General features: G+C 69.7%; 47 protein-coding genes and 2 pseudogenes. 25 read left to right on the forward strand and 24 right to left on the reverse strand.

What is annotated here, in order from left to right; all coding sequences use genetic code 11:
• Positions 1–623: 623 nt before the first annotated feature.
• From fmdA to AB0C02_RS26915, 4 genes are all read right to left on the reverse strand, one after another.
• A complete protein-coding gene (gene fmdA, locus AB0C02_RS26900; protein WP_357551733.1) occupies positions 624–1,880 on the reverse strand; it encodes a formamidase in 1,257 nt (418 codons plus the stop codon).
• A 36-nt stretch (positions 1,881–1,916) separates the two neighbouring features.
• Positions 1,917–2,195, reverse strand: coding sequence for a zinc ribbon domain-containing protein (locus tag AB0C02_RS26905; RefSeq protein ID WP_357551734.1), 279 nt, complete (start codon positions 2,193–2,195; stop codon positions 1,917–1,919).
• Between the two features lie 245 nt (positions 2,196–2,440).
• Positions 2,441–3,268, reverse strand: coding sequence for a rod shape-determining protein (locus AB0C02_RS26910; protein ID WP_357551735.1), 828 nt, complete (start codon positions 3,266–3,268; stop codon positions 2,441–2,443).
• Positions 3,269–3,335: 67 nt separating this feature from the next.
• The gene (locus tag AB0C02_RS26915) at positions 3,336–3,542 is read right to left on the reverse strand and encodes a hypothetical protein (protein ID WP_357551736.1); all 207 of its coding nucleotides are present in this window, start codon (positions 3,540–3,542) and stop codon (positions 3,336–3,338) included.
• A 100-nt stretch (positions 3,543–3,642) separates the two neighbouring features.
• Here AB0C02_RS26915 and AB0C02_RS26920 point away from each other — a divergent pair, with 100 nt between their 5' ends.
• Positions 3,643–4,545 carry an aminoglycoside phosphotransferase family protein gene (locus AB0C02_RS26920; protein ID WP_357551737.1) on the forward strand — a complete coding sequence of 301 codons (903 nt, stop codon included), beginning with the start codon at positions 3,643–3,645 and terminating at the stop codon, positions 4,543–4,545.
• Positions 4,546–4,566: 21 nt separating this feature from the next.
• Here AB0C02_RS26920 and AB0C02_RS26925 read toward each other — a convergent pair whose 3' ends face one another.
• Positions 4,567–5,142 (reverse strand): helix-turn-helix domain-containing protein, encoded by a 576-nt coding sequence (locus AB0C02_RS26925; protein ID WP_357551738.1) that lies wholly within the window; start codon positions 5,140–5,142, stop codon positions 4,567–4,569.
• Between the two features lie 182 nt (positions 5,143–5,324).
• Between AB0C02_RS26925 and AB0C02_RS26930 the strand changes: the two genes are divergently transcribed.
• Together AB0C02_RS26930 and AB0C02_RS26935 are read left to right on the forward strand one after the other, a co-directional pair.
• Positions 5,325–5,777 carry a hypothetical protein gene (locus AB0C02_RS26930; RefSeq protein ID WP_357551739.1) on the forward strand — a complete coding sequence of 151 codons (453 nt, stop codon included), beginning with the start codon at positions 5,325–5,327 and terminating at the stop codon, positions 5,775–5,777.
• A 92-nt stretch (positions 5,778–5,869) separates the two neighbouring features.
• Entirely contained in the window at positions 5,870–7,198 is a 1,329-nt protein-coding gene (locus AB0C02_RS26935; RefSeq protein ID WP_357551740.1) for an aminopeptidase P family protein, read from the forward strand.
• 479 nt (positions 7,199–7,677) lie between these two features.
• On the opposite strand, the gene AB0C02_RS26940 is transcribed toward AB0C02_RS26935, so the two are convergent.
• Positions 7,678–8,508, reverse strand: a complete 831-nt coding sequence (locus tag AB0C02_RS26940; protein WP_357551741.1) for a hypothetical protein — start codon at positions 8,506–8,508, stop codon at positions 7,678–7,680.
• Between the two features lie 326 nt (positions 8,509–8,834).
• Here AB0C02_RS26940 and AB0C02_RS26945 point away from each other — a divergent pair, with 326 nt between their 5' ends.
• Positions 8,835–10,043: a low temperature requirement protein A gene (locus AB0C02_RS26945; protein WP_357551742.1), complete on the forward strand. Its 1,209-nt coding sequence runs from the start codon at positions 8,835–8,837 to the stop codon at positions 10,041–10,043.
• 9 nt (positions 10,044–10,052) lie between these two features.
• Here the strand turns inward: AB0C02_RS26945 and AB0C02_RS26950 are convergent, their stop codons facing one another.
• On the reverse strand, positions 10,053–10,910 hold the full coding sequence (locus tag AB0C02_RS26950) for a chlorophyllase (protein WP_357551743.1): 858 nt from the start codon (positions 10,908–10,910) through the stop codon (positions 10,053–10,055).
• Positions 10,911–11,070: 160 nt separating this feature from the next.
• Entirely contained in the window at positions 11,071–11,694 is a 624-nt protein-coding gene (locus tag AB0C02_RS26955; RefSeq protein WP_357551744.1) for an XRE family transcriptional regulator, read from the reverse strand.
• A gap of 119 nt (positions 11,695–11,813) precedes the next feature.
• Between AB0C02_RS26955 and AB0C02_RS26960 the strand changes: the two genes are divergently transcribed.
• From AB0C02_RS26960 to AB0C02_RS26975, 4 genes are all read left to right on the forward strand, one after another.
• A complete protein-coding gene (locus AB0C02_RS26960; protein ID WP_357551745.1) occupies positions 11,814–13,073 on the forward strand; it encodes a cysteine desulfurase-like protein in 1,260 nt (419 codons plus the stop codon).
• Positions 13,074–13,270: 197 nt separating this feature from the next.
• Positions 13,271–14,002, forward strand: a complete 732-nt coding sequence (locus tag AB0C02_RS26965; protein WP_357551746.1) for a DUF3887 domain-containing protein — start codon at positions 13,271–13,273, stop codon at positions 14,000–14,002.
• Between the two features lies 1 nt (position 14,003).
• Positions 14,004–15,164, forward strand: coding sequence for an ATP-binding cassette domain-containing protein (locus AB0C02_RS26970; RefSeq protein WP_357551747.1), 1,161 nt, complete (start codon positions 14,004–14,006; stop codon positions 15,162–15,164).
• Positions 15,161–15,916 (forward strand): hypothetical protein, encoded by a 756-nt coding sequence (locus AB0C02_RS26975; RefSeq protein WP_357551748.1) that lies wholly within the window; start codon positions 15,161–15,163, stop codon positions 15,914–15,916. The genes AB0C02_RS26970 and AB0C02_RS26975 overlap by 4 nt, the downstream gene beginning before the upstream one ends.
• Positions 15,917–15,936: 20 nt before the next feature.
• On the opposite strand, the gene AB0C02_RS26980 is transcribed toward AB0C02_RS26975, so the two are convergent.
• Positions 15,937–16,725 carry a cellulose-binding domain-containing protein gene (locus AB0C02_RS26980; protein WP_357551749.1) on the reverse strand — a complete coding sequence of 263 codons (789 nt, stop codon included), beginning with the start codon at positions 16,723–16,725 and terminating at the stop codon, positions 15,937–15,939.
• A gap of 385 nt (positions 16,726–17,110) precedes the next feature.
• On the opposite strand from AB0C02_RS26980, the gene AB0C02_RS26985 reads away from it, so the two are divergent.
• The 4 genes from AB0C02_RS26985 to AB0C02_RS27000 all read left to right on the forward strand — a co-directional run bounded on the left by AB0C02_RS26985 (position 17,111) and on the right by AB0C02_RS27000 (position 23,367).
• On the forward strand, positions 17,111–18,508 hold the full coding sequence (locus tag AB0C02_RS26985) for a LuxR C-terminal-related transcriptional regulator (protein WP_357551750.1): 1,398 nt from the start codon (positions 17,111–17,113) through the stop codon (positions 18,506–18,508).
• A gap of 243 nt (positions 18,509–18,751) precedes the next feature.
• Positions 18,752–20,362: a hypothetical protein gene (locus AB0C02_RS26990; RefSeq protein WP_357551751.1), complete on the forward strand. Its 1,611-nt coding sequence runs from the start codon at positions 18,752–18,754 to the stop codon at positions 20,360–20,362.
• Between the two features lie 509 nt (positions 20,363–20,871).
• A complete protein-coding gene (locus AB0C02_RS26995) occupies positions 20,872–22,857 on the forward strand; it encodes a potassium transporter Kup (RefSeq protein WP_357551752.1) in 1,986 nt (661 codons plus the stop codon).
• A gap of 108 nt (positions 22,858–22,965) precedes the next feature.
• On the forward strand, positions 22,966–23,367 hold the full coding sequence (locus AB0C02_RS27000; RefSeq protein WP_357551753.1) for a VOC family protein: 402 nt from the start codon (positions 22,966–22,968) through the stop codon (positions 23,365–23,367).
• Here the strand turns inward: AB0C02_RS27000 and AB0C02_RS27005 are convergent.
• Both AB0C02_RS27005 and AB0C02_RS27010 read right to left on the reverse strand, forming a co-directional pair.
• Entirely contained in the window at positions 23,348–23,659 is a 312-nt protein-coding gene (locus AB0C02_RS27005) for a hypothetical protein (RefSeq protein WP_357551754.1), read from the reverse strand. The two genes, AB0C02_RS27000 and AB0C02_RS27005, sit on opposite strands and share 20 nt — an antisense overlap.
• A gap of 135 nt (positions 23,660–23,794) precedes the next feature.
• Positions 23,795–24,124 (reverse strand): hypothetical protein, encoded by a 330-nt coding sequence (locus AB0C02_RS27010; protein WP_357551755.1) that lies wholly within the window; start codon positions 24,122–24,124, stop codon positions 23,795–23,797.
• 185 nt (positions 24,125–24,309) lie between these two features.
• Between AB0C02_RS27010 and AB0C02_RS27015 the strand changes: the two genes are divergently transcribed.
• A complete protein-coding gene (locus tag AB0C02_RS27015; RefSeq protein ID WP_357551756.1) occupies positions 24,310–24,504 on the forward strand; it encodes a hypothetical protein in 195 nt (64 codons plus the stop codon).
• Positions 24,505–24,508: 4 nt separating this feature from the next.
• Here AB0C02_RS27015 and AB0C02_RS27020 read toward each other — a convergent pair whose 3' ends face one another.
• From AB0C02_RS27020 to AB0C02_RS27030, 3 genes are all read right to left on the reverse strand, one after another.
• Entirely contained in the window at positions 24,509–26,548 is a 2,040-nt protein-coding gene (locus tag AB0C02_RS27020) for an AAA family ATPase (protein WP_357551757.1), read from the reverse strand.
• A 139-nt stretch (positions 26,549–26,687) separates the two neighbouring features.
• The gene (locus AB0C02_RS27025; RefSeq protein WP_357551758.1) at positions 26,688–28,427 is read right to left on the reverse strand and encodes a DUF6119 family protein; all 1,740 of its coding nucleotides are present in this window, start codon (positions 28,425–28,427) and stop codon (positions 26,688–26,690) included.
• A gap of 110 nt (positions 28,428–28,537) precedes the next feature.
• Complete coding sequence (locus tag AB0C02_RS27030) at positions 28,538–29,068, reverse strand: DUF4352 domain-containing protein (RefSeq protein WP_357551759.1); 531 nt, start codon at positions 29,066–29,068, stop codon at positions 28,538–28,540.
• A 99-nt stretch (positions 29,069–29,167) separates the two neighbouring features.
• Between AB0C02_RS27030 and AB0C02_RS27035 the strand changes: the two genes are divergently transcribed.
• Positions 29,168–31,084, forward strand: a complete 1,917-nt coding sequence (locus tag AB0C02_RS27035; RefSeq protein ID WP_357551760.1) for an N-6 DNA methylase — start codon at positions 29,168–29,170, stop codon at positions 31,082–31,084.
• An 18-nt stretch (positions 31,085–31,102) separates the two neighbouring features.
• On the opposite strand, the gene AB0C02_RS27040 is transcribed toward AB0C02_RS27035, so the two are convergent.
• Positions 31,103–31,729 carry a helix-turn-helix domain-containing protein gene (locus tag AB0C02_RS27040; RefSeq protein WP_357551761.1) on the reverse strand — a complete coding sequence of 209 codons (627 nt, stop codon included), beginning with the start codon at positions 31,727–31,729 and terminating at the stop codon, positions 31,103–31,105.
• 10 nt (positions 31,730–31,739) lie between these two features.
• Positions 31,740–32,405 carry a hemerythrin domain-containing protein gene (locus tag AB0C02_RS27045; protein ID WP_357551762.1) on the reverse strand — a complete coding sequence of 222 codons (666 nt, stop codon included), beginning with the start codon at positions 32,403–32,405 and terminating at the stop codon, positions 31,740–31,742.
• A gap of 91 nt (positions 32,406–32,496) precedes the next feature.
• Here AB0C02_RS27045 and AB0C02_RS27050 point away from each other — a divergent pair, with 91 nt between their 5' ends.
• The 4 genes from AB0C02_RS27050 to AB0C02_RS27065 all read left to right on the forward strand — a co-directional run bounded on the left by AB0C02_RS27050 (position 32,497) and on the right by AB0C02_RS27065 (position 46,375).
• Positions 32,497–32,685 carry a hypothetical protein gene (locus tag AB0C02_RS27050; protein WP_357551763.1) on the forward strand — a complete coding sequence of 63 codons (189 nt, stop codon included), beginning with the start codon at positions 32,497–32,499 and terminating at the stop codon, positions 32,683–32,685.
• 388 nt (positions 32,686–33,073) lie between these two features.
• Positions 33,074–39,286, forward strand: coding sequence for a protein kinase (locus tag AB0C02_RS27055; RefSeq protein ID WP_357551764.1), 6,213 nt, complete (start codon positions 33,074–33,076; stop codon positions 39,284–39,286).
• A 61-nt stretch (positions 39,287–39,347) separates the two neighbouring features.
• Positions 39,348–42,284, forward strand: coding sequence for a DEAD/DEAH box helicase (locus AB0C02_RS27060; protein ID WP_357551765.1), 2,937 nt, complete (start codon positions 39,348–39,350; stop codon positions 42,282–42,284).
• Positions 42,284–46,375, forward strand: a complete 4,092-nt coding sequence (locus AB0C02_RS27065; RefSeq protein ID WP_357551766.1) for a DNA methyltransferase — start codon at positions 42,284–42,286, stop codon at positions 46,373–46,375. Before AB0C02_RS27060 ends, AB0C02_RS27065 begins: the two co-directional genes overlap by 1 nt.
• A gap of 70 nt (positions 46,376–46,445) precedes the next feature.
• Here the strand turns inward: AB0C02_RS27065 and AB0C02_RS27070 are convergent, their stop codons facing one another.
• Both AB0C02_RS27070 and AB0C02_RS27075 read right to left on the reverse strand, forming a co-directional pair.
• Positions 46,446–46,952, reverse strand: coding sequence for a hypothetical protein (locus AB0C02_RS27070; RefSeq protein WP_357551767.1), 507 nt, complete (start codon positions 46,950–46,952; stop codon positions 46,446–46,448).
• A 65-nt stretch (positions 46,953–47,017) separates the two neighbouring features.
• Complete coding sequence (locus AB0C02_RS27075; RefSeq protein ID WP_357551768.1) at positions 47,018–47,344, reverse strand: AlpA family phage regulatory protein; 327 nt, start codon at positions 47,342–47,344, stop codon at positions 47,018–47,020.
• Between AB0C02_RS27075 and AB0C02_RS27080 the strand changes: the two genes are divergently transcribed.
• The 5 genes from AB0C02_RS27080 (at position 47,343) to AB0C02_RS27100 (ending at position 50,357) form a co-directional block, all read left to right on the forward strand.
• The gene (locus AB0C02_RS27080) at positions 47,343–47,645 is read left to right on the forward strand and encodes a hypothetical protein (protein WP_357551769.1); all 303 of its coding nucleotides are present in this window, start codon (positions 47,343–47,345) and stop codon (positions 47,643–47,645) included. The two genes, AB0C02_RS27075 and AB0C02_RS27080, sit on opposite strands and share 2 nt — an antisense overlap.
• Entirely contained in the window at positions 47,638–48,057 is a 420-nt protein-coding gene (locus tag AB0C02_RS27085) for a helix-turn-helix transcriptional regulator (protein ID WP_357551770.1), read from the forward strand. Before AB0C02_RS27080 ends, AB0C02_RS27085 begins: the two co-directional genes overlap by 8 nt.
• A 142-nt stretch (positions 48,058–48,199) precedes the next feature.
• Positions 48,200–49,417 carry a helix-turn-helix transcriptional regulator gene (locus AB0C02_RS27090; RefSeq protein ID WP_357551771.1) on the forward strand — a complete coding sequence of 406 codons (1,218 nt, stop codon included), beginning with the start codon at positions 48,200–48,202 and terminating at the stop codon, positions 49,415–49,417.
• 333 nt (positions 49,418–49,750) lie between these two features.
• A complete protein-coding gene (locus tag AB0C02_RS27095) occupies positions 49,751–50,035 on the forward strand; it encodes a hypothetical protein (RefSeq protein ID WP_357551772.1) in 285 nt (94 codons plus the stop codon).
• Positions 50,022–50,357 (forward strand): hypothetical protein, encoded by a 336-nt coding sequence (locus AB0C02_RS27100; RefSeq protein WP_357551773.1) that lies wholly within the window; start codon positions 50,022–50,024, stop codon positions 50,355–50,357. Before AB0C02_RS27095 ends, AB0C02_RS27100 begins: the two co-directional genes overlap by 14 nt.
• A 134-nt stretch (positions 50,358–50,491) precedes the next feature.
• Here AB0C02_RS27100 and AB0C02_RS27105 read toward each other — a convergent pair whose 3' ends face one another.
• Complete coding sequence (locus AB0C02_RS27105; RefSeq protein WP_357551774.1) at positions 50,492–51,610, reverse strand: hypothetical protein; 1,119 nt, start codon at positions 51,608–51,610, stop codon at positions 50,492–50,494.
• Positions 51,610–52,782 (reverse strand): hypothetical protein, encoded by a 1,173-nt coding sequence (locus tag AB0C02_RS27110; protein ID WP_357551775.1) that lies wholly within the window; start codon positions 52,780–52,782, stop codon positions 51,610–51,612. Before AB0C02_RS27110 ends, AB0C02_RS27105 begins: the two co-directional genes overlap by 1 nt.
• A 194-nt stretch (positions 52,783–52,976) precedes the next feature.
• Between AB0C02_RS27110 and AB0C02_RS27115 the strand changes: the two genes are divergently transcribed.
• Positions 52,977–53,543, forward strand: coding sequence for an MFS transporter (locus AB0C02_RS27115; protein ID WP_357551779.1), 567 nt, complete (start codon positions 52,977–52,979; stop codon positions 53,541–53,543).
• A gap of 20 nt (positions 53,544–53,563) precedes the next feature.
• Here the strand turns inward: AB0C02_RS27115 and AB0C02_RS27120 are convergent, their stop codons facing one another.
• Positions 53,564–54,091, reverse strand: coding sequence for a carboxymuconolactone decarboxylase family protein (locus AB0C02_RS27120; protein WP_357551776.1), 528 nt, complete (start codon positions 54,089–54,091; stop codon positions 53,564–53,566).
• 163 nt (positions 54,092–54,254) lie between these two features.
• Between AB0C02_RS27120 and AB0C02_RS27125 the strand changes: the two genes are divergently transcribed.
• Positions 54,255–54,437, forward strand: a complete 183-nt coding sequence (locus AB0C02_RS27125) for a DUF397 domain-containing protein (protein WP_357551777.1) — start codon at positions 54,255–54,257, stop codon at positions 54,435–54,437.
• Positions 54,438–54,518: 81 nt separating this feature from the next.
• Here AB0C02_RS27125 and AB0C02_RS27130 read toward each other — a convergent pair whose 3' ends face one another.
• The 3 genes and pseudogenes from AB0C02_RS27130 to AB0C02_RS27140 form a co-directional block, all read right to left on the reverse strand.
• A complete protein-coding gene (locus AB0C02_RS27130; protein WP_357551780.1) occupies positions 54,519–55,850 on the reverse strand; it encodes a tetratricopeptide repeat protein in 1,332 nt (443 codons plus the stop codon).
• A gap of 153 nt (positions 55,851–56,003) precedes the next feature.
• A pseudogene (locus AB0C02_RS27135) lies at positions 56,004–56,639 on the reverse strand (NB-ARC domain-containing protein); the annotation flags it as partial.
• A gap of 272 nt (positions 56,640–56,911) precedes the next feature.
• Positions 56,912–57,531 (reverse strand): annotated as a pseudogene (locus tag AB0C02_RS27140) (DUF6879 family protein).
• Positions 57,532–57,671: the final 140 nt, after the last annotated feature.

Raw genomic sequence — 57,671 nt, forward strand, 5'->3', positions numbered from 1 at the left:
CCCCGGCTGCCAAACCGGGCACGACCGGGACATCAACGCTGCTAGAAACATCCTCGCCGCCGGGCTGGCGGAGAGGTAAAACGCCTGCGGAGCTGGTGTAAGACCCCAAGGGAAGAAGTCCCCCCGGAATGGCAGCCGGCGATGAAACAGGAAACCCCACGGGCGACCGTGGGAATCCCGGTCCCTTCAGGGCCGGGAGGATGTCAACGACCCGATCCGACATCACCGCGGCGTGAAGTTCCGCCGATAGCGGGAGGCCGCTGCGGAGGTCAGGCGCTCTCGCGGTCTTCCAGTCCGAACGCGGCGCGTAGTTCGGCGCGGTCGCGCCGCAGATCGGGGTTGTCCTCGGCGAGGTGGTTCATCAGGTCGGAGGGCGTCGGCGATGGCGTTCAGCTTTTGTTGCACGGCCGCGTCGGCGCGGGTCTGGGTGGCGAAGAACCAGGCCTGGCAGGCGTAGCCAGCCACGGTGGTGGCGAACCGGTCGAAGAATCCCAGGGGACGGGAGACGTCGGTCGGCATCTTCGCCGTTCGGTTGCGGCGACGCTGGTCGACATCGGTCATGGGGCACAAGCTCCCCCGCGACCAGTTTCGCCAACGTCCGCATCTGGCGCAGCCGCAGCGGGTCAGCTCATGCTGGCCTTCGGGGCGCCGCGGCCCGGATCGATCCTGATGGGGCCAGAGGTGGAGGGGCGTACGTCGAAGTCGAAGATCTCGGTCGGCAGGTAGACGGTCGCGCAGGAGTTGGGGATGTCCACCACGCCGGAGAACCGGCCTTCGATCGGCGCCGCGCCGAGCAGCAGGTACGCCTGCTCGGGCTGGTATCCGAAGCGGGTCAGGTAGTTGATGGCGTGCAGGCAGGCGCGCTGGTAGGCGAGCTGCGAGTCGAGGTACCGCTGTTCGCCGTCGAGGGTGACGGAGATGCCGGAGAAGGCCAGCCACTGGCTGAACAGCGGCGGGGTGTTTCCCGGCTGGAAGATTGCGTTCTCGGTGACGCCGTACGTCTGCATGCCGTTCTTGACGAGGTCGACGTGCAGGTCGATGAACCCGCCCATCTCGATGCCGCCGCAGAAGGTGATTTCCCCGTCGCCCTGGGAGAAGTGCAGGTCGCCGACGGACAGGTTGGCGCCGGGCACGTACACCGGGTAGAAGACCCGGCTGCCGACGGTGAAGTTCTTGATGTCCTGGTTGCCACCGTTCTCCCTGGGGGGAGCGGTGCGGGCGGCCTCAGCGGCCACCCGGTCGAACTCGGCGTCGGTGAGGGTGCCGAGGATCGCGTTCTCGGGCTCGGGTGGCAGGGCCAGCGGCGGCACCCGGTCCGGCGCGGTGGCGATCAGCGCCGCTTCGCGCTGGTTCCAGGTGGCCAGCAGCGCCGTGGACGGAGCGGTGCCCATCAGCCCCGGGTGGGACATCCCGGTGAACGACACCCCGGGGATGTGCCGGGAAGTGGCCCGATGGCCTTTGAAATCCCAGACGGCTTTGTACGCGTCGGGAAACTGGTCGGTGAGGAAGCTGCCGCCGTTGGCCTTGGCGAAGATGCCGGTGTAACCCCAGCCCTGGCCGGCGAGGGGACCGGAGTCCTCCTGCGGGATGGGACCCATGTCGAGGATGTCGACCATGAGCAGGTCGCCCGGCTCGGCGCCGTGGACGGTGAACGGGCCGCTGAGGGCGTGGACCCGCTTCAGCGGAGCGTCGCGGATGTCGTCGGCCGAGTCGTCGTTGCGGATCGCGCCGTCGAACCACTCTCGGCAGTGGACGCGGAACGACTGGCCCGGTCGTACGGTCGCCACCGGCGGGATGTCGGGGTGCCACCGGTTGTGCCCGACCTTCTCCTGGTCGGTGAATCTCTTGCTTGAGTCGAGGGCGAACAGCAGCTCAGGCATGGTGTCCTGCCTTTCTCTTCCTCCGCGGGCGCCGGGTCACCATCGGGGCAGGCGGGCGTGGGCGGGATTCGTCGACCGGCGAGCCGGGCGACCGCCCGGCGGTCGCCCCACCACCTCCGGCGTCTCCGCGGTGCGCTCCGCCCGGTCCATCGCCGCGCGCAGCCCCACCGGCGTGCGGGTGAGCCGTGGTGGGGTGAACATGCGCCCGGCCAGGGTCCCGCAACGCGGACAGCGCGTCGACGGGCCTGCCGTCCCGATCGGCAGCGCGACGTCGAAGCTGCCGTCTTGCCGGCAGCGGTACTCGTACGTGGCCATTGGCGTCCCCCGTCCCAGCCTCCCGTGCGGGCGGTGGCCGGTCTGCGGCGGTACGCCCTGTCTCCTCAATTGTGGGCGATTATCGATCAAACCGGCGCAAAACGACGAATGAGTCGGTCGGCTGGGCGTCCGGCTCCTGCTTCACGGACTTCCGCTGGTCACGCGGCTGAGGCGGCAGCAGTTCCGTGTAGGGCAACACCCAACGTCGTTACGAAGAGTGACAGGGGTGCATCCGGGGGCGGCCATCACCCACAGTTGTTGACGGCAGGCGAGGCGGGCACGTCGGTGAGCAGCAACCGCAGGCCGGTGAGGGTGGCGAGCGGCGGATCGGGCGGCATGGTGACCGAACGGCCGGTCAGCGCTGCCAGTCGGGCGGCCGTTCCGGGGTGCATCGCGCCGCCGCCGGTGAGCAGCAGCCGTCGGTGCCCCGTCCAGCCCTGACCCGCGTTGAGCCTCCGGACGCAGTCGGCGATCGCGGGCACCTGGTCGATCGGGTTGACCAGGTCGACGCGTTCGGCGGAGACGATCGCCCCGTCGGCGATCCGGACGACCTCGGTGCGGCCATGGCCGATGTCGACGGCCACGATGTCGCCGGCGTGCAGGTCGGCCCGGCAGGCCAGCGCCGCCGCCAACGGCTCCTCGACCGCGGTCACCCGCCCCCCGGCGGCGCGGCGGACGGCGGCGACCAGCAGGTTCTTCTGGCGCAGGGTGGCGGTGGCGGGCACGCCGACGAGCACAGGGGACGGGTCACCGTCCGGCCGGCCGGCGGCGGCGAGCAGGACACGGAGGAGGCGTACGCAGCCGAAGAAGTCCTCGACGACACCCTGGCGTACCGGCCAGACGAGCCTGGCGCCGCCGGTCCGCGCGAGGTCGAGCGCCGCCCGTCCCACCGGTTGCCGGCCGCTCCTGCCGTAGGTGATCACTGCGGGCTCGGTGAGGATCTTGCCGGATGTCGGGGCCCAGACGCGGACCGTCGACGTGCCCAGGTCGAGCGCGACGGGCCACCGGGCACCTGGACGGGCGGCCAGCGTCGGTGGGCACGAGTGATCACGCAAGGTCGGCTGATCACGCAAGGTCGGCATGGTGCTCCAGGCCAGAAAGCAGCGCCGCGGGCGTGCGCTGGTGAGGGGTGGGCGGACGTCAGACGATGGCCGCGACCCGTGGGGGAGCGCGGTCGGCCGACCAGGCCGCCACACATCCGGGTACGGCCCGTCGCGCCAGGCGGAACACGATGCACAGCCCCACGGCCCGTGCGGTGGCCACGACCACGACGAGGAAGGCCAGCACGAACAGCGCCGACGCCGACAGTTGCCGATCGGTGCGACGGACAGCGTGCCGGGCCTGCATCCGGCCACCATAGCCCGGCCCGTGGACGCGGGCCATGGCCGGTGCGGGTGACGGCTAATCGGCTGGCCGCGTACCGCCCAGCCGCATTACCGTGCCAGCCGTGCCCATCCATGATGACGAGATCCGAGCCACCGCCGGGCAGGTGCGCCGCCTGCTGGCGGCCCAGTGCCCGCAGTGGGTGGACCTTCCCGTGGCACCCCTACCCGACGAGTTGGAGGGCACCGACCACGTGCTCTTTCGGATCGGCGACGGACTCGTCGCCCGTATGCCCAAGATTGACGGGGCGGCCGGCCAGGCCGATTCTGATGCGCGGTGGCTGCCGTCGCTGGCGTCTCAGCTTCCGGTGCGGATTCCGGTTCCGCTTCACGTGGGCGAGCCGGGCGCGGGGTACCCGTGGCGGTGGACCGTGGTGCCGTGGATCGTGGGGAGCACGCCTCCCCGGCTCGGCTGCGACGACGTACCCCTGGCCCGTGACGTGGCCGCCTTCGTTCGCGCCCTGCACCGGGTGAGTCCGGCCGGAGGCCCGGTCAAGTCACCGGGCTACCGAGGGGCCGCGCTGTGCCACGCCGATGAGGGCGTCCGCCGTGTGTTGCCCCGACTCGCCGAGCATGACGACGGCTTTGACGTGGCCGCGGCCGAGGCGGCCTGGGACGCCTGCCTGGCTGCTCCCGACTGGGATCTGGATCCGGTATGGATCCACGGTGATCTGCAGCCGGGCAACCTGATCACCGACGGCGGTCGTCTGGCCGCGGTTATCGACTTCGGCGCACTCGGTGTCGGCGATCCGGCGCCGGACGTGTCTCCGGCGCTGTGGACGTTCACCGGCGCGGCCCGGGACGCCTACCGGGAGGCGGTCGGGTACGACGACGCCACCTGGCGACGCGCCTGCGGCTGGGCCCTCGCGCCGTCGCTGACCGGCATCGACTACTACCGGCATACCTTCCCGCGAATGGCCGAGCACGGCCGTCGAATGGTCCGCGCAGTCATCGCCGAACTGGTGTGAGTGCCACAGCCAGCCGAGTGGCTACGCGCGCGACCAGATTCTGCGTAACGGTCGCATGCCTTCCTCGACGTAGTCGGCGATCGGGCGCTCGCCCCCGTCGAGATACCACTGCTCGAGTGCGGCGAAGTAGCCGAAGACGAGGGCGTTCGCGGTCACGCGCGCCTGCGTCTGGCTCAGGTCTCCGGTCGCCGCGAGCAGCGGGGCGATCCGTTGGGCCGCTCGGTCGAGCGCGGCGCAGGCGGCCATCCGCACCGATGGTTCGGTGAAGAAGTAGCGGACCCTGCGCCACGGGCTCCTCGCGGCCCGCGAGTCTCGGGCCACGTCTGCGGAGTGGAGCGCCGGCTCCGGTGCGGATTCGTACGCGCGGACAGCCCGAAGCAGGCTGCCGACCGGATCGGCGGGATCCAGGAGGTCTTCGAGCATCTGTCGGCTCATGTGGTCGAACTCGTCGGCGACGAGGAGCCCTTCTTTGGTGCCGAAGTAGCGGTACACCGATGACGGCGACACCTCGGCCGCGGCTGCGATCTCCTCGATCGTGACGGCGCTGAACCCTCGTTCGTCGAACAGGTCGAGAGCGCGTTCCTGGATGGCGTGCATGGCTTTGAGTCGCCAACGCTCACGGAGGCCGGTCACGCCACGAGAGTATCAGCCGGGAGGTCACGCGCTTTAGACAGTGACTCCCAGATGACATTGACTATCCGTGAAGGGCGATTTAGGGTCACTTGCGCTGACAGTGACTGTCTCTAAGGCGACGTGTGCCAACTGGAGGAACGCAGGCCATGACAACGCTGGCAAGGAAGCCGGGCAACCGGGGAGCCCTCGCGATGCTGTACGTCGGTGCCGGGCTCACCGTGATCGCTGCCCTTTCTCCGTTCATCGACCAGGCCACGACGACTGTTCTGGCAGACCACATCCGAAAGGGCTACCCGACCTACGGGACGGGTGAGATCAACACCGCCGTCACCGCGTACGCGGTGCTCCTGGCCGTGGTCGGGGTGCTGGGGCTGCTCGGCTGGCTCGGCACCGTCTGGGCGGTCCGCGCCGGCAAGGGCTGGGCCCGCTGGTCGGCGACCGGCCTGTTCGCGATCGCGCTCTGCATCGCGATCGCGGCGGCGACCACCAAGGACACCAACGGCGAAGTCGGTCTTGCGCCGCAGCTGGGCTGGCTTCAGCTCCTTCCCTGCGTCCCCGGCCTCGCCGCGGTCGTGCTGTTGCTGAGGAAGGCGGGATGACCTGTAAGGTGTGCCATTGCACTGGCCCCTGACGCGGTCAGGGGCGCTACCTGGCCGAGGCCGGCCGTTCGGAAGACCAAAAGGAGCCACCGTTGCGTGAGGGCAAGCCGCCGAAGCTGTCCGAGATCCCAGCATTCGTGGAGTACATGAACGCGGGATGGGGCGTGCCGGACCGCACTCCGTCGGTTGTCCCCGGCGCTGTCGAGGCGGCCGCCGCTCACCGGGCCAGGCTGGCCGAGGCGCTCCCCGGCCGGACCATCGTGCTGGCGGCGGGGGAGGCGCCCGTGCGCAGCAACGACATGACGTATGACTTCCGCCCGGACAGCGACTTCCTCTGGGTGACCGGCTGTACGGTCCAGAACGCGGTGGTGGTGCTGCGTGACGGCGACGCGACGCTCTACCTGCCGCCGCCCGCCGCGCCCGGCGACCCCGGCTTCTGGGCCGACGCCCGCTACGGCGAGCTGTGGGTCGGGGCCGAGCCCGGGGTGGCCGAGTGGGCGCGGGCGCTGGGCGTCGCGGTCCGGCCGCTGTCGGAGCTCACCGAGGACGTGACCCGGGACGAAGAGGTTGGCCGTACCCTCGCCGAACTGCGCATGTACAAGGACGAGTGGGAGATCGGGCAGCTCCGCGAGGCGGTGGACCGTACGGTCGAGGGCTTCGCCGCGGTCGTCCGCGAGATCCCCACCGCGGTCGCGGGGCCCGGTGAGCGGTGGCTGCAGGGCACCTTCGACCGGTACGCCCGGGCGTACGGCAACGGCCCCGGCTACGCCACGATCGTCGGCAGCGGCCAGCACGCGCCCACGCTGCACTGGTGGCGCTGCGACGGCCCGGTGCTGCCGGACGAACTGCTCCTGCTCGACATGGGCGTCGAGGTCAGGAGCTGTTACACCGCCGACGTCACCCGCACGTTCCCCGCCTCCGGGCGGTTCTCTCCCGTTCAGCGGCAGGTGCACGACCTGGTGGAGAAGGCCCACCGGGCCGGGCTGGCGGCGGTGGGCCCCGGCCGTCGATGGACCGACTTCCACCACGCGTCGATGGAGGTGATCGCGCAGGGCCTGGCGGACTGGGGACTGTTGCCGGTCTCGGTGGACGAGGCGCTCGCCGACACCGGCCAGCATCACCGGCGCTACCTGGTGTGCGGGGTCGGCCATCACCTGGGGCTGGACGTGCACGACTGCGGCCGGGCGACACCGGAGGCGTATCAGGGCGCGATCATGGCGCCCGGCATGGTGCTCACGGTCGAACCCGGGCTGTACTTCCACGCGCACGATCTGACCGTGCCTCCGGAGTTGCGGGGCATCGGCGTGCGTATCGAGGACGACCTCATGGTCACGCCGGATGGCATGGAGGTGCTCTCCGACGCGCTGCCGCTGGACGTCGACGGCCTGGAGAAGTGGATGGCGACTCACACCATGCAGTGACGGGAGCCGAGTGTCATGAGCGTGTCTTGTGCGACAAATAGCTGTTGATCGCGTCAGACCGGCCAGCCGGCCGCTGCGCGCCTTGGCCGCGACGTGCCGAGGCACTGCGCATCGGGGGACGCTGAGCGGTCTACGACTGCTCGACGCAAACGCGACGTCACGGGAGGCGGCGTGGCCAAACGGTACCGACGGCGCGTACGAGGGACGCAGACGTGGACCGCGATGCAGCCGCTTGGCCCCGTCCAGCGGAAACCTCGCAGCCGATGGCGTCCCGGGTACTGGCTCCGGCACCCGGCCCTTGGCGTTGCCGTCAACCTGTTGCGTGTACTGGTGCTCGTTTACTGCGTCCTCGGGAACCTACACCACCAGACCGACCTGGCGGAGCGCGGCGAGCGGACGGGTGCGAAACGAGGCAGAGGCGTGGTGTCGACGCCAGCCCGTGCCTCGGCTCGGCGCACGGCGATAACGCGGCCGGCGGTTCACTCGGCTCGCGGCACGTGTGGCTGGGCGTGCCGGGCGAGGGCCATCGCGGCGGTGACCGCGAGCACGAAGCCCAGCACCGCCACCGGCGCGAACCCGGGCCGGACCCGGTCGCCGAGCAGCAACCAGCCGACCAGCGCCGGCGCCACGGTCTGTCCCACGATGGTCGACGCGGAGGCGACCGTCACCGACCCGCGTTGCAGGGCCGCCGCATACAGCAGCAGCCCGTTCAAGCCGGCGATCACCAGCGCGTAAGTGATCGGACTGGTCACCAGGGCGCCTACCGAGCCGATCCGGCCGAGCAGCCGGGCACCGAGGGCTGCGGAACCGAAGGACAGCCCGGCCAGCAGCCCCGGCAACGCGGGTGTACGCATCCGAGGGCTGCCCAGATAGCTGCCGACGGCCAACGCGACCACCGCCCCGAGCAGCCACCAACCGGCCACCCCCGGCATCTCCGACGGCGGCCCGATGACGGCCGAGATCACCAGCAGCACCAGCCCGATGATCACCCCGCCGATCGCGAGCGCGTCCTGCGCCGACAGTTTGACCCGCAGTACCAGCATGGCCAGGAACGCGACGATGCTGAGGTTCGCCGCTCCCACCGCCTGGACCGCGAACAGCGGTACGCTCCGCAGCGCGGTGAAGGTGAGCCCGGAGGATGCTCCGTCCAACGCCAGTCCTGCCGCGTACGGCCCGTTTCGTAGCAACCGATACAGCAGCCGAGGATCAAGGTGCGCGGTGGCCGCGATCCGGCGCGCCCCGATCGACTGCAGGGTCGCGGCGGTGGCACTGCAGAACGCGGCGCCGAGCGCCAGCACGAAGCCAAACATGAACGGCCCCCCGGGTCGTCGCTGCTGGTAACAGTCGCCGGGAGGGACTACCCGCCTACGCGCCGGAATCGCGGGGGAGGTGCCGAGCGTATCGCCGATGGCTGTGCAGGTGCCGTGGACCGAGTTGGGCATGCGGCGTCGCCGGGCCTCGCCTGGTGGCCCCGTAGCTTTTTCTACCACGCGGTGACGGGCTCGATCCGCTCTTTGCCGGACCCTGCCCGGCTGTCCCTGCCCGGTGTTACTACTGGCCGCAGGCGGGACCTTCGGCCTGGTCTGGCGGCCGCGCCGTACGTCCCCGACTCCAGAGGGGGGCGGGTGGCTGGATCATGGATGGACCAGGGCCCCTCGCCGGGGAGGGCAAGGCGAAGCAGCAGCAGGCCACCTTCCTGGAGTTGTTCTTCGATGTGGTGTTCGTCTTCGGGCTGACCCGGATCTCGCTCCGGGGAACCGAGGGCCTCATCGGTCCCGAAGTCCATCACCCGGCGGTGGTCATCGCCGGGCTGCTGAAGTTTGTGTTCCTGCTGCTCGCTCTGTGGTCCGTCTGGCACCTCACGGCCTGGATCACCAGCCGGTACGACCCGTACGGCAGCATCATCCAGTTGGTGGTCATCGTCGCGCTGCTTTCCAGCATGGTGATGGGCGTGGCGATCGGGAAGGCGTACGGCAACGGGGGGCTCGCCCTGGCCATCGCCTACGTGACCGCTCAGATGTCCGGGCCCCTGATCCTCACGATCAGGTTGCGGGACCGGGAGCAGCGGCGACTCAAACTGCGGATGCTGGTCACGTTCGCCGTTACCGGCCTGGCATGGATCAGCGGCGGGCTGATGGAACAGCACTGGCGGGGGGCGCTGTGGGCATTGGCGTTGGGCACGGAGTACGTGGCGGCGCGGACCGGCTGGCCGGTGCCCGGCCTCGGGCGTTCCCGGGTGGCGAAGTTGGCCATCGCGGGGGCGCATTTGGGGGAGCGCTATCAGCAGTTCTTCCTCATCGCCCTCGGGGAGTCGGTCCTGGTTTCCGGTCGGGCGTACGCCGAGGGAAGCTTCGGCGCCGGCCATTCCGTCGCGTTCGCGCTGGCGCTGATCATGTCGGTGCTGATCTGGTGGATCTACTTTCATCGCGCCGGTCAGATCCTGCCCGACGCGGTCGGCAGAAGCACCCGACCGGGGAGGATGGCCCGGTCCACCGCCGACTCCCACCTGATCATGCTGATCGGTATCGTGACCACCGCCATCGGCTGTCATGTGGGCATCCAACAGCCGCACGGCCGCGCCCCGTTGGCCTGGGTCGCGGTGATCCTCGGTGGGCCGGCCATGTTCACGATCGGCCGCTCGCGCTTCGAGCACGAGGTGTTCGGCCGGGTATCTCCCTCCCGGATCGTGGTCGTCGCCGCCCTGGCCGCCCTGTTCCCCGTGATGCTTCACCTACCGCCGTTGGCCGCGCTGGGTGCCACTGCCGCCGTGCTCGCGGCGGCGGCCGCAGCCGACGCGCGTCGGGCGCGGGGGCATCCGCCAGAGCCGCCGTCCCCGCGGCCGTGACAGGTCACGTTACAAGCGGTCCTCCACGTTCCCGCGGCTGCCGGCGTCACCGGCCATCCGTTCGCGCGCCGACTGATCGCCCAGCAGTGCCCAGCGCAGGAAGTCAACCGTCACCGCGGCCACCACGTCGAAGTCGGGATCCGGCCCGAGGTACGGCGCCAGATGGTCGCCGTTCGGCAGTTCCAGCAGCGCCTTGGGCCAGGCCAGCGGCTCGTACGCCTCGGTGCAGCCGTCGAATTTGACGACGGTGTCCTGGCGCCCGTGGACGAACAGGATCGGCGCCGGGGCGCCCGAGTAGCCCACGCCGAACGGCCACTGGCCGCCGGCGAGGACGATGCCCGCCTTGAGCCGGTCATCGCGGTGCTTCGTGAACATGCCGACGGTCGTCATGCCGCCCAGCGAATGCCCGGCTGCGGCGATGGCGTCACCGTCGACGTGGCCGTACAGCGGATCACCCTGGGTGGTGTCGAGGGCCAGTACGGCGGTCAGGACGGCTGCGTTGTCGCCCGGCTGGTTGACGATGTCTTTGTCGTCGAGCTGTTCCGAGCCGCGGGCCGAGTGCGGGAACGTCGGTGCGGCGACGATGAAGCCGGCCTCCGCCCAGGTGCGCAACAGCGGCAGATAGTCCTCCGGGCGGCGAGTGTATCCGTGGCTGAACACCACGACCGGGAAGCGGCCCGCCGCCGTGGGGTGGACGAGCAGCGTGGGCAACGGCCGGTCGGCGCCGTTGGCGACCTGCAGCGTCCGCTCGGTGACAGCCGCGTGCGCGGCGGCGGCGCCGGAGGTGGCCGGACCGCCACGGCCGCATCCGACAAGCAGGCCGGCGATCAGGAGTGAGCAGGCGAGCAACGGGCGTACCAGGCGCACGACGCGACCTCCAAAGGTCCTGGCCTGCCTGGGCGCCGAGCCCCAGCCGGCCTGCGCCCCGATCGCGGCCGTCCGCTCATCGTGACATCACCGAACGCCGATGGGAAGCCGATGCTTGCATCCACGGGCCTGTACCTGTCCGCCCGCGCACTGCGCAGGTCTAGGCGGTGACGTGGGCGACGCGGATGAACCTGACAGGTTCGCTGCCGTCGTTGCGGTAGCCGTAGTTCCGGTCGGTGGCGAGCCGCGCTGAGGCGCCCGTGTCGAGAACCGTGTCGTCGTGGCCGTCGGCGATCAGGGTGAGGACGCCGCTGATGACCAGGAACAGCTCTTCGCTGCCGTGCGGGTCCGGCTCGGCCTGGTAGGAATCCCCGGGGACGAGAGTCCAGTCCCACAAGGCTGCCGAGGGGCGCACGGTGCTCGCGGTGGACAGCACCGCGTGACTTCCGGCAGCTGAGGACCAGATGCCAGGGGCGGTGCCAGGGGCGCTGACGACCAGTGAGCCGGGCCGGGTCTCGCGGGCCAGGGACGCGAAGTCGGTGCCGAGGGCGTGGGCGACCTTGGCGACGGTGACCAGGCTGGGGTTCGCCTCGCCATGCTCGATGTGGCTGAGCATCCGCACGCTCACCCCGGAGGCGTCGGCCAGCTGCTGCATCGTCATGCCGGCCTCCTGGCGGCGCCGGCGCACCTCCTGGCCGACCCGTTCGATGAACGGGTCGCTCCAGCCGGCCTTGGTCTCCATCGACACCTCCGCACTCAGCCCGGTGGGCCGCGACTCGTCCATCAGGGGCCCGTAACGCGGCATGCAGTATATTGCACACGACATTGATCTGCACTATATTGCATGTTCCGATGCGCTGCCCCCGCCCGACACAGTGCGGCCCGACCCCCAGGAGACCGACAATGACCCCCATTGAATCCACCGCCAGCGGGTCGACCGAGTTCGACGTCGCTGCGCTGAGGGCGCAGTTCCCGTCCCTGGCCTCGGGCATCGCGCACTTCGACGGGCCGGGCGGCACACAGACACCGCGGCCGGTCGCCGACGCGATCGCCGCCACGATCACCAGCCCGCTGTCCAACCGCGGCACGGGCGCGGTGTCGGAGGCCAACGCCGACGCCGCGGTCACCGCGTTCCGGCAGGCCTACGCCGACCTGCTCGGCGTTCCCGCCCGCGGGATCGTCCACGGCCGCAGCGCCACGCAACTGACCTTCGACTTCTCCCGGATGATCGCCAAGCAGTGGCGCCCGGGTGACGAAATCGTCGTGACCAGGCTCGACCACGACGCCAACGTCCGGCCCTGGGTGATCGCCGCCGAGAACGCCGGTGTGGTCGTGCGCTGGATCGACATCGACCCGGCCACCGCCGACATCGATCCCACCTCCCTCGAGGCCGCCATCACTGAGCGGACGCGCCTGGTCGCCGTCACCGCCGCGTCGAACCTGCTCGGCACCAAGCCAGCATTGCGGGCGATCGCCGACGCCGCACACGCCGTCGGCGCGCTGGTCTACGTCGACGGCGTGCACTACACCGCGCACCAGTTCGTCGACGTCCCCGCCCTCGGTGCGGACCTGTTCGTCTGCTCCCCGTACAAGTTCCTCGGCCCGCACTGCGGCGTCCTGGCCGCCTCCCCGGACCTGCTCGAGACCCTGCGTCCGGACAAGCTGGTCCCCTCCACCAACGCCGTCCCCGAGCGCTTCGAACTTGGCACCCTGCCCTACGAGATCCTCGCCGGTGCCACCGCCGCCGTCGACTTCCTCGCCGGCATCGCCCCCGCGGCAATCGGAACCGCGGACGGCAATTCCTCGCGGCGTGAGCGGCTCCGGGTCTCCCTGCATGCCGTCGACGAGCACGAGACGCGCCTTCGTCGCCTGCTCGAAGACGGACTCGCGGCACTGGGCGCCGACGTCGTGCTCCACTCCCGTGCTGCCGACCGTACCCCGACGCTGCTGGTCACCCTGCCCGGCCGGAAGACCTGGGACGCGTACCAATTCCTCCTGGGCCGTGACGTGCTCGCTCCCGCCGGATCCTTCTACGCGTACGAGCCGTTCCGCCGCCTCGGCCTGGACGACGAGCACGCGCTTCGGCTCGGCCTGGCCCCCTACAGCGACGACACCGACATCGCGCGCGTCCTCGACGGCCTGGCCGCCTTCCTCGCCCAGTGACCGCGAGCCCGAACCGAGCCATACGGCGACTTGCCGGAGCTCCACCGCCGGACTGAGGGGATCGGCGAGCGGCACCTGGACACCCCCGGCCGTGAATGCGGAGCGACTCTACGTGATCGTCGTCGCCTCGGTGTTCTTTTCGTGCTCGTCGGCTACTCTTTTCGTGCTGGCCGTCGAGCACGAAAAGAGTAGCCGAGATGATCACAATGACCGAGGCGGCGCTGCTCTGTGTGGCGTGCGGGCAAACGCTGCCACCTCCAGAGACGCGAGGCCGGCGGCGAAAATATTGCGACGCGACGTGCCGCAGCGCCGCGCGACGCCGCCGGGCTCGCGAGGAGGATGTCAATTCAGCCTTGACGACTAGCGGTCGCGAAGACAAGATTGGCGCCGTGAGGGATTCGGGTCAGCTCGCGGCAGTCGGCGAAGCGCTCGTGGCATTGCGCTCGGCTGAGGCCGGCCTGCGCGATGCGGTTGACGCTGCTCGCGACGCGGGCAGCACATGGTCCGAGATCGGCGACGTGCTCGGCACTACTCGGCAGGCCGCGTTTCAGCGCTTCGGTCGGCCGGTTGATCCCCGTACCGGAGAACCCATGAAATCAGCGATCCTGCCCGGATCCGCCGAGAAGGCGATCGCCGTATTCGTCGGCCTCGCCTGCGGCGACTGGGAGGCGGTGCGCGCGGACTTTGACACGCGCGTCGCCCAGGCGCTGCCGGACGCGGATGCGGTTGCGGCTACGTGGGCTGCCCTGGCCGGCCGTTACGGCCGGTACGAGCAGCAGATGGGTGAGCCGTTCACCTATCAACTGGGTGACTTCACTGTTGTTGACATCCCACTGCGGTTCGAGGCCGGCGAGCAGATCGGTCGCGTCAGCTTCAATCCCGACGGCACGGTCGCCGGCCTGTTCGTCCTGCCGCCTGAGGCCGCCTGAGATGCGCGAGCCCGCAGTCTTGCTGCCCATTGGCGTGGTGGCCTTGGCGTTCATCGTCTTCTGCTACGTCGAACTTGCCCGCCGCCCGGCCAAGGCCCTGCCGAAGCCCGTTTGGGCGGTCATCATCGTCGCATCCATCCCGTTCGGCGGCATCGTGTACCTGTTACTCGGCCGCGGCGAGCCCGCGATCCCTACCGCCTCCGCCACCGACACAAGCCGCGACAGGGGAATCCTGGCGGACCTCCACGCGGCACTGCCCCCGCCCGGCGACACGGAGACGACCGCGGACGTCGCCATCTCCACTCACGCGCTGTCCAAAGTGTTCACCGGCGGCGTCGGGCTCCACAGCGTCGACCTGTCAGTGCCCGCACGCGGCGTTTACGGCCTGGTGGGTCCCAACGGAGCCGGAAAGACCACCCTGATGTCGCTGCTCGCGGGACTGCGTCACGCCGACTCGGGAGAGATCACCACAACCGCCCGGATCACGCTCTGCCCGGACACCCCCGCGTTCGAGCCGTGGCTGACAGCCGTCGAGACGGTCGACCTGTTCCGCAAGATCGGCCCGGCCGGCGGTATGGACCCCGACCGTGCGTTGGCCCTGACCGGGCTGGCCGACGCCCGCGACCGCAAGGTAGGTGGATTCTCCCGCGGCATGACGCAACGGCTGGGACTCGCCGTAGTCCTCGCCTCTGGCGCGGAGGTCCTCCTGCTCGACGAACCGACGAGCGCGCTCGACCCGCAGGGGCGCGCGGACATGCTGCGCCTCATCACGGCGTTAGGACAGGACCGGGCGGTGGTGGTCTCCAGCCACATCCTCGCCGACGTGCAGCGCATCGCCGCAACGGTCGGTGTGCTCCGCGAAGGCCGCCTGATCTACCAGGGTTCGGTGCGTGACCTGATCGAGCAGCACACCCGCCCGAGCTGGCGGCTCGAACTGCGGTCCAAGGTTGACGACCTGGCCGTACGACTGCGCCAACAGGACTGGGTGGTCGCCGTCGAGCCGGAGCCGTATGGACTGCGCGTCGACACGACGAGCCTGTCCGCCGGGGAGATCCTGCTACCGGCGGAGATCGCGGCCAGTGGCGCCGAGTTGGTCGCGTTCACGCCAATCGGGGCGGATCTGGAGACGGTGTTCCTGTCGATGGTGGGGGTGGCATCATGAACCTCTGGCGGCTCGAACGACTGCGTCTGTTCCGTACCGGGCGTTGGATCGCGCTGCTCGCCGTGTTTCTCGTGCTCGGGTTCGGCCAACCGCTGGCCACCCGTTACCTCGGCGATCTGCTCAGCGGTGCGACCGGCGACGGCTACATCAAGATCATCGTAACGCAGCCTCGGCCATCCGACGGGATGGCCGCCTACTTCGGCAACATCAGCACACTGGGCACCCTCGTCGCCGTCGCCGTGGCCGGGTTGGCCTTCACGGTACGAGCGAACCCGCCGCTGGCAGCGCTGTACCTGACGCATGTCCGCTCTCGGGCGAGCCTGCTGGTGCCCCGGCTGGTGACCGTCGCCGTCGCGGTGGCGGTCGCGGCCCTGCTGGGTGGTGCCGCGGCCACGTACGCGACGACGCTTCTGCTCGGTGCGCCGGCTGCCGGCGCGACCGCAGCCGGGGTAGCGGCCTCCTGTCTCAGCGCAGTCTTCGCCGCGGCGATCACCTTCCTGTGCGCCTGTCTGCTTCGCGGGCAGGTCGCCACCATCGCTGTCGCCCTCGTCGCAGCCTTCGTAGTGGTCCCGTTCGCCGACCTCATCCCCGGAGTGCGTCACATCGGCCCGAACGCGCTCATCAAACTGCCAACGGCCCTGCAGACCACGCCGTGGAGCAGCGACGACACCTGGGCAACTCTGGTGACGATCGGCCTCACCCTCGCCTGTGTGGCCGCCGGGCTGTGGCGCGCCACTCGGTGGCAGCAGTAACCAAGGGGCCGCGTCGCGCGTCAGCGTACTTCGCAGGGCGCGCCGTTCACGGTGAAGGCCGTGGGCGGCGCGTCGCTGTCGTGCCACGTGCCCATGATCCCGAACGTCGCGGTACCACCGGGGGAGATGACGGCGTTCCAGGCCTCGTTGCGGGCCGTGACGGCGGTGCCGGTCTGGGCCGTGGTCGCGTTCCAGGCGCCGGTGATGCGCTGGTCGCCGGCGAAGTCGAAGGCGAGCGTCCAGCCCTTGATCGGCGCGGCCGCGATGTCGGCGATGGTGACCTCCGCGACGAAGCCGCCGTCCCACCGGCTTGTGTTGCGGTACGTCACCGCGCATGCCGGCCTGGGCGGGACCGGCGCGATTGCCAGGTCGGCGGAGGCGGAGGCGACCGTCGTGTCGCCGATGCTGAACCGCGCGGTGACCTGGAGCCGGGTGGCGGTGCAGGTGCCGAAGGTGCTGTAGCCGGATGTCGCCGTGTACGTTCCACCGGCCGCGATGGTGATCTGGCGTGGCGGGAGCGGGTCGAGGATGGGGCATCCGGGCGGGATGCTGCCGGGGTCGGCGCCGAGGAACCGGCCGTAGGAGAACAGCGAGACCTGCTGCGGCGTGTCGGTGCAGTTCTGCGCGACGAGCGTCAGGGTGCTGCCCTGCCCGGGCGTGATCTGGGGCGGCGACCAGGTCATCGACGCGATCCGGATGGTGCCGGTGCAGGCCGGTTCGGCGGCGTGCGCCGGGGCGGTGGCGGCGGGGGCGGCGAGGGCGGCGCCGGTGGTGCACAGCGTGGCGAGGGCGGCGGCGAGCTTGCGCAACGGGACCTCCTGCGTGGCGGATGCGGGACCGTTGCCCAGCACACCGAATGAACCGACGGCTGTCAATATTGTGAGCCCACCGATCAGGCCCCTGGTGCTGCGGGAGATGCGCGACGACGATCTGGACGACCTCGCGGCGTTGCTCGGCGAACCCTGCGGTGCTTCGGTTCCCGCAGCCGAAGACCCGCGAGGAGGCGCTGGGGTGGATCGGGCACAACCGCCGCCGGTACCGCCGGCCAGGATCCCCGGCACACTGGCGCGGACGGTTCGTTGATCATGCGACGGACGATCGCACCGGCGTAACACCCCCGCGAGGCGCTGTCAGCATTACGTCAGCGCATTCAGGGGCCTGGGGAATCCACCGGGGCCAGCCATAGAATTTGTCGTGCTCATCGACCTGGAGGCGGACCGGATCCTGGCCGCCGCCCGAGATGTCGCCGACCCGGTGTCCGCCGCCCGCATGGTTGCCGAGGCGTTTCTGGTCGTGTCCAGAACGGCGGACCCGGCCACTTTGGCGCCGTTGGTCGAGCGGATCGCGGCGTTGCGTGGTGAGCCGGCCGAGCCGCGAACCGAGCTGCTGTTCCACACGCTGTCCGGTGTCGTCGGGACACGGATCAGGCAACCGTACGCCACCCGCCATCTCGAGGCTGCCCTGCGGATCTTCGCGGCGCACCGGCTGAACGATGACGCGCTGTCTGTCGAGTGCGCCCTCATGTGCACTTTGAGTCTGATCCGGCCGCACGAGGTACGGCCCGGCTTCGCGCATCTGGTTGACCAGCTCGACGTCGATCCCGTTCGCCGAGCCAGGCTCATCGCCATGATCGGACTCGGTGACGCGTGGGCGGGCAACCTGGTCCGAGGGCATGCCGGGCTGTGCGCGGCCCGCGAACTCGCCGAGTCGGCGGGCCGCTTGGACGTCCAGGCCGAGGTGGCCTCCTGGTTGATCAAAATCTCGGCGTTCTGCGGTGACCTCACCGCGTCGGCCGCCTACCTGACCGAAGCGCGGGAGTTGGCCGCGCGGGTGGGGTCGAGCTGGGTCGCCGTCCACATCGCCGAGTGCGGGGCCGCTTTGTATCTGATCAGCGGCGACATCGAAGCCTGGGTCGGCGCGCTGGAGCTTCTGGTCAACAGCGCGATCGGGGCCAACTCCGGTTTGTTCTTCGAACACCGCTGGGAACTCGCCACCCACTACGCCCTGTACGGCGATGCGGGCGCAGCGCAGGCACTGCTGGCCGGCACACCCGACCCGCCGTTGGCCTGGCCCGGGTCTCCGGCGCTGCCCGCGTGGCGCGGCTGGATCGCCGAGCCCACGAGCGCGGCTGCGATGGCGCGGGTCGAGGCATCGCTCGCCGGATTGAACCGGCCGGTGGAGCGGTTGTCGCGGGCCCGCATCGCGTGGCTGCTGGGTGCGCAGCATGCTCGTCTGCAGCGACGGGTCGATGCGATCCGGCTGCTGGAGGCCGCGAGTTCCGGCTACGCCGCGATCGGCGCGGCGGGACCACTGACCCGGGTCATCGCCGAGCTGCGCGGCGTCGCGATGCGCGCCACCGTTATCGGCGAGCTGCCCCGGGCGCTGACCACCCGGCCGCCCAGTGGACAGCCGTTGACGGCGGCAGAGGACCGGGTGGCCAGAGCGGTCGCCGCGGGGCTGAGCAACCGGGAGGTCGCGGACCGGCTCTGCGTATCCGTGAAGACGGTCGAGTTCCATCTCGGAAACACTTTCCGCAAGCTCGGCGTACGCAACCGGACCGAACTCGCCAGTCGGCTCGGACCGCTCGTCTGAGGCCACCCGACGAACCGCCGCCAGCCGCAGCGCCCCGGGCCAGCCGAGCAGCTCACGCGGAGGCGCATGTAACACGAGGCGTACCTTTTCGGCAAGCTGCTAGCCGTAACCCGACAGCGCAGCTCGGGGCCGGCCAATCGACAGGCCCACCTCTACCGGCTACTGTTCGCGCAACTCCGGGCCTGCCGCCGACCGACAGGTGCACATCCCGCCGGCGGACGTCCGTGAGAAAGGATTCCCGCGTTGTCGCACCTCGGTCTCGCCCGCTCAGTTTCCCTGGCCGCGGTGGCGGCGCTCGTGCTCAGTGGATGCGGCTCGCAGTCGAACGGCCCAGACAGCTCGAAGCTGGGCCCGGTCGTCGTCGACGGCGCCGTGGACCTTTCGGCGCTGCAGCGGCTGGTCGACACTGAACGGGCGAAATCGCAGGAGCAGCAGGAGCAGGAGCTCGCCAGGCTCGACAACGTCTTGGAGCGGGAGCTCTGGAAATGGTCGGGTTTGGAATCGGCGCTCGGCGGAGCCGCAGCCGCCGACGCCGCGTTCGCCGCGCACGGCAAGGCACTCACCGGCAAGGCGCGGGCGATCGGCGACAAGCCGATCGTGATCGTGCCGGCGGTGTACGTCGCCGACCCTGCGGGCCCGACCATCGGTGAGGGCCTGTTCGGTGCCATCCTCCTCGTCATCCTCGGCGCCGAAGGCGTCGTATCCGCCACGAACGACTTCAAGGACGGTCAGCAGGTTTCCGGGGACCTGAGCAAGGAGATCAAGATCTCGGGCTCACTCGAGCACGCCGACCTGAGTATGGATGCCACTCACGAGTCCGACGGCGTGACCACCAAGCTGGCCGTGAAGATCGGGATAAGCCCGTGCCCCGACGCGAGCGGCCGCTTCGAGGGCAGCGCCAAGGTCGACATCTCCGCGACGAAGACAGGCGGCAGCACCGGGCAGCGGGGTACCCTGGACGTCACGGTCACCGGCCAGGTCAACGACGACGCGAAGCTGGAGTCCTCCGACGTCGAGTACCGCATGCAGTGGGCCGACTTCGCGAACAGCAAGGGCAGCTTCGTGGATATCGCCGGCGCGATGGGTGACACGAAACCGGCGACTGCGGCTCTCAACCGCAGCGGCGGCAAGCCGAACGGCTCCCTGCTGCAAGCCGCAGTAACCATGGGTGCGCTGTACAGCACAATGGTGAGAATCAAGATCGTCGACGCGGCCGAGAAGGGCTGGCAGTCGGGCCGTTGCGTGGCCCTCAAGCCGACCGCCGCGCCGGGCCCGAAGGGCATGAAACCCGGCGCCACCTCGACGATCAACGCCGCGCCGCGCAGCCGGATCGACGGCGGGCCCGTCGGCGGGACGGTCAAGGCGACCCTCACCGCGGGCGGCGCCGCGGTCAAGCCCGACGGCAGCAAGGTGAACGCCGATGCGACCTTCACCTACACGGCCCCCGACGCTCCCGACAAGAGCGGGACGGTGTCCTTCGAGGCCAGGTCGCGGCGGGGTGTCGCCAAGGCGAGCATCGACTTCGACACGAAGCAGGGGGCGTACGTCGCCAGCGGAGGCACCGAGGTGAAGGTGTCCGGCACCGTCCCCGACCTCACCGCTCCGTTCACCTTGCAAGGTAAGGGCGCTGGCTTCACCGTCGTCTACTCGTACACCCCGACCAGCGGCACCGGTGGCACCTACACCTACACCGGCTCGGGAAGCGGTGTGACTATGAAGGGCTCGGGCACCTACCGGATCACGGGCAGCGACCCGGTGCTCACCCTGACGCAGGCCGGCCAGGGCTGCGTAAACGTGGGCGGCTGCAGGACGACCACCAACGTGATCACCCTGACCAGAGCCGGGACTGCGTAACAGGGCGCCATATAGATCCGAAGTAGATCGGTTCGGCGCTCCGGGATCGGTTATTGGTTCGCCGGCTTGCTCCCCGACGGCAGCACTGAAGACGAGGTGATCAGATTGCTCGGCATCCGCGCCACCAAGACGGATGTGGGCCAAGGCTAACGGATTTGGCGCCATGGCGCTGCGAGAGCCATCGCGCGCTGTCGGATCTTGGTCATCAGTTGCTCCGGAGGGCCCGCAGCCGGGTCCGCGTTCTCAGCAGACTTCGACCCTATCCCTCTGGCACCTCGTGGGCGCGTCGTTGATCGGCAGCGCAGTTTTCGTCTTCTCAGTGGCCTGGCCGCAGGGCCAGAACTGACTGCTCGGCGCGGGTCACCTCCACGATGCGGGACGCGCCGAGGTCGAGCCGGCCGAGTGGGTCGGGAGAGGATGTCAACGTCGCCATCGGCCGTCGCTGGCCGTGTAGGCGCGCTTTCGTCGTTGGGCTTATGGAATGGCGTGCCGGTTGGTATGCCTGTGGGGTGACGGAGCAAGCGAACAACGAGCAGGCTTCGGCGGGTGGCGACGGGCCGACGGAGGACGGTGGAACGGCGTCCAAAACGCCGCTGACGGGTCCTCCCACGGCAGGGAAGGCGGCGGGGCTGACGCTGCTGGTCGGCGCGTTGGGCGTGGTGTACGGCGACATCGGCACCAGCCCGCTGTACGCGCTGAAGACGCTCTTCAGCCTCGACCGTAACCTGGTCCCGAACACCCCCGACGTGTTCGGCGTGATCTCGCTGATCTTCTGGACCATCACTCTGATTGTGTCGATCAAATACGTGATCTTCATTTTGCGGGCCGACAACGACGGCGAGGGCGGGGTGATGGCCCTGGCCGCTCTCGCCCAAAGGGCGTTGCGCAACGCTGGTGGACGGCGCGCCGCGGCGGTGTTGGGTCTCGGGGCGCTGGGCGCCGCCTTGTTCTACGGCGACAGCGTGATCACTCCGGCGATCTCGGTGTTGTCGGCGATCGAGGGGCTGGAGGTCAGTTCGCCGAAGTTGGCGGTGGTGGTGCTGCCGATCGCCGGGGTGGTCCTCACCCTGCTGTTCGCCTTCCAACGATGGGGCACCGGACGGGTCGGAGCGGTATTCGGGCCGATCATGCTGCTCTGGTTCGCCTGCCTGGGCCTGGTCGGCGCGGCAGAGGTGCTCCGGCACCCGAGCATCCTGGCCGGGCTGTCACCGACGTACGCGGTCCTGTTCATCGTGCACCACCCGGTCATCGCGTTCATCGCGATGGGTGCGGTGGTGCTGGCGATCACCGGCGCCGAGGCACTCTACGCCGACATGGGTCACTTCGGCCCCGTCCCGATCCGCCGGGCCTGGTTCGCGATCGTGTTTCCCGCGTTGACCCTCAACTACCTGGGCCAGGGCGCGTTGATCCTCCGCGCACCGGAGAGCCGGGCCAACCCGTTCTTCCTCCTGGTGCCGGAGTGGGCGCGGCTGCCGATGGTCATCCTCGCCACCGTGGCCACCGTGATCGCGTCCCAGTCGGTGATCTCCGGGGCCTTCTCGGTGTCCCGGGAGGCGATGCGGCTGGGTTTCCTGCCGCACCTGCGCATCCGGCAGACATCCCACCGCGAGTACGGGCAGATCTACACGCCCGGGGTGAACTGGAGCCTGTTCGCCGCAGTCATTGTCGTGATGTTCGCGTTCGGGTCGTCCACGAAACTCGCCGCCGCCTACGGGGTTGCGGTCACCGGCACATTCCTGATCACCACGATGCTGGTCCTCGTCGTGGCAAGGGGGCGGTGGCGCTGGTCCACCCGGCGCGTGGTGCTGTTCGGGGTCGTCTTCGGCAGCATCGAGCTGATCTTCTTCACCGCGAACCTGGCCAAGGTCAGCCACGGTGGCTGGCTGACGCTGTTCATCGCGATCGTCGTGTTCACGAGCCTGGTGACCTGGCGGCGCGGAGCCGAACTGGTCACCCCGCGACGGACCGAACGGGAAGGCCCACTGGCCGACTTCATCGACACCCTGCACGCCGCAGACATCCCGCGGGTGCCGGGCACCGCCGTGTTCCCGCACCCGAACAAGGACACGACCCCGCTGGCCCTGCGCGCGAACGTCGCGCACAACCACGTCCGGCACGAGCGAATCGTGCTCATCACCGGTCGCACCGCGAACGTCCCGCACATTCCATGGGATCAACGACTGACCATCGACGACCTCGGCGACCCGAACGACGGCATCATCCACATCACCGCCGTCTTCGGCTTCCAGGACCCCACGGACTTCCCCGAAGTCCTACGCCATGCCGCCACTCACCCCCTCGCCAGCGGGATCAACCTCGACGACGTCTCCTACTTCGTTTCGAGGATCACCCTCCGGTGCACCGCACATCCCGGGATGGCCATCTGGCGTAAACGTCTGTTCATCGGCCTCGCCCACAATGCCGCCAGTCATGTCGAGTTCCTTCACCTGCCCGAGGAACGGACCATCGTCCTCAGCGCTGAAGTGCCCGTCTGAACCCCACCCACTACGTCGGCGACTGCCGGCGGGCCGTAGCAGCAGAAGGGCTTGTGCCCGGCGCGGAATGGGCTCGCGGTCTGTCCCGACTACTGCCACTCTGGCCGAATGGCTTCCTTCATCTCTCACACCAGCGTCGACTGCGCCGATGCGTACGCCCTGTCGTCGTGGTGGCGGGTCGTGCTGAACTACACCGAGGATCCGGACGACCCCAACGAGCCCGGCCACGAGGAGTGCATGATCGCCTCCCCAGACGGGCAGCATCGGTTGTTGTTCATCGAGGTACCGGAGCGTAAGCAGATCAAGAATCGGCTTCACTTCGACCTGCGCCCACGGGAGGGCACTCGCGACGAGGAACTGGCCCGGCTGATCAGCCTCGGCGCTACAGAGCTCGACGACCGGCGAAACGCCGACGGGACCGGATGGGTTGTGCTGGCCGACCCGGAGGGAAACGAGTTCTGCATTCTCCGGAGCGAAGGCGAACTTGCCGCTACGCGGACGGGCATTTGACCTTCAGCGGTCGGACCGGCCGCCGCCGATGATCGGGTACGCCGGGTCCGAGCCGGCCACGCAGCATCAGCTGCCTCGCCCGCCCCTGCCGGCACGCGGCCACGCCCGGCTTGACTCGCCGCCAGTAGGCGTCGATGCCGCCTTCGAGCGCGAGCCGGATCAGGCAGGCGCACGCCCGCGGCCACCACCCGGCGGTCACCGATGTCATGCCGAGCGGGCCGGCGCCGCGCAGCATCTGGTCGGCCGCCGCCAGGCAGCGCTGCGGCATTGGCGCGGTCACCCCGACGGTCACGACAGGGCCTTCGCGAGGTGCCGGGCGTCCGCGACTGTCGGGTCTCAGGACCTGCGTGACAGATCAGTCTCGGGACGTCGGTGACACGTCCGGCTAGAGGATCTCTGTCTGACGGTAGTTCTTGAAGAGGCAGTGTTAGACGGGATAGTCCGACCGGTGGGCGTAGATCAGGTCCCGTGGGTTGAGGTTCCATTCGGTGAGAAGCCGGGTTAGCTCGGTTTCGTCGGTGGCCCGGGCCTGTCGAAGCTCGATCATTCCGTCGTTGGGGCCGATGCACCAGTCGTTGTCGAGGTAGGTGCGGTCAAACTCGCGGTGGAACAGGTTGAACCCGGTCGCGGACGGCCCGCCGGCTGGGTAGATGGCGATCCATGCCCGGTGATGGGGCGTCGAGGGAATCACCTCGGCGACCAGTAACTGCCCGCGCTGTAGGGCGGTGAGCAGGGCGGTCGGCCATGATGCGGTCATCGGCTCATCTCAGCATCTGGCTCGTTGGGCGAGCAACGTCTGACCTGCCGGGATGGTTCTGGCTTGCGAGCTTTGAACCGGGCGATTGCTTTGGTCGTGGTGCGAGGCACTTCGGTGATCAGCTGGTCGCGGTCGTAGACGCGAAACGTGGCGTCGGCTTCCTCGACGGTGAGGCCGCGGCCCGCGTGGCTGATGCCGACCTGGATCTTCTGGCCGGCGATGACGAGGACTCCTCGGCTGCTGACGCGGCGTTCGACCCGCACACGATCCGGTGGCTGGCCGCCTCGATCGCCGAGCGGCACAGCTCCGCGACCACCGGCCCGCGTACCTCGGCGACGATCTCCTCGCTGCGGGCGAGGGCGTACGCGTCGTCCAGATAGCGGGTCACCGGGTCGGAGCCCGCCGCAGGGTCAGAACCGACCGCTCGGCGCGGGTCACCTCGATGATGCGGGAGGAGCCGAGGTCGAGCCGGCCGAGGGCGTCGGGCAGCCGGGTGTCGTGGGTGAACACCACCACCTGCCGCTGTTCGGCCAGCTCGGCAAGCACCCGCGCCAGCCCGTCGACCTTGGCCGGGTCCATGCTCTGCACCGGGTCGTCGACGACGATGAACCGGAACGGGCTTTCCGGCGCGCAGCCGCGCGGTAGGAATGTCGCCAGCCCGAGGGCGTGCATCTCGCCCTGGCTCATGACGCCGAGGGCGGTGCCGTTGTCGGCGCCGTCGACTCTGACCGGGATCACCACCCGCCGCCGGGTGTTCGTGCCCTGCAGGGTCATCGCGCCCAGTTCGACGTTGCTTTCCTGGCGCAGCTGCGCCCAGATCCGCTGCGAGTGCTCCGCGAACGGCGCCACCCGCTGGTTGCGCAGCTGCGCCCCGGTCGCCCGCAACCACGCCCGCGCCGCCCGCACCCGGGCCAGGGCGCGTTCCCGCTCCGGCAGGAGCCCGGCCGCCGCGATCCAGGCCCGCAGTTCACCGGCTGCGGCCTGCCAGCCGGTGTCGCGCTCGCGCAGCACAGTCTTCGCGTACGTCTGCGCGGCCCGCGCAGCCGTGAGCACCGCCGGGTAGCGGGCGGTCAGGTGGTCAGCGAGGTCCTCCGGCCCGCCTGGCGCCAGCCGCAGCGCCGCCGTGGCGGCGTGCAGCCCGTCGACCGGTACCCCGTCGGCGGTGGTCTCGGGCACGTCCAGGTCGTCGATGAGGTAGTGCGCCTGCTTCAGCAGCGCGGTCAGCCGGGCGGCGGCGGCCTGCGCGGCGAGCGTACGGTCGCGCAGTTCCGTCAGGGACGCGGCGGCGCTGGCCCGCCAGCCGCCGTCGAGGTGGCCCGTCGGGCAGACCGGGCACGGCCCGTCACCGACGTCGTCGTGGTGCTCGATGGCCAGCCGCAGCAGCTCGGCGCTGCGCAGTGACGCCCGCGACCGGCCGCCGTCGTGCCGGCGCGCCTGTGCGGCGGCCTCCCGCAGCTGCCCGGCGAGGCGGGTCACCTCGGCGGCGTCGGGCAGCTGCATTGTCGCCAGCCGCCGGCACAGCAGCACCGCCTCGTCGGCGGTCGCCTCGTCCGGCTCGTCGAGGATCGCGGCCAGCGCCGCCAGGTCGGGGCGGGTCACGAGCAGTGCCGCCGCCCGGCGCGCCCGGTCGTCCGGCACCTCGGCCAGAGCGGCGGCGAGGGCGGCGCGCTGTGCGCGTACCTCCTTGATGGCCGTGTCGACGGGCCGCGCGGCGGCCATCAGCCGCCGGTCGGCGTCGGTGATCGCCTCCAGGCCGAGGATCGCGGAGATCGCGTCGAACAGCTGGCTCTGCGTGCCGGCGGTGAGCCGGCCCAGCTCGGCGGCGGTGAGGAACGGCCGGTACAGCTCCATCGGCCGGGCCAACCCCAGCTCGGCGAGATCATTGTGGCTGCCGTGCGCGCTGGTGGCTTTGATTTCGGCCTCGCCCAGCTCCGCCGTGGTGGGCCACGAGCGGACCACCCGGGTCGGCGTGGCTTCCCCGTCGACGCGTAGTTCGACGGCGATCCGGCACGGGTCACCGGCGTGCAGGTTGCGCCACCCGGTCCGCCACACGCTGTTGCGGTCGGCCCAGCGGGCGCTGTCCCCGGTCAGGGCCAGCTCGACCGCCTCGGCGAAGCTGGACTTGCCGGAGCCGTTGCGGCCGACCACCACGGTCAGCCCCGGGCCGGGCTCGATGGTGAGGGTGCGTTCCGGGCCGACGCCGCGGAAACCGGCGACGGTGACCGACGAGAGCCAGATCCGCCCCCGTGGCTCGTCCGCCGCCGTGCGCCGCGGCTCCAGAGTGGTCGGCTCGCCGGCGAGCGCCGCGTCCAGGTCGGCCTCGCCGCTGAGCGCGGCGAGGACCACCTCGGCGGTGTCATCGGGTACGCGGTCGGCGGCGAGCCGGTCGAAGATCAGCTCGACCAATGGTTCGGCGCGGTTCATCAGGCGACCTCCGCGTGATGGGGGTGTGGAGAGGGTGTACGGGTGCCGCGCCGATTCCGGCCCGAGGCGGTCCGCCGGCTGGATTCGCGGCGGCGAGATAAGGCCGAGCCGATGCTGCAAAGTTGATGTCGTGGATGGATCAGGCGGATGGGATGGCGACGACCTCGACCTCGACACCCTCGGAGCGCAGCGTCTTCATCGCCTGGTAAAGCGCGACCTGGGCGAAGGTGAAGAGCGTGTTGACGGTGACCATCCGGCCTGACTTGAGCGCGATGGCGTAGACGACCTTGCGTGGCCGGAAATCCTCGGGAAGGTCGGGCGCGTTGGGCTGCCGGCGGACCAGCTCGCGGAACTTGTCACGCGCTACCGAGTCGTAGCGGAGCGTGTCGAAAGAGGTGATTCCCTGCGTGAAGAGGTGGCTCAACGGGGAACTGCTCCCAGCCCGCTTGACGTGGATCAGCTCGCCGTCGGGGCCCAGCAGGTCACACGCCTCGATTCCCCGGGGGTGCTGCGTCGTGCGCAAGAGCTTCTTGTCGAGCAGGACCAGCTGCTGGTCGCGCTTCGCGGCCGTGCGGTTGTAGGCGTCCTCGTCGGGCAGGTCGCTGGTCCATGGTGGCAGGACGATTCCCGACGGCCGATCCAGGATCTGGGCAACCTCCTGGCGCAGGAACTCGCGGTGCCGGTCACCGATCTCATACCACCTGCTCTCGTGTAGCAGTAGGTGACTGCTGCCAACCGCCACCTCCGCCGTGAGCCAGCGGGAGACCGGCGTTGACGTCATCTCGTCCTCGCCGCCCGCATCGGAGTACAGGGTGAGCGTCCCCGTGCGAAGGCCGGTCCACCGGTCACCGTCCAGTGCCTGGTTGGTATGGGCGAGGATCGCAGCCAGGTCCAGCTCCGCGGTCTGGCTGTCGCGCCGCCCGGATTTCGGGACGCGGATCCGGTACGACTCGACGTGCTCGATGTCGTCAATGAAGTCGCCCGGCACTGCCACGCCGAGGTCAGGCGGCTCCGTCAGCGCCAACCGTCGATCCAGGGTGTCGTCGAGTTCCCGCATCCGGGGGTCGGATGCCGGCACTGGGCGGATCTCCGTTATGAACTCCAGGTCGGCCAGCGGAGACTCCTGCTGGCACACCCGGTCGATCTCGCGCAGGTCGGCGAGGAGTCCACCGGGCTCGACGCAGAGGGGAATGCGCAGCGCTTCCCCGCCGTCGACCTTCACCGGCCTGTCGGCACGGCGGCACGCCGTCAGGTTCGGGTTGTCAGTGCGGCCGCAGACCTGGCCAACGATCTCGCCCCACTTGTCGATGCCGTACTTCCAGATGGGTTGGCCGCCGGGCACCAGGCTGCGGTCCACTCGTCCGCTCGCGCCGACCATCCGGCGGCGAACCTGGCGGATCTCGCTCGGCAGCAGGGCCCGGACGGCGAAGGACACGCCGAAGGCGTGGTCGATCGTCTCCCGGTTGACCATGAAGCGGCCCAGGGTGCCGTACGCCAGGGCGTATGCCTGCTCGTCCACGGCTAGAAGCAGCGCGCCGCCGCCGCTGCTGTAGCCCAGGTCGACGTCCTCGCCGGTGAGCCCGGCCAGGATCTCGCACCACTCGGCCCGAGGGCGCGGCACGTTGCCGTGCACCAGGAGCGCCGGCGCGTCGACGACCCAGCAAGAGACCGGCTCGAAGCCGTTCTCCCGCAAGTAGTCGATCTTGAGCGCGGCCGCGAGCCCGTCGGCGCTGCCCGGCACGTTGAGCCGGTAGACGGTGGTCAGGTAGGTGCCCGCAGGAGCCGGAGGCGGCGGGCATTCAAAGAGGGCGGGCTGGTGGGGCGTGCGGCGCCGGCCGTCCTTGCGGGTGCTGTTGCGGCTCGGTCTCTCACGGTTCATCGCGCTGTGCATGTCGATCTCCTCGCGTAGAGATGCGTGCTGGCGGTGGTGTGGTGGGAATGAGGCCGGGGGAGGGCTTCGCGGGTCCCGCCCCCGGGGGAGGAGGCGGGTCAGGCCAGGGAGACCGTCACGCCGCCGGAAAACGGCGAGTCGTGCAGCTTGAGCTTGGTGAGCTTGACGTCCTTGGGGATGTCGAAGACGACCACGCCGGTGACCTGGTTGCCGGGGTTGATGTCGTTGAGGAACGTCTCGGCGTTCTTGTTGGCGTAGAGCGAGGCGCCGCTGTCCGAGGAGTACTCGGTGCCGTCGCCGGCGTACGCCTTCTGGCTGCTGCCGTCGAACATCTGCGCCTTCTTGCCGATGTTCTTGACGTTGACCGTGACCAGGCAGAACTGGCCCTGCGCCTTCGCGCCGAGCAGGTCGTTGCCGACCTTGGCGACGCCGCACTTGGCCGACTTCACCGTGAACTCGAACTTCCCGTCGCGGGCCGGCTCGCCGACCTTCGCGGTCTTGGGCTTGCCGCCGCCCTTGGCGCCACCGGCGTCGGCCTTGCCGCCGGTGGTCTCGTCGGTGCTGCCGGCGCCGCAGCCCAGCGCGACGAGGCCGGTGGCGATCAGGGCGACGGTCGTGGTCTTGCGCATCGTTTTCCTCCTGCTGTGAACGTGGCGGCGTCAATGAGAGCATCATCCGTGAACGCTGTCAACAGACATGATGCTTGACAGGTGTGACACACTTCGGAGGTGCAGGAGACACCGACCATCACGGCGGCGGAGATCGCCCGGCTCGCCGGGGTCGGTCGCGCCGCGGTCAGTAACTGGCGCAAGCGCCACGCCGGCTTCCCCGCCCCGGTGGGCGGCACCACGGCCAGCCCGGAATTCGACCTGACCCAGGTCGAGCAGTGGCTCCGCGCCCAGGGCAAGCTCCCCGAGCTGGCTACCGCCGAGCGACTGTGGCGACGGCTCGCCGCCGCCAGCGAATCCCCGGCCGCCGGCCTCGCCGCCGTCGGCGCCCTGTTGCTGGCCCGCCAACGCGGCCAACACCCCCGCCGCCCAGCCGCCGACCCGCACCTCACACCACTGCTGCCCGACATCGACGCGCTCGCCGACGAACTCGGCCCGCAGGGTGCCTTCGACGAGCTGTGGCAGCGCTTCTCCGCACCCGGGCCGGGTCGCCCGTTCGCCACCCCCGACGACCTCGCCGACCTCATGGTCGGGATCGCCGCCGTCGGCGGCGGCTCCGTCCTCGACCCGGCCACCGGCTCCGGTGCCACCCTGCGGGCCGCCGTCCGCGCCGGCTGCACCTCGGCGTACGGGCAGGAACTCGACGAGGACCTCGCCCGGCTCGCCGGGCTGTGGCTCGCCCTGCGCGAGGTGCCCGGCGAGGTCAGCACCGGCGACTCCCTGCGCGCCGACGCCTTCGCCGGCCGCACCGTCGACGCCGTCGTCTGCCACCCCCCGTTCGGCGTCACCAACTGGGGAGACGAGGAACTCGTCCACGACCCACGCTGGATCGTCGGCACCACCCCGCGCACCGAACCGGAACTGGCCTGGGCCCAGCACGCCCTGGCCCACCTGCGGATCGGCGGGCACGCCGTACTGCTGATGCCACCCACCGTCGCCAGCCGCCGCGCCGGCCGACGCATCCGCGCCGAACTGCTGCGCCGGGGCGCCCTGCGCGCCGTCATCGCGCTTCCGCCCGGGGTGGCCGCGCCGCACGGCGTACCCCTGCACGTGTGGGTGCTGCGGCGGCCCGCGCCCGATGCGCCGCCACCGGCGCGGACGCTGCTGGTCGACGCCGCCGCCGGCGACCTCGCCGAGACCGGTCCGCGGATCCTCGCCGCATGGCGGGCGCTGACCACGGACGCCGAGGTCGAGGAGGCCGGCTTCGCCCGCGCGGTCCCGGTGATCGAACTGCTCGACGAGGAGGTCGACCTCACCCCCGCGCGCCGGCAACCCGCCGTCGCGGGCGCAGCCACCGGAGAACATCTGGTACGCACCAGGGAGCGTCTCGCCGCCGTCGTCGGCGACCTGCCGGCGCTGATGCCGCAGGTCACGCCCGTGCCTGAGGGCCTGGACGGGCAGTTCCTGACGGTGGGGGAGTTGGTCCGGGTGGGCGCCCTGCACCTGCTCGGGCCGATCCGCGCCGTGTCAGCCGAGGCCGGCGAGCCGGCAGCGGGCGGGACGCCGGTGCTGACCGTGCCGGACGTGCTGGCCGGCGAGGGCCCCTCGGGGCGGGACGACGGCAAGCTCGGTCAGGAGATCCCCCTCGCCGTCGGGGACGTGGTGGTGCCGATGATCGCCCGGCAGCTCACCGCCCGGGTCGTCACCACCGAGGGGGCGTTGCTCGGGCGCAACCTCTATCTGCTGCGGCCCAACCCGGCGGCGCTGGACCCGTGGTTCCTCGCCGGGCAGTTACGGACGTCGGCCAACGAGAAGCAGGCGTCGAGCCTGTCCGGGACGCTGCGCTTCGACATCCGGCGGGCGCAGGTACGGCGGCTGCCCCTCGAAGAGCAGCGGGCGAACGGGGAGGCGTTCCGGCGGCTGGACGCGTTCGAGTCCGCGATTCGACAGGCGGCGTCGCTCGGCGCGGAACTGGTACAGCTCACCGCCGACGGGCTGGCCCGGGGAGCGGTCCGCCCCGACGGGGAGTCGCGGTGAAGTCAGACCTCCAGGTCGTCAGTAGCCCAGCAGCTTGTCGATGACGCCGGCCGCCCAGGACGCGTACCGCTGCGGCGGCCACCCGCACCCGGCGGTGAGCTGCTGGTAGACGTCGACGTCGAGCACCGCGGACAACCCGTCGCATTCCTCGCCGGTCAGGGCGGCGCCCTTGACGAAGGTGAGACCGCGCTCGATGTTCTGCCGACGGCGAGTGTCACAGAGAATGAGGTGTTCGGCGAGGTGCGGGTTGCCGGGCGCGGCCTGGCGCAGCGCCAGGTAGAGCGCGGCGGTGCGCTTGTGCACGTCGGTTAGCAGCGCCGCGGCCATCGCCACCCGGGCTGGCCGGTCGCCGTCGCCGAGGGCCGCGAACTCGGGCCGTTGGGTGAGCGGCACCGGGCTGGAGTCGCCCACGAGCGCTTCCTCCAGTGCGGTCACCAGCAGTTCGGCCTTGGACGGGAAGGACGCGTAGACGGTCTCGACCGCGACGCCGGCCGCGTGGGCGATGTCGCGCATGCCGCTGGCGGCCCAGCCGCGCTCGTTGAACAGGCGGGTGGCGGCCGCGAGCACTGCCGCCCGGGTCCGTGCGGCGCGTTCTTCGCGGATCGGCGAGTGATAGTGCCGCCGGGTCTGCGGGCCTGCGCTCATCACCGACCTCCTACTCGCTGGCCCGCCAGAGGAGATCAGCGCGGCGGCGGTAGGGGCGTGCGAAGAATCGCAGCAGGATGAACCGCGGCACGGCGGGCACCTCGCCGACGACGAGTTCGTAACTCTCCGGGTCGGTGCCGTCGATGAGCCAGTGGCCGACGAAGCCCAGCTCCGACAGGGGCTTGCCTTTCACGTTGCGTTCCTGGTCCCAGGCGTGCCAGTCGGCGTGGGTGATGCTCGCCGAGACCACCGGCATCGCCTCGGAGACCTCGCGTTCCAGGTGCGGGATGAGGACTGCGGTCAGGACCTGCAGAGCGTGGTGCAGGTCGGCGCGCTCGCCATCGCCGGTCGTCGCGGCGTAGGCGTGCCCCGCTTCCCCGAGCCGTTCTGCGGCTGGGGTGATCGCGCGGTGGTCGGCTTCGAGGGACTCCAGCAGCGCGGCAGCGCCGGGGTTGCGGTCACGGACCATGGGCCACAGGCCTTCGTCCTCGCCGGTGTGGTGCTCGTGCAGGAAGTGCATCAGCCAGACGACGTGCTCGCCGAGTGCCTCGCGCCGTCGCCCCCGTGGGTAGGGCTTGGTCGTGATGGCGTCGGCGACTCGTTGGAGATCGCGCGTGAGCGCCCGGTGCACGACGGCCATCATGCGGGTGTCGGCCGGTGCGGCTGTAGTCGACATCTGTTACCTCCCTGAGGTGATTGCAGGATAGGAAGGCCGCGATTTCGAGTACAACCCTGTTCTACCCAATTCCGCTCTGGAAGATTTGGGCGTGAACATGCCGAGCCGGCTGCTCGTCGAGGGGCCGCGGACGTGCCGGGAGGCGTTTCGGCGGCTGGAGGCGTTTGAGTCGGTTATCCGACAGGCCGCTGCGCTGGGTGCTCAGCTCGTGCAACTCGCCGCGGTCGGGCTGGCTCGCGCCGCGCTGGCTCCGAGGAGCAGCCAACAACGTGGCGACTGACGCTTGGGCTGGCCGAGGATTCACCAGCGAGGAAGTCGCAGGTCAATGCCCACTTTGGTGATGGCCGAACCGGGGTCGCCGAGGCTGATGAGCGGCGCCAATGCCACAACACCGGAAGTTGAAAAGGGGTCCATCGGCTGCTGTCAAGTCGTCGACGTTCGGTTGAGCGATCTCGCTGACTGGACGACTACCTCGTTGCGGCTGACGGTCCATACTCCACGGACGGCATCGCGACCCAAACCTTCGAAGAAACAAAGCGTCGGAGCTAGTCCCGTCAACGGGACCGTGACGGGCGGGTGGGCACCTGCCCCAGCGGACCCGATGGAGGTCGCGTTCGCCGTGCACGACGAGCTGGGGGCGGTTGAGGTTGACCGGGGCAAATGACTGGGTGGCGGGTCGGTTCCGTCTCCTGAACGCAATCGGCAAGGGCAACATGGGCGAGGTCCATCGCGCCGAGGACATGAACGCGGAGGAAGGCTCCGCCGACCGCATCATCGCCTTGAAACTGATCCTGCGCAGTCGCTCGGGTGCCAGCATCGACACCTCCGCCGACAACAACGCGAAGCAGCGGTTCGAGCGTGAGGTGCGCATCATGCGCAGGCTCAGCCACCCCAACCTGCCGCGCATCGTCGCCGGGTCGGTCGGCCCGGAAGTGTTGCCGTACATCGCCATGGAGCTGCTGGACGGCGAGACCCTGCGGGACCTGGTGTCCGAACATCCGCAGCTGCCGATCTCATGGGTTGCCGCCCTCGGCGCGCAGATCGCCGATGGGCTCTCCGCCGCGCACACGGCGGACGTGGTGCATCGTGACCTCAAGCCATCGAACGTCATGGTCGTACGGGACGGCGCGGTCAAGGTCCTCGACTTCGGCATGGGCCGGATCCTGGACGACACCGAGGCCGGCAGGGTCACCAGCACCAACGTCACCGTCGGCACCGCCCGCTACATGGCCCCCGAACAGTTCCTCGCCGCCGCCGTCACCCCGGCCGCGGACCTGTACGCGCTCGGCTGCGTCCTGTTCGAACTCCTGACCGGGGTGCCGCCCTTCCTGAGTGAGTCGTCGCACGAACTGGGACAGAAGCACCTGCAGGAGCCGGCTCCCTCGGTCCGGCTGCTGCGCTCGGATGTGCCGGACGACCTGGTGAGCCTGATCGACAGGCTGCTCGCCAAGGATCCCGCCGACCGGCCGGAGAACGCCGCGGCTGTACGGCAGGCGCTTCTGCCGCTGGCCAGGGGTGCCGAGACGGTCGCCGGGTGGGAAGCCTTCAACCCCGTGCGTTACGTCGCTGCCAGCCGAGGCAGGGTCGCCGCCCCGGCACCTGCCATCTCATCGGAAAGAGGCGCGCTCACCCGCCCGGCGGGGGCGGGCATGGACGTCTTCGGGGTTCACGAGCAGCTCATCAAGGACTACCGGGACTTCACCCAGGGCAGCACCATCATCCGCGACGACCGGATCGCGACGTTCGTCGAGGACGACCTGACCGCCAAGTCGCAGTGGCCCGACCCCTGGGTGTCGCTCAACCCGTTCTTCGCCTCGGGCGGCTCGATCCTCGAACTCGTGAGCCAGGGAGTGCTGCACGAGGAGTGCGCGCGGATCTTCCAGGCCGGCAAGACCGAGGGCGGCAGGACGTGCGACGGCCGTCCGCTGACGCTGCACCAGCACCAGCGGGAGGCGATCGACAAGGCGCAATCCGGCGCGTCGTACGTGCTGACGACCGGGACCGGCTCCGGCAAGTCGCTGTCGTACATCGTGCCGATCGTCGACCGGGTGCTCAAGGCCCGGCAGCAGGAGGGGCCCACGGCATCCAAGCGGGTCCGGGCGATCATCGTCTACCCGATGAACGCGCTGGCGAACAGCCAGCTCAAGGAGCTCGACAAGTATCTCCAGGACGGCTACGGGCCGGGCCGCGAGCCGGTCACCTACGCCCGCTACACCGGCCAGGAGAGCGACGAGCGGCGCAAGGAGATCCGCGACAGCCGGCCGGACATCCTGCTCACCAACTACGTGATGCTGGAATTGATGCTCACCCGCCCGGACGACCGGCGCTCGCTGATCAAGATGGCGAAGGGGCTGGAGTTCCTCGTCTTCGACGAGCTGCACACCTACCGGGGCCGGCAGGGCGCCGACGTGGCGCTCTTGATCCGCCGGGTGCGGGAGGCCTGCCAGGCCCAGAACCTGCAATGTGTCGGCACCTCGGCCACCATCTCCAGCGAGGGCACGCTCGACGACCAGCGGGCTGAGGTCGCCCGGGTCGCCACCACTCTGTTCGGCACCGAGGTCACGCGGGCCAACGTCATCGGTGAAACCCTGGTGCGGGCCACCGCCGACGCCCCCGACAGCGTGCCGGCCGAGCGGCTGAGCGCACCGGGCGCGCCGCGCGCCTACGCCGACCTGGTCAAGGACCCGCTCGCCCGCTGGATCGAAACCCGGTTCGGGCTCACTGTCGAGGCTGGGCAGCTCGTTCGGCAGAAGCCGGCCAAGATCGAGGTCGCCGCGATCGAGCTCGCCGACGCGAGCGGGCTCACCGTCGCCGACTGCGCGAAGGCCATCCGCCGCACGCTGAAAGCCGGTTCGGAGGCGCGGCACCCGGTCACCGAGCGGCCCCTGTTCGCCTTCCGGCTGCACCAGTTCCTCTCCAAGGGCGACACCGTCTACGTGACCCTGGAAGACGAACTCACCCGCCACCGCACCCGCGACTACCAGCTCGTCCTGCCCGGCTCGGACGGCAAGATCCTGCTACCGCTGGCCTTCTGCCGCGAGTGCGGCCAGGAATACCTCACGGTGTGGCGGACCAGCAGGGGCAGCGACACCGTCTACGAGCCGCGCCGCGACACCACCGCCACGGGTGGCCAAGCCACCGGCGGCTACCTCTACATCGACTCGGAGCGGCCCTGGCCGGAGGGCACCGCCGAGGCCATCGAGGAACGGCGGATCCCCGAATCCTGGCTGGAGGTTGACGGCAACGGGCAGGAGACGGTCCGCACCAACTACCGTGACCGGCTGCCGACCGCCGTCACCGTCGACCCCTACGGATACGAGGGACGGGGGACGCTGCGAGCCGCGTTCATCCCGTCACCATTCCTGTTCTGCCCGCACTGCGGCGTCAGCTACGAGCAGACCCGGGGGAAGGACTTCGCCAAGCTCGCCAGCCTCGACCAGGAGGGGCGGTCGTCGGCGACCTCCCTGGTCTCCGCCTCCATCGTCCGCTCGCTGCTCGGTGCGCCCGCCGAGGCGCTGGACAAGAAGGCGCGAAAGCTGCTGACGTTCGTCGACAACCGGCAGGACGCCTCGCTGCAGGCCGGGCACTTCAACGACTTCGTGCAGATCACCCAGCTACGCGGCGCGCTCTACCAGGCGACCGTCAAGGCCGGCGAGGACGGCATCACCCACGAGCACCTCGCCGCCGAGGTGACCGAGGCCCTACAGCTCAAGGCCGGCGACTACGCGCGGGGCGAGGACCTGCCGCCGCTGATGGCGAAGAACGCCGCGAAGACGTTGCGGGACGTGGTCGCCTTCCGCCTCTACCTCGACCTGGAACGAGGCTGGCGGATCACCATGCCCAACCTGGAGCAGACCGGCCTGCTGGAGATCGACTACCAGGACCTGGACTGGCTCGCGGGCAACCAGGACCGCTGGTCGAAGGCGCACGAGGTGCTGCGCCACGCCGAACCCGAGCAGCGTGCCGAGATCATGCGCGCGCTGCTGAACGAGATGCGGCGGGCGCTCGCCATCGACGTGCAGTATTTCCGGGATGACTTCGACATGCTCCAGCGCGCCAGTGAGGAGCGCCTGATCGATCCGTGGGTGCTGTCCGTGAGCGACAGCCCCAAGGTCGGCACCGCGTACCCGCAGCCGTCGGGGCGGGGCATGGACCGCTCCGGGTTGTTCCTGTCTGGCCGGGGCAAGTTCGGCAAGTATCTACGGCGGGTGCACTTCGGCACGGAGCTGACGTTCGCCGACGCGCAGGACGTCATCGCCGACCTGCTCAAGATTCTCGCGGCGGCCGGCCTGGTCACCGAGATCGAAGCCGCGCCGCAGCGGGCAGGACGGTTCCGCGGCCCGGCCGGCCCCCGTAGCACCGGTTATCGCGTCTCGGCCGCGTCGCTGATCTGGCGGGCCGGGACCGGCGAGGCCGGCAGCCACGACCCGCTGATCCGCACCTACACCAGCGGCGACGGTCCGCGGGTCAACACCTTCTTCCAAAAGCTGTATCGCAGCTTGGCGGGCACGCTCGCCGGCCTCGCCGCCCGCGAGCACACCGCCCAGGTCGACCCGCTGGAACGCGAGAAGCGTGAGGAGCTGTTCCGCAAGGCGGAGCTGAAGCTGCTCTACTGCTCGCCCACCATGGAGCTCGGCGTCGACATCTCCGAGCTCAACGCCGTGATGATGCGCAACGTCCCGCCCACCCCGGCCAACTACGCGCAGCGCAGCGGCCGGGCCGGCCGGTCGGGGCAGCCCGCGCTGGTCACCACCTACTGCGCCACCGGCAACAGCCACGACCAGTACTACTTCCGGCGCTCCGAGCGGATGGTCGCCGGCGCGGTCGCCCCGCCCCGCCTCGACCTGGCCAACGAGGATCTGGTGCGGTCGCATGTGCAGGCGATCTGGCTGGCCGAGGCGGGCATCAAGCTGGGCCGGGCCATCCCGGAAACCATCGACATCAGCTATCCGGAGGACTCGCGGCTGCCGAACCCGGCCCTGGCGTTGCTCGACCACGTCAGCGCCGCCCTGCACGACACCCGGTCGCAGGAGCGGGCGGCCGCCGCCGCCCGTCGGGTCTTCGCCGGCCTGCTGGCCGACTTCGCGCAGTCGAGCTGGTGGGATGACCGGTGGATCGAGGACACGGTCCGCACCACGCCGGACCGCTTCAACCTGGCGTTCGACCGGTGGCGCGGCCTGTTCAAGGCCGCCCTCATCGACCAGGCCGAGCAGAACCGCCGGGTGCTCGACCACACCCTGTCCGAGCGGGACCGGCGGATCGCCGTCGGCCGCCGCAAGGAGGCCGAGACCCAGCTCAACCTGCTCAAGAACGAGAGCGTCGACAGCAAGTCGGTGCTGTCGGACTTCAACCCGTACCGCTATCTGGCCAGCGAGGGGTTCCTACCCGGCTACTCCTTCCCGCGGCTGCCGCTCGCGGCGTACGTCCCCACCACCGGCCGCAGGTTCGGCGACGGCGACTACCTCCAGCGCCCTCGCTTCCTCGCCATCCGTGAGTTCGGCCCCGGCGCGCTCATCTACCACGAGGGCGCCCGCTACCAGGTCACCCGCATCCAGCTACCCCCGGACGCGGCGGGCGACGTGGTCACCGGCGCGGCGCGCCGCTGCACGCAGTGCGGCTACCACCACGACGCGAAGGAGAAGGCCGACCGCTGCCAGATGTGCGACGAGCCGCTGGGGGAGGAGACGACCGGTCTGCTGCACCTGCACACCGTCTACACCAAACGCCGGGAACGCATCTCCTCCGATGAGGAGGAGCGCCGCCGGGCGGGCTACCGTCTGGTCACCTCGTACCGCTTCCACGACCACGGCGCCCGCCCCGGCCGCCGGGACGCCATCGTCTCCGATTCCGCCGGGGGCCTGGCGACCCTCTCGTACGGCGACTCGGCGACCGTACGCATCACGAATGTCGGGCGTGTGCCAGCCAAGCCGGGCGAGCCGGACGGGTTCTGGCTCGACCCCGCCGACGGGCGGTGGATGAACGAGCGCGACGCCAGCGAGGCGTCCGGCGACTCCAGCGAGATGCCGGTCGTCGACGCCGACGGCAACGAGAAGCGCCGCAAGAAGCGGGTCATCCCGTACGTGGAGGACCGGCGCAACATCCTCGTCCTCAAGCTCGACGAGGCGCTCGAGGCGGACGTCGCGCTCTCCCTGATGTACGCCCTGGAACGCGGCATCGAGGCGGCGTTCGAGCTGGAGGACTCCGAACTGACCACCGAGCTGCTGCCGCCGAACCAGGGTCCGCGCGAGCGGATGCTGTTCACCGAGGCGGCCGAGGGCGGCGCGGGCGTGCTGCGCCTCATGCAGGCCGACCCGCACGCCCTGGCTCGGGCGGCAGCCGAGGCCTTGGCGATCTGCCACTTCACGCCCGACGGCACCGACCTCGGCGGCCCGCACCAGGACCGACCCTGCGCGCTGGGCTGCTACGAGTGCCTGCTCACCTACGGCAACCAGCTCAACCACCGCTCCATCAACCGGCACGCGGTGCGGGATCTCCTGCTGCGCTTCGCCGCCGCCAAGGCCGCCCCCACCGGGCAGGGCGAATCGCGCACCGAGCAGCTTCAGCGGCTGACCGCACAGTCGGACACCGCGCTGGAGGCCAAGCTCATCACCTGGCTCAAGGAACGCGGTCTGCGCCTGCCCGACGAGGCGCAGACCCTGGTCACCGAGGCGCTGGCCCAACCCGACTACGTCTACCGGCTGCCCGGCGCGACCGTCGCGGTCTTCGTGGACGGCCCGGTCCACGAGCACGAGACGGTCGCCCAGCGCGACCGCGACGCCGAGGAACGGCTGCGCGACGCGGGCTGGGACGTCATCCGCTTCCCGCACAACGGCGACTGGGCCGCCATCGTCGACGAAAACCGGTACTGCTTCGGCGGCTGAACCGCCCCTCAGCCCGCCTCCCACAACAGAAAATCCCCAACGACGCGCGAGGACCCCCCTCATGACCACCCCCTTCAGCGCCGGCACGCTGGTATCCGCCCGAGGCCGCGACTGGGTCGTACTCCCGGAGAGCGCACCCGACATGCTCGTCCTGCGCCCCCTCGGCGGCGCGGACGACGACATCGCGGCCGTCTTCCCCGCCTTCGAGAGCGTGACGAGCGCCGAGTTCGCGGCCCCGTCGCCCGCGGATCTCGGCGATGCCCAGGCGGCGGGCCTGCTCCGCTCCGCGCTGCGGATCGGCTTCCGGTCCGGCGCCGGCCCGTTCCGCTCGCTCGCCGGCATCGCCGTCGAGCCGCGCGCCTACCAACTCGTGCCGCTGCTGATGGCGCTGCGCCAGCAGACCGTCCGCATGTTGATCAGCGACGACGTGGGCATCGGGAAGACCGTCGAGGCGGGCCTGATCGCCAGCGAACTGCTCGCCCAGGGCAGCGCGCGCGGGCTCGCCGTGCTCTGCGCGCCCGCGTTGGCCGAGCAGTGGCAGGCGGAGCTGCGTACGAAGTTCGGCATCGACGCCGAACTGGTCCTCGCCTCCACGGTCTCCCGGCTGGAACGCGGCCTGGACCTGGGGCAGTCGCTGTTCGACCGGCACCCGCACGTCATCGTCTCGACCGACTTCATCAAGTCGACCCGGCACCGCGACGACTTCGTCCGGCACTGCCCCGACCTGGTCATCGTCGACGAGGCGCACACCTGCGTCTCCGCCGACGACGCCACCTCCACCCAGAACCAGCTCCGCTTCGAACTGCTCCAACGCGTCGCCGCCAAGGCCGACCGGCACCTGCTGCTGGTGACCGCGACCCCGCACAGCGGCAAGGAGAGCGCCTTCCGCAACCTGCTCGGCCTGCTCAAGCCGGAACTATCCACTGTCGATCTCGGCTCGGACGCGGGCCGCCGGGCCCTCGCCCAGCACTTCGTGCACCGCAAGCGCGCCGACGTCCGCCAGTACCTCACCCGCGAGGACGGGCTCGCCGACGACAGCCTCGCCGAGGAGACATCGTTCCCCACCGACCGATACTTCAAGGACGAGACGTACAAGCTCTCGCCGGCCTACCGGGCGCTGCTGGACGATGCCATCGCGTACGCCAGCGAGCGGGTGACCGCCGCGGACCGGCACGGCCGGCGGGAGGTCCGGATCGCCTGGTGGTCGGCGATCGCCCTGCTGCGTTCCCTGGTCTCCTCCCCGCGCGCCGCCGCGCAGACCCTGCGCACCCGCTCGGCGACCGCCACGGCGGCCACCGCCGAGGAGGCCGACCGGCTCGGCGCCCCCCTGACCAGCGACTCCTCCGACTCCGACGCCCTGGAAGGGCTCGACGTGGCCCCCGGCGCGGAGACCGCCGAGCTGGACGCCGGGGCGCGGCTGGCCGAACTGGCCGACCGGGCCGCCGCGCTGGAGGGCACCACCGACGACCGCAAGCTGGCCGCCCTGGTCACCCAGCTCAAGGCCCTGCTCAAGGAGGGCTACCACCCGATCGTCTTCTGCCGCTACATCCCCACCGCCGAATACGTCGCCGAACACCTCGACGGCAAGCTCGGCAAGAAGACGATCGTCCGCGCGGTCACCGGCACCCTCTCCCCGCAACAGCGCCTCGAACGCATCGAGGAACTGGCCCGCGACGCCGGCGACGACCCCGCCGCCCGCCGCGTCCTCGTCGCCACAGACTGCCTCTCCGAGGGCGTCAACCTGCAACACCACTTCGACGCCGTCGTCCACTACGACCTCGCCTGGAACCCCACCCGCCACGACCAGCGGGAGGGCCGCGTCGACCGGTACGGGCAGAAGCGCGGCGTCGTGCGGGTCATCACCCTCTACGGCAGCGACAACGGCATCGACGGCAAGGTCCTCGACGTCCTCATCCGCAAGCACCGCCAGATCCGCAAGGACCTCGGCATCTCCGTCTCCGTGCCGGACGCCGCCTCCTCCGGGGTGACCGACGCGATCGTCGAGTGGCTGCTGCTGCGCGGCCGGGACGGCGAGCAGGGCAGCCTCTTCGACGCCGACGAATACCGCACCATCGACAAGAAGGCCGCCGCCCTGGCCGCCGAGTGGCAGTCCGCCGCCGAGCGCGAGAAGGCCTCCCGCTCCCGGTTCGCCCAGCAGACCATCCGGCCCGAGGAGGTGGCCCGCGAGGTCGCCGCCGTCCGCGACACCCTCGGCCGCGCGCAGGAGATCACATCCTTCGTACGCCAGTCGCTGCGCGCCCTCGACGGCGTCCTACGCGCCGACCCGGCCCAGCCCGGCGACTTCACCGCGGAGCTGAGCGGCACCCCGGCCGGGCTGCGCGACGCCCTCGCCCCCGTGCTCGGCGGCGACGCCGTGGAAACCGGCCGCCCGGTGCCGTTCCGGGACACAGCGGCCGTCGCGCGCGGCGAGGCCGCCCTGGTCCGCACCGACCCGGCCGTGGTGGCGCTCGCCGGGTACGTCCTCAACGCCGCCCTCGACGACCAGGCCACCGGCCCCCGCCCGGCCCGCCGCTGCGGCGTCATCCGCACCCGGGCCGTCACCACCCGCACCACCCTGCTGGTGGCCCGCTACCGCTTCCACCTCACCCTGCCGTCCCGCAACGGCACCCGGCAGCTCGTCGCCGAGGACGCCCGGCTGCTCGCCTTCCAGGGCGCACCCACCAACGCCCGCTGGCTCACCACCGGCGACGCCCTGGCGCTGCTCAACGCCACCGCCGACGCCAACACCGACCCCGGCTTCGGCGAACGCACCATGCGACAGGTCCTCGACAACCTGCCCGCCGTCACCGACCACCTGCGCGCCTACGGCGAGACCCTCGCGGCCGAACTACTCGCCTCGCACCGCCGCGTGCGCAGCGCCTCCGGCGAGATCGTCCGGGGACTGACCGTCACCGTCCAGGACCACGCCGACGTCCTCGGCGCGTACGTCTACCTGCCCGTCGCCGCCACCCCCACCGCAGCCGGAGGCACCGCCTGATGTCCGCCACCGCCCGCAACCAGGTCTTCACCGCCGTACACACCATCGGGGGACTGCTCCCCGCCGACATGCTGGTCCGCATCGCCGAGGGCCGGGACGTCAGCGGCGCCAAGCCCGCCGACTACCGGGTGGTCGGCTCCCGCTCGGTGCGCGACGACGCCGAACGGCACTGGGACTACCTCAAGTCGGTGTGGCAGGACCTGCGCGGCAAGCTGCCAGTTGCTCCGGATGCCGAAGCCCCCGCCGACCCGACCGGCCTGGCCGTCACCCAGTGGCTCGAACCCCTGTTCAGCGAACTCGGCTTCGGCCGGCTGACCGCGCTCGCGGAGACCGGCATCACCTCGGACGACGGCGGCAAGACCTTCCCGATCACCCACCGCTGGACCCACGTGCCGGTGCACCTGGCCCCCTGGAACGCCGGCCTCGACAAGCGCCCGGCCGCCGGCGGCATCCCGCCGCAGTCGATGGTGCAGGAATGTTTGAACCGCTCCGACGCGCACCTGTGGGCGGTCATCACCAACGGCCGCCAACTCCGGCTGCTGCGCGACTCCAACGCCCTCGCCACCGCCTCGTACGTCGAATTCGACCTCGAGGCCATCTTCGACGGCGAGCTGTTCAGCGAGTTCGTCCTGCTGTATCGCCTGCTGCACGTCTCCCGCTTCGAAGTGGGGGAGGGGGCGGCCCCGTCGACGTGCTGGCTGGAGAAGTGGCGCACCGAAGCGATCGCCGCCGGCACCCGCGCACTCGACCAGCTCCGCAAGGGCGTGCAGGACGCCATCACCGCACTCGGCACCGGCTTCCTGCGCCACCCCGACAACGGCGCGCTGCGGGAGAACGTCGACCCGCAGGCACTGCACAACGCCCTGCTGCGCCTGGCCTACCGGCTGCTCTTCCTCTTCGTCGCCGAGGACCGCGACGCGCTGCACCACCCCGATGCCGACGAGCAGGCCCGCGAACGGTATGCCGCCTACTTCTCGTCGGCCCGGCTGCGGACGCAGGCACGCCGCCGCCGGGGCACCACGCACAGCGACCTCTACCAGGCGCTGCGGATCGTCCTGGACGCGCTCGGCAACGAGAAGGGCCGCCCGGAGCTGGGCCTGCCCGGCCTCGGCGGCCTCTTCGACCATGACACGGTCGCGGACACACCGCTGGACGACCTGTCACTGTCCAACGAGTATCTGCTGACCGCCGTCCGGCACCTGTCGCAGGTGCGGGACCCTGGCTCGCGCCGGTGGCGGTCGGTCGACTACCGCAACCTGGACGCGGAGGAGCTGGGCTCGATCTACGAGTCGCTGCTGGAGCTGGTGCCGAAGCACAGCGCGGTGGACCGAACCTTCGAGCTGGTCGAACTCGCCGGCAACACCCGCAAGACCACCGGCTCCTACTACACGCCCTCCTCGTTGATCGAGTGCCTGCTCGACTCGGCGCTCGACCCGGTCATCGACGACGCGGTCAAGCGCGCTGAGCAGGAGGCGACCGCCGCCGGGCAGCCGGATCCGAGCGACGCGATCGTCAAGGAGCTGCTTTCGCTCACCGTCTGTGACCCCGCTTGCGGCTCCGGCCATTTCCTGGTCGCCGCTGCGCGCCGGATCGCCAAGCGGGTCGCCGCCGTGCGCGAGCGCAACCCCGAGCCGACCGTCGACGCCGTCCGCCACGCCCTGCACGAGGTCGTCGCGCGCTGCATCTACGGCGTCGACATCAACCCGATGGCGGTCGAACTTGCCAAGGTGTCGCTCTGGATGGAGGCGCTGGAACCGGGCAAGCCGCTGAGCTTCCTCGACGCTCATGTGAAGTGCGGCAACGCGCTGATCGGCGTCACGCCCGCGCTGCTCAAGCGCGGAATCCCCGACGAGGCTTTCATTCCCACCGAAGGTGATGACAAGAAACATGCCAAAGCTCTAGAAAAGATCAATGTAGAGGAACGCCGAGGCCAGTCGAGTCTATTCGATATCGAGGACGACGCCGTAAAGGTATCTAACACCAGCTTCGCTTCTAATGTGCGGCGCATAGCGGGTGCCCCTTCCGGCACGCTTCGTGAGGTCCGCGAACAGGCGGAAGCGTATGCAAGGTGGGCGAACTCGTCCGACTACGTCAAGGCGCTTCTCCTCGCCGACGCGTGGTGCGCGGCATTCATGTGGATTAAGCAGGCGGATGCGCCGAGGGCGGTTACTCACGGGATATTCGGCGCACTTGAGGATCCGACTGGCCGTGGCGCGTCGATAGCAACCCGCGATGAAATCGCCCGGCTCCGTCACCAGTACCGCTTCTTCCACTGGCATCTGGAGTTTCCGGAGGTGTTTTCGGTTTCCGAGGATGACCACGACGTCTCAACCGTAGCAGGCTGGGCTGGTGGCTTTGATTGTTTACTGGGAAATCCGCCATGGGAAAGTGTGGAACTCAAGGAGCAGGAGTTTTTCGCGCGGCGCCATCCCGCGATAGCTGCGGTTTCAAAGGCGGATTCTCGAAAGAAGCTGATCGCCGAGCTTCGGCATGAGCCCGACACACTGCCACTGTACGAGGAGTATGCGGCGGCCAAGCGTGCAGTCTATGCAGAAAGTCATTTCCTGCGTCGATCGGGCCGTGTTCCTCTGACCGGTCAGGGCAACCTGAATACATACGCGGTGTTCTCGGAGACTGCCCGCCTCCTGCTCGCATCGTGCGGTCGCGCAGGCGTCATTGTTCCTACGGGGATTGCTACCGACGCCAGGACGCAATACTTCTTCAAGGATCTCGTGACCAATGGCTCGATCGCAGCACTCTACGACTTCGAGAACGCCGCGCCGATATTCCCCGGCGTGCATCGATCATTCAAATTCAGCATTCTCTCCCTCGCGGGGCATGCAATGCGTGAACCGGCTGCCAAGTTCGCCTTCTTCCTCCAAGATCCGGCCGAACTGGGCGACGCCGGCAAGTCGTTCACCCTCACCGCTGACGAGATGAAGCTCCTCAACCCCAACACCGGCACCTGCCCCGTCTTCCGCTCCCGCCGAGACGCGGAGATTACCCTCCGCATCTATCGCCGGGTGCCGGTCCTCATCAAGGAAGGCGATCCGAACGGCAACCGTTGGGGTGTGTCCGTTATGAGAATGTTCGACACAGCCCACGACTCGCACCTCTTCCACACTCGCGAAGAGCTCGAATCCGACGGTTGGACCCTCACCGGCAACGTTTTCGCCAGGGGCTCGGCCAAAATGCTCCCGCTCTACGAAGCGAAAATGCTCCACCACTACGACCACCGCTGGGCTACGTATGACGAAAATGGCGGGATCCGCGACTTCACGCTGGCTGAAAGGCAGGACCCAAGTGCGGTGGTTCTGCCTCGCTACTGGGTCGCCGAACGCGAGGTTGATGAGAGGCTCGCTTCCAAGCATTGGCAGCGGGGCTGGCTCCTTGGTTGGCGCGACATCTGTCGCGCCACTGATGAGCGAACGATGATTGATAGCATCCTCCCTCGCGCCGCAGCCCCTGACGGCACACTCCTGATGTTTCCGCAACATTCGGTTGCTGGTCTCGTGGCCTGCCTGACCTCGCAAGTATTGGACTTCGCGGCGCGGCAAAAGGTGGGCGGCACCCATTTGAAATTCTTTACTACCTATCAGTTGCCGGTTGCATCTCCTGCGCAGCTTGCGCCTCACGAGCGATTCATCAGTGATCGTATTCTCGAACTCGTCTATACGGGATATGACACGGTGCCGTTCGCCCGCGACCTTGGCGACACGGGCGGTCCGTTTCGGTGGGACGAGGGGCGGCGGGCGATTATCCGGGCCGAACTAGACGCTCTCATTTTTCATCTCTATGGTATCCCTCGTGACGATGTGGATTACATCATGGAGGCGTTCCCGATCGTCAAGCGTAAAGATGAATCTAAATACGGCATGTACCGAACCAAGGAGCTGATCCTTGCCGAGTATGATCGGATGGCCCCTGCTGGCGTTAGCCTGACCCACCCCTTGATTGAGGGCGAGAACTACCGGTCAACCCTCACTCCGCCGCCCGGGGGCGGCCCCCGCCATCCGGCGTCCCCAGTCATTCCTCGCCAGCGGGTGGGGGAGCCTGATGCTCAACGAGTGAGCCACGCTCGACCCCGTTAGGTGGCATCGAGACGCGGACACCTAGGACGTGGAACTCCTAGGTGTCCGCTGTGTCCCCTCCTTGCGGTATTTAAGCGCCTTCCAGTGCTGGTGCCAACGGGTAGGTCGGCAGGGCTTGCGCCCTCGTCACCATCAGGGGTTCCAGGAGGCGATCAAGTAGGTCGGCATCGGGCGCTGGCAGGGCGAGTAAAGCTCTTCGCAAGTAGACGCTCCACGCCTGTGGCTTGGGGAAGGCCGATAACTGTTCCACGATTGGCTGCAGCTCCAGCCCGCCGGGGTGCGGCGCCAGGCAGCCGATTCGTAGGTCGCAGCTGGAGACAAAGGTCCGGCCGGCAATCTCTATCGGCGCGTCCAACATCCGGACAGCTGATCGAGCTGTTGCCGTGCCGATGATTCGGCCGCGATCTCTGACCGGATTGCGCCACGCGCCTCGAGTGGCGTACACGAACAGGCGGTCCCCGGCGGCAAGTGCAGCGACCTCCGCACGCGGGGTTGCGGGGAAGGCCATCCGCTGCTCGTGCAGCACCCACGAGATGGCTTCGCGGTCTCCCAGGATCACCAAAAACGAGCGTGGCACGGCGACACCTTACCCCGAGAGTTGCCGGGTGAAGTGACTGTAAGCCCTTCCTGTCTACCTACCTACTATTCCGCGTCTTGGAGATTCGGCCGGTGATCTCTGATCCACCGCTCGACGTCCTCGGCTTGCCAGATTCGACCGACCGACAAGACGGCCACAGGGTCAGGGAAGGATTTCGAGTTGGTGATCTGGTAGGCGCGCGTACGGGAGACGCCCAGCATCTCCTGTACCTCCTGGCTTGCCACCAGCCGAAGCTTCCCCATGCGTCGACGGTAGGAGCATGCGAACTGAACACCTGATCTCTGTGCAGATGCACTGTTCATACGCACAGGAGCGTGTAGGCTGTTCACCTGTTCAGAAGAGCCGATGCCACCACGGGACGGGAGGGACATGGGTAGGCGGTGGAAGTGGTTCTTGCGGCCGGGTGACGTCGCGGTCGACCTGGTCGGGCAGGGCGTACCGGACGACGACGTGCCGGGGCGCTGGCGGCGGCCGGGCGCTCCGGACGGCGTACCCGATGGGTTGGTGACCTCGCGGTGCGACGGCGCGGTCGTCTACGAGTGGCCCGAGCGGCGGCGGGCGGTTCCGGCGCGGAACCAGCACGCGGACCGCTACGACCCGCGGTCATCCGGTGAGCGGCACGACAAGCGCCGGGGGAGCGGCCCGGTCGTGGGGAGGGGTTCGGATGGCTGAGGATCTGGGGTCGACGGTGCCGCGCCGGCAGCTCGGGCGGGTGTTGCGGGAGTTGCGGACCGAGGCGCGGATGACCCTCGATGGCGCGGCGCAGGCGTTGCAGTGGAGCCGGCAGAAGGTGTGGCGGATCGAGGCGGGGCTGTGCGCGACGCGCGGGCTCGACGTACGCGGGATGTGTGAGCTGTACGCGGCGACGCCCGAGCTGACCGGTGCGCTGGTCGCGGTGGCGGGGGAGACGCGGTCGAAGGGCTGGTGGCACTCGTACGGCGACACGATCCTCGGCTGGTTCGACGTCCACTCGTCGAGGGGTGTCGCAGAGGGACCGACTTCAAAGCTCGTCGAGCGGCGGAATGGCCGAAATCTTGGGGCGCGGGGCCGCCCGGCTTTCGGCCTCGCCGGAAGGGGAGAGTGATCGTGATTGCTGAGATCGTTCCGGTCGTGCTCGGTGGTGTGCTGCTGGGGTTTCTGGCCGGGCTCCTCGCGTTTCGGGTGAAGGCGCGATGGTGTCCGCGTTGCGGTGAGTCCACCGAGGCCATGCACCGGACGGAGGGGCGATGAACAACAGACCGGGCCGGTACCTCGCCGGTGACCTGCCACCCGGCCGGCGCGTCGCCCAGTTGCGGGCGCGACGCGGGATGACCCAGCAGATCTTCGCCAACCGGATCGGCAAGTCGAAAAGCTGGGTCGACAAGGTCGAACGTGGCCTACGTAACCTCGACCGCTTCTCCACCATCGAAACCGTGGCCGAGGTCCTCGGCGTCACCCCGGAAATCCTGCTCTCCAAAGCAGCCCGATGGCCCGAACCCATCGGCCCTGCCGCCGACGCCCTGGAACGCGTACGCGCGACGTTGGCCTGCTACGACACCACCTGCACTGACACGCCGCCTACGGCCGACGAGTTGACCCGCCGGGTCAACCACGCGTGGGAGGCGTACCGGCACGCCCACCACCCCCAGGTGCTATGCATGCTGCCCGACCTCCTCGCCGACGCCCGCCACCTCGCCACCACCGCAGACACCGCGGACCTGCTCGTACGGGCATACCGGCTCGCCGCCCAGGTGCTGATCAAACTCGACGAGCCGGAACTGGCCTGGCTCGTCGCCGACCGGGCGATGACCGCCGCCGCCGGTGACCCGCGCCGCACCGCCATGGCCGTCATACCCCTGACCCAGGCACTCCGCGCCCTGCACCGGGGACGGCTGGCCGTGACCGCCGCCACCACCGCCGTGCACCAGCTCACCCCCGCGCCATCGCGGCACACCCCACCCGACCATCTTGCTCTGGCCGGCATCGTGCAGATCCAAGCCGCCCTCGCCGCCGCCACCTGCGACGACCCCACCGCTGTACGCCACCACACCAACCAGGCCGCCCACCTCGCCACTGAACTCGGCGACCACCCGCACCACGACGGCGGCGGCGACCTCGACTTCACGCCCGTCATGGTCGACCTCGCCCGCGCCCTGACCGCCGCCGAACTCGGCGACAGCCAGCAGGCCATCACCCTCCACCGTCAGGCCACCGGCGGCGACGCCTGGCGCAGGCTTCCCGCCGAACATCGGGCCGCCTACCTGATCGACATCAGTCGCGCGTACCACGATCTCGGCGACCACCGCGCCGCCGGCCAGGCCCTGGTTACCGCCGACCAGATCGCCCCCGCCGAAACCCGCACCCGCCCCGCCGCCCACGCCGCACTCACCGGCCTGCTCCGCACCGGACCCACCTCAGCCGACGTCACTCGCCTCGCCGCCACCATCGGACTGATCCAACGTTGACGCGCAATATCGACGGGCCGAGGCGCCTGCCGGTGGCGCACAGTGGCTTCCGGAGCCCGCCGCCGGGGATCGCCGTGCCGAGCACCGACGCGCTGAACGTCAGGCAGCCGTCATTGTTGGCCGCCACGATAGCGAGTTCAGAAGACGTGAACGTTGAAGCGCTCAGCGGCCTGGTTCGGGCATAGGGGCCGCGGTCGCTCTTGCCGTCCACCTGCCTTCCCAGCCGGCACTCAAGGTGTCGATGAGTACGAACGCGGATTGCGCCAGATCCCTAAGCCGTGCAGATTCTTGGACATGAATGGTGTGGATAGCCCCCGCAGAGCATCGTTCGGGTTGAGCCTCCTCGTCGCGCTGGTGTGGCACTTGATCGTGATCATTGCGGTTCTCGCGCCTGGGGCGCCGGCCGTCCGGGACTGCTCACAGACCTGCCTGGAGTGGATCAGCCTGACCGTGTACATCGGCGGGCCGATTCTCGCGGGCTCGCTGCTCATTACACTGCTGATGATCGGCCTGCTCAGGCGCTGGATTGCCTCCTCGATCCTCACCGGCACTGTGTCGGCGCTGTTCGGTGTTGTTCCGGGTGCTGCGGTTGGCGTGGTCTTGTTTGGTTCCCTATGAAGCATCCGAACTGACCGCCGCCGACCTCGGCGACAGCCAGCAAGCCATCGCCCTGCACCGTCAGGCCACCGGCGGCGACGCCTGGCGCAGGCTTCCCGCCAAACACCGGGCCGCCTACCTGATCGACATCAGTCGCGCGTACCTCGACCTCGGCGACCACCGCGCCGCCGGCCAGGCCCTGATTGCCGCCGACCAGATCGCCCCCGCCGAAACCCGCACCCGCCCCGCCGCCCACGCCGCACTGACCGCTCTGCTCCGCACCGGACCCACCTCAGCCGACGTCACTCGCCTCGCCGCCACCATCGGACTGATCCAACGTTGACGCGCAATATCGACGGGCCGAGCCGCCTGCCGGTAGCGCACAGTGGCTTCCGGAGCCCGCCGCCGGGATGATCGGTGGCGGGCTCAGGAGATCACGCAGCCATCACCGCGCAAATTCCATGCGCGCCGACTGTGCTACGCGCGCTTCCAGACGACGACGGCGCCGGCTTTGGGCAGCACCCAGTCGTCCACGGAGATCGTGATGAACCGGGTTTCCTGCAAGCTCGGCGTGTACTCCACGGACGCGGGCCGGGTGAGGCCGAAGAAGTCGAGAGCGCGGATCCGGGCGATGTCCTGGACCGAGACGCTGATGGAGTACGTCGCGGAGAACGTCGGCTTGGGCACCTCGAAGCTGATCAGGTTGCCGTCCGCCAGGACTTTCGCGTTGAACGAGTACTGCACGAAGACGTCCACCCGATCGGTGAACTCCTCCGCGGGCGGAAACGCGACGTACTCCCGTTCGGTGTCGTTCTTCTGGAACTGCACCTGCTGGCCGCCAAAGTTGACGCTGAGCAGCGCGAACGCCTCGTCCCACCGGTCGTCGAACTCGCCTGTCGAGGGAAGCCGCCAGACGACACCCATGTCACGGGCACGTAGCAGCCGGTCGTAGTCGTCCTGCCGGCCGCCGACCTTGAACGCGAAGCGGGTGCGCCTGACGTCGGTCGTGTGGTAGCCGAACTGGAAGAACACGTCATAGTAGTCGTACTGGCGACCGCTGCTCTCCGCCTTGTCCAACCCGAACACCTCGGCCCGCACGACGAGGTTGCGCCAGCGTTCCTCGGACTCGAACACGTTGGTCCGCAGCTTCCGGGAGATGACGGTGCCGAGCTCGGGGCTGCCGCTTCGCAGCCGCGCCGCGTTCTCGATCACCCGGTCCAGTTCGTCGGGGGCCAGCCGCAGGGACTCCAGCCGGGAGCCGGCAGCCAACGACTGCGCCACCGCCGTGCGTACCTTCTCCTCCTGTTGGACCAGCGCGCCGCGCACGATCTCCAGGAACCGGTCCTCGGCCACCTGGTTGAGCATGACCTGGAAGATGGTGATCGTCAGGCCGGTCTGGAAGATCGCGACGCCGATGTCGTTGACCCGTAACGTCGCCCACAGGGTGTTGGCGGGGGCCGTCGCTGGGGCGACCAGGATGAGCAGCAGCCCGATCGCCGTGGCGAGGGCACCGAGCAGCAGGCCACGACTGCGGTACAGGTCGGACAGGGTGGTGGGCAGACTGCGCCGCGACGGTGCCGGCTGGCTCGACGACATCACTCCTGCCGAGCCTTCGCGCGCGGCGGGAGATACCTGATGGCGGGCTGACCAGCAGCATCGCTCATTCTCAGGTAGTGCTGCACGTTGGAGTAGCCGATGTCATCGCCGTCCCGAATGAACAACGCGGACTCGCTGCCCAGACGCCGCAGCACCGGGACACCGACGCTGTCGGGCACGTTGGCCCTGCGGCACACCTCGGAAAGGGACCGCTGCTCGTCAACATGGTCGATTAGTACGACCTCGAGCGGCGTGAACACGTGGGACGGCACGAACCCGTTGCAGAAGGAGCCGAGCAGCCAGGTCGTGTTGTCGTTCCAGGTCCCACGTGGCAGGTCCAGGCTCCGGTACGTGCCGGCGAAGACGGCCGCCTCCGTTTCATGGATTTTCGCGCGCCCCCGGTTCGCCAGCTCGACAAGGCCGTCGATGCCGAACTCCAGGTACAACAGGAACGCCTGCCGCGTGTGGTCGCGGTAGAGGGACCACAGCTTCGGCCGTTCGACCCCGTGTCGCCCGTAGGTCAGGACGTTCCGCAGGGCGTGTGGCGGCACGACGGTCGCCGCGGCGAAGCAGGTGCCCAGCACCTCGGCGATGCCCTCTTCCAATCCCATGGCCTGGATCTCGGGATCGATCCGCCCGGGAACGGTGTGGATGAGCTCGTGGGCGAGAAGGGCCTCGCTGTAGAGCGGCCGTAGCCCGCCTCGGCGGAAGGAGACCCCGGTCGGGATGCCGTACCGCTGCTCGTCCTCCCGGTCCGGCGTGAACGCCGCCCACCCGAACTGGTCGAATGGTGGCGGGAACTCGTCCATTACGTGGAGGTCCGCGTCGCCGAGGTCGAGCCCGGCGTCCTTCAGAGCCGCTCTGATTCCGCTGGCGGCGCTGACGATGCGGTCGCCAACGGGCGTGTCGGCGTCCGGTATGCGCGCGGCGGCGACCGCCCGGAGGTCATCTGCGATGAGCTTGCGCAGCGCGGCTTCGTCGTCCTGGATCGGCCCCTCGGGCGGCAGCGCCTCGACCAGGTCGCGAATCGTTGCTGCGGCCGAGGCCGCGTCAGCCGGGGCGTCCAGGTCGATCTCGGCGGCGACGCGCTCGACGAAGAGCTCGATGTTGGCGAAGCGGCAGGCGGCGAGATACATGCCGCCGTAGAGGAAGTCACGCGTGGCAGTTGTCAAGAGGGCTTGCCCGGCACTCGCCGGCTTCGTGATCGTGACGATGGCCCCGGCTGTGATCATCGGTCTGGACGCTCTGTCGTTCGCCTGGCTGGCGGTCCAGGCCGGACGCCTGGCCGGATCGGCCGGGCAACAGCACGTCCTGCCACCCGCCGAGGCACAACGACGGTCTGCGAGTCCTTCGCGCCCGACCCGAACTGCTCGGCCTTCTCGCCGTAACGTGGCTGTTCAACCTCGCTTACGGCCCGGTCGAGGTCGCACTGCCGCTATTCGTCAGCCAAGTCCTCCACGCCGGACCGAGCCTGCTCGGTCTGTACTGGGCCGCCTTCGGTGTCGGCGCGGTCGTCGGTGCCCTCACCGTCGGCGCCGTACGAAAACTGCCCTTGTGGCCGGTCCTGCTGTGCATCATCGCCGGTCACGGCCTTGCCATGTTGCCCTTCGGACTGCACGTACCGACCGTGTTCTCCCTCGCGAGCTTCGCCGTGGGAGGGGTGATCTACGGCCCGTACAGCACCTTGACCTTCACGCTGTTCCAGGACCTCACCCCGGCGGCCCTGCTGACCGCTGTCCTCGCCCTCCGCGCCGCCGCTCTCCTGACCGCCGCGCCTGTCGGGGCGGCGCTGGGCGGTTCTCTCACCGCAGCCCTTGGGGCCCGCTGCGTACTCGTCGGCACCGGCATCGCCATGATCCTGGTAGCCGCCTGCGCCGCCGCACTTCGGATGCAGGCTACGACGCCGGCTACTGGCCCACCTGTGATTAGTTGACGAGCCGATGCCCTCGTCGGTCAGGATTGCTCGTTGTTGACGGATGTGGGCCCCGGCCTGATGCTGCGCAGGTAGCCGTCTTCGGCGAGAAACTTGGCGACGTCCACGTACGCCTCCGGCTCGACCGGCGCGAACGTCGCCAGGCCGTCGACGTAGCGGTTGAACATGCAGAAAACGGCGGCGGTGAGCACTGTGTCGTGGATGGCCTTGTCGTCGGCGCCCGCGGCTCGGGCACGTTCGACATCTTCCGGCGTGACGGTGCGCCCGTCGACGCGCACCTTGTCGGCGATCACCAGCAGGGCCTGCAGCTTCTCCCCGACCGGAGCCTCGTGGCCGCCGGAGCGTACCTGGTCGACCAGGTCGGCGGCGTTACCGAGGAGCTGACGGGCGACCGCGCTGTGGATCTCGGTGCAGAAGGTGCACTCGTTGCCGTTGGAGACGTAGGCGGCGATGGTCTCGCGCTCGGCGGGGGTCAGTGACGACGGCCCGCGAAGCAGCGCCTCGGCCAGCGCGTTGAGGGGCGCCTCCGTCTCGGGATACAGAGTCATCGGCCCCATGATGCCGGGCAGATCGGCTGGTAGCTCAATGTGCGGCACGAATACCATCTCCAATTACGAAGATCACTATTCTCGGATGGAGACCATCGTTGCCACGAGCTGGACAAGTGTCCAGCGCACCTTCGTCCTATGAAGACTGACCGAACGTCGGTCGATGGGGGAGCAAGCTGGCGCACCAGCACCGTATCGGCGACAACGGCGGCACCTGCGTCGGGTCGCCGGCAACCTGCCCGACCTAGTCGCCGGACATGACAGCAAGGGCCGCACCGGCCCAGTCCTCACCTTCACCCCCGACTCCTGGGCGGCCGTCGTCGGCGTGGTGCCGCCAATGCGCTGAGGGCGTGGCCCGGTTGTGGGCCCGCGATCCACGCCGGGCCCGTGTTCGGGGTTCCTGGTCTCGCCGCCGCCGCCGTCGCCGTCAGCCGAGGTCCTCGCCGGCCGCGTGCTCGATGCGGCTGCGGAGCCCGGCGGCGCGCGGATCGGGGAACCCGGCCAACAGCGCGACAGCCTCCCGCCACCACCGGGAACCCTCCTCGGGGCGCCCGGCGTCGACCAAAGCCGCAGCGAGGTGGTCGAGCGTCAACGCGAGTTGCCAGCCGTCGCCGAGCTGACGGTGCACCGTTGCGGCCTGACGGTGCAAGGCGACCGCCTGATCCGGCTGCCCCAGCTCCCGGTACGCCTCACCAGCGCCGTCCAACGCCATCGCCTCCCGGCTACGGTCACCAAGCCGGCGTTGGATCGTGGCCGCGCGATGCGCCGCCACCAGCGCGTCGCCGGGTCGACCGGTGGCGCGCTGTACCCGCGCGTACTCGACCAGCCAGTGTCCCAACCACACCGGGCTCGCGCCCTCGGCGATGGCGAGCGCTCGCTCGATCGCCGCCATCGCCTCCTCGGTGCGGCCGAGTTCGCGCAGCGTCATGCTGAGGAAGAACAATGAGTTGCCCTCCTGCCCGCGGTCGTCGATGTCCTGCTGCACCGCGAGCGCCTGACCCAGCAGCGTCGCCGCCTCGGCCAGGTCGCCCAGTTCGTAGCGGGTCTCCGCCAGGTTGCTCAGCAGCAGCGCCTGCCAGCGCCGGTCGCCACGCCGGGCGAAGATGTCGAGGCTCTCGCCGAAACGCGCAAGAGCGTCATTGAGGCGGCGGTGTCGCAGTGCCAGCAGTCCCAGCGCGTTGACCGACACGGCAGTGCCGTGCTCGTCGCCGATCTCCCGCCGGATCGCCAGCGCGGCCCGATGGTGCTCTTCCGCCTCTGCCAGCTGGCGGGCCTGGAAGTGGGCCTTTCCGAGGCTCTCCAGGGCTTCCGCCTCGCGGCGGCGGTCGTTCAGCGACCGGGCGGCGGCCAACCCGACCCGCGCGGTGGCGAACCACTCGTCGAAGGCGTTCTGGTGCATGAAGACGCTGCGTAGCAGCACCGCCAGGTGCCAGGCGGTCTGTGTCAGCGTCGTCTCGGCTGCGGCCCTGGCGTCGACAAGGTTGTCCTGCTCGGCGGCGAACCAGGCGTCCGCCTCACCGGTCGTGGCGAAGCCGAGCGGGTCCACGTCGGGTGACGGTTCCAGCGGCACCATCCGGTAGAACGGCAGCGTACGGGCCAGCGCGGCGTCCGCCGTGTGCAGATACCAGGTGAGGATGCGGCGCAGCGCGGCGTGGCGGTCCTCCGCACTTTCCAGGTGCTTGATCTGGTCCAGCGCGTAGGCGCGCAGCAGGTCGTGAAGCTGGTAGCGGTTCGGTGCGATCTGCTCCAGCAGGTGCATACCGACGAGAGCGTCGAGCGGTTGCCGGACCTGCGACACCGGCACGCCGGCGAGAGCGGCGGCAGCCGGGGCGCTGATGTCCGGGCCGGGGTGCAACCCCAGCAAGCGGAACAGTCGTGCGGACGAGGGGCTCAGGGCCCGGTAGGACCACGCGAACACCGCGCGGACGGCGTCGGCCTCCTCTCCGTCGTCCGTGGCGAGGGCGTCCCACAGGGCCGACTCGTCCCGCAGGTCCTGGATCAGCTCGGCGAGCGGCATGAACGGCCGGCTCGCCGCTCGCTCGGCGGCGATGCGCAGGGCGAGCGGCAGCCGGGCACATAACCGTGCCAGCTCGGCCAGCTCATCCGGGTCGTCGCCGGTGCGGTAGTCGGCCGTCACGTCGCGCAGCAATGTGACCGCGTCATCCTCCGACAACATCTGAAGGGTCAGGCGTCGCCCGCCGTCGCGGCTGACCAGACCGGACAGTCTGCTGCGGCTGGTGACGATCACCAGGCAGCTGTTCGTGCCGGGTAGCAGCGGACGTACCTGCCCTGCGGTGGCGGCGTTGTCGAGGACCACCAGTACGCGCCGGTCGGCCAGTTGGGAGCGGTACAGCGCCTCACGGCCCTCGCTGTTGGCGGGGATCGCGGAGGGCGGCACGCCCATGGCCCGCAGGAAGCGGTCGACTACCTGCTCCGGCTGGCTTGGCGGGCCCGGGGCGTAGCCACGGAGGTTGGCGTAGAGCTGCCCGTCAGGGAACCGCTGCCGCACGGCGTGCGCCCAGCGCAGTGCGAGCGCGGTCTTGCCAACCCCGGCCGTGCCGGTATGACGGCGAGGGTGATGTCGGCGGCCTCGCCGGTGAGAAGCCGATTCAGCGTACGTAGCTCCTCGACGCGGTTGACAAAACCGCGTACGTCACCGGGCAGCTGCCGTGGTGGCGGGTGGGTGGGGAAGGATGCGGCGGGATGGAAGTGGACCTCGCCGTAGACGTCCCGGGCCTGCACCAGGTCGGCCGGGCCGGACAGCGCGGACTGATCGACCTGTTCCGGCCGTTGTCCCTCCGCCCCAGTGCCGACCATGGTTCAGTCTGGACGGGGAGGCTCCAGCGGCGCCACCGTTCGTGCGAAGAACTCGTCCAGTGGCTCGCCGCCGTCGTAGAGCGACTCGATGACCTTCTGACACCGCTCGATCAGCGCAGGATTCCGCCACCGTCGGGCCGCTTCGAGTACGCCGTCGGCGTCGTAGATCGCCTCGTACATCACGTCGGTGCCAAGGGTGTAGATCTCGGGCAGCGGAGCATCCGCCTCCGCGGTGGCGACCTGGTCCGGCCCTACCACCCGGGTCAGGCCGCCGTACTCGTGGCGGAGCCGCAGCACACGCAGTTCCCATTGCAGGTATGGAGTCAGCGGCTTTGCACGATCCGCACACGGCGGGTGGCAAAACCACTGTCGGCGATGCGTCGGTAGTCGTCCTCGAACTCGGAACGTCGGGAGTCGAGAATGCGCAACGCCTCGTCCCACCGGCCGGCGGCGAACGCCTGCCAGCCCCCGTCAAACGGCTCCTTGAACGTCTGTTGCCGCTCCAGCTTCCAGAAGCCCGGCGGGCCGGTCTTCCAGAACCGTTGCTCGAAGTCGGCCCAGTAGTCCGCCAAGGACAACAACTCGCCGGGATCTCCGCCAAGGAGTTCACGCATCAGGGACATCCACCTTCGCCGCGATCATGGTCGACCGGGGAATGATGACAAGCCGCTCACCGGGGTCGACGGAGACCCCATCCGGAAGTCGTCCTCGGTAGGTGTCGGTGAGGTCCTGCCCGATCACGGCCAGCCGTAGCGGGTAGTGT

Source organism: Micromonospora sp. NPDC048999, from assembly GCF_040649295.1.
Lineage (GTDB): Bacteria > Actinomycetota > Actinomycetes > Mycobacteriales > Micromonosporaceae > Micromonospora.

Excerpts from the sequence above, each read along its gene's own strand:
- AB0C02_RS27085 (WP_357551770.1), top strand. The coding sequence starts at position 47,638 with ATGGCTGAGGATCTGGGGTCGACGGTGCCGCGCCGGCAGCTCGGGCGG.
- AB0C02_RS27130 (WP_357551780.1), bottom strand. The coding sequence starts at position 55,850 with ATGCACCTGCTGGAGCAGATCGCACCGAACCGCTACCAGCTTCACGAC.
- AB0C02_RS27045 (WP_357551762.1), bottom strand. The coding sequence starts at position 32,405 with ATGTCGACTACAGCCGCACCGGCCGACACCCGCATGATGGCCGTCGTG.
- AB0C02_RS27030 (WP_357551759.1), bottom strand. The coding sequence starts at position 29,068 with ATGCGCAAGACCACGACCGTCGCCCTGATCGCCACCGGCCTCGTCGCG.
- AB0C02_RS26955 (WP_357551744.1), bottom strand. The coding sequence starts at position 11,694 with ATGGACGAGTCGCGGCCCACCGGGCTGAGTGCGGAGGTGTCGATGGAG.
- AB0C02_RS27105 (WP_357551774.1), bottom strand. The coding sequence starts at position 51,610 with ATGTCGTCGAGCCAGCCGGCACCGTCGCGGCGCAGTCTGCCCACCACC.
- AB0C02_RS26940 (WP_357551741.1), bottom strand. The coding sequence starts at position 8,508 with ATGTTTGGCTTCGTGCTGGCGCTCGGCGCCGCGTTCTGCAGTGCCACC.
- AB0C02_RS26925 (WP_357551738.1), bottom strand. The coding sequence starts at position 5,142 with ATGCACGCCATCCAGGAACGCGCTCTCGACCTGTTCGACGAACGAGGG.
- AB0C02_RS27010 (WP_357551755.1), bottom strand. The coding sequence starts at position 24,124 with ATGACCGCATCATGGCCGACCGCCCTGCTCACCGCCCTACAGCGCGGG.
- AB0C02_RS27090 (WP_357551771.1), top strand. The coding sequence starts at position 48,200 with ATGAACAACAGACCGGGCCGGTACCTCGCCGGTGACCTGCCACCCGGC.
- AB0C02_RS27120 (WP_357551776.1), bottom strand. The coding sequence starts at position 54,091 with ATGACTCTGTATCCCGAGACGGAGGCGCCCCTCAACGCGCTGGCCGAG.
- AB0C02_RS26960 (WP_357551745.1), top strand. The coding sequence starts at position 11,814 with ATGACCCCCATTGAATCCACCGCCAGCGGGTCGACCGAGTTCGACGTC.
- AB0C02_RS27125 (WP_357551777.1), top strand. The coding sequence starts at position 54,255 with ATGGGGGAGCAAGCTGGCGCACCAGCACCGTATCGGCGACAACGGCGG.
- AB0C02_RS26915 (WP_357551736.1), bottom strand. The coding sequence starts at position 3,542 with ATGCAGGCCCGGCACGCTGTCCGTCGCACCGATCGGCAACTGTCGGCG.
- AB0C02_RS27000 (WP_357551753.1), top strand. The coding sequence starts at position 22,966 with ATGGCTTCCTTCATCTCTCACACCAGCGTCGACTGCGCCGATGCGTAC.
- AB0C02_RS26945 (WP_357551742.1), top strand. The coding sequence starts at position 8,835 with ATGGATGGACCAGGGCCCCTCGCCGGGGAGGGCAAGGCGAAGCAGCAG.
- AB0C02_RS26930 (WP_357551739.1), top strand. The coding sequence starts at position 5,325 with ATGACAACGCTGGCAAGGAAGCCGGGCAACCGGGGAGCCCTCGCGATG.
- AB0C02_RS27065 (WP_357551766.1), top strand. The coding sequence starts at position 42,284 with ATGTCCGCCACCGCCCGCAACCAGGTCTTCACCGCCGTACACACCATC.
- AB0C02_RS27020 (WP_357551757.1), bottom strand. The coding sequence starts at position 26,548 with ATGAACCGCGCCGAACCATTGGTCGAGCTGATCTTCGACCGGCTCGCC.
- AB0C02_RS27075 (WP_357551768.1), bottom strand. The coding sequence starts at position 47,344 with ATGTCCCTCCCGTCCCGTGGTGGCATCGGCTCTTCTGAACAGGTGAAC.
- AB0C02_RS26905 (WP_357551734.1), bottom strand. The coding sequence starts at position 2,195 with ATGGCCACGTACGAGTACCGCTGCCGGCAAGACGGCAGCTTCGACGTC.
- AB0C02_RS26965 (WP_357551746.1), top strand. The coding sequence starts at position 13,271 with ATGATCACAATGACCGAGGCGGCGCTGCTCTGTGTGGCGTGCGGGCAA.
- AB0C02_RS26975 (WP_357551748.1), top strand. The coding sequence starts at position 15,161 with ATGAACCTCTGGCGGCTCGAACGACTGCGTCTGTTCCGTACCGGGCGT.
- AB0C02_RS27040 (WP_357551761.1), bottom strand. The coding sequence starts at position 31,729 with ATGAGCGCAGGCCCGCAGACCCGGCGGCACTATCACTCGCCGATCCGC.
- AB0C02_RS27060 (WP_357551765.1), top strand. The coding sequence starts at position 39,348 with ATGACCACCCCCTTCAGCGCCGGCACGCTGGTATCCGCCCGAGGCCGC.
- AB0C02_RS27025 (WP_357551758.1), bottom strand. The coding sequence starts at position 28,427 with ATGAACCGTGAGAGACCGAGCCGCAACAGCACCCGCAAGGACGGCCGG.
- AB0C02_RS26970 (WP_357551747.1), top strand. The coding sequence starts at position 14,004 with ATGCGCGAGCCCGCAGTCTTGCTGCCCATTGGCGTGGTGGCCTTGGCG.
- AB0C02_RS27080 (WP_357551769.1), top strand. The coding sequence starts at position 47,343 with ATGGGTAGGCGGTGGAAGTGGTTCTTGCGGCCGGGTGACGTCGCGGTC.
- fmdA (WP_357551733.1), bottom strand. The coding sequence starts at position 1,880 with ATGCCTGAGCTGCTGTTCGCCCTCGACTCAAGCAAGAGATTCACCGAC.